The following is a 56,727-nucleotide window of genomic DNA, read 5'->3' as shown; positions in this document are numbered from 1 at the left end:
CCTTCCAGCTGGCCGACAAGGAGTCCGGCTTCAGCCGTCGCAAGCTGATCCGCAACTCGATGATCGGTGCGCTGGCCGCGTTCCCGCTGCCGGGCATCGTCCTGGTCCGCGACCTCGCTCCGGCCGAGGACCCGAACGAGCTCCTGCGCCACACCTTCTGGAAGCAGGGCCTGCGCCTGACGAAGGACCCGACGGGTCTGCCGATCAAGGCCTCGGACGTGACCATCGGTTCGGTGTTCCACGTCATCCCGGACGGCATGCTCGACTCCGAGCACATGCTCGAGGAGAAGGCCAAGGCCTCCGTCCTCCTCATGCGTCTCGACCCGAAGGACCTCAACCCGTCCAAGGGCCACGAGAACTGGGGCTACGACGGCATCGTCGCGTACTCCAAGATCTGCACCCACGTCGGATGCCCGGTCGCGCTCTACGAGCAGCAGACGCACCACCTGCTGTGCCCGTGCCACCAGTCCACCTTCGATGTCTCGAACAACTGCGAGGTCATCTTCGGTCCGGCCGCACGCCCCCTCCCCCAACTTCCGATCGCGATCGACGACGACGGCTACCTGGTTGCCCAGAGCGACTTCCACGAGCCGGTCGGACCGTCCTTCTGGGAGCGTGAACGCTGATGACCAGCACCCCCACCACCACGGCACCGAGCAGCACGGCCAACAAGCCGGCTCCGGAGCGCGGATCCCGCATCATCGGCGGGGTCGCCAACTACATCGACGAGCGCACCAGCATCTCGGGGCTCGTCAAGGAAGTCGGCCGGAAGATCTTCCCGGACCACTGGAGCTTCATGCTCGGCGAGGTGGCGCTGTACAGCTTCGTCGTCGTCCTGCTCTCCGGCACGTTCCTGACGTTCTTCTTCCAGGCCTCCATGGCCGAGGTCGTCTACAACGGCTCGTACGTCCCGCTCAAGGGTGTCGAGATGTCGACGGCGCTCCAGTCCACGCTGGACATCTCGTTCGACATCCGCGGCGGGCTCTTCGTCCGCCAGGTCCACCACTGGGCAGCCCTGCTGTTCGTGGCGTCGATCATGCTGCACATGGCCCGCGTGTTCTTCACCGGTGCCTTCCGCAAGCCGCGTGAGCTCAACTGGGTCTTCGGCTTCCTGCTCTGGGTCCTCGCCATGGGTGAGGGCTTCACCGGCTACTCGCTCCCCGACGACCTGCTCTCCGGAAACGGTCTGCGGATCATCGTCGGCATGATCGAGGGTGTCCCGGTGATCGGCGTCTGGATCGCCTACCTGCTCTTCGGTGGCGAGTTCCCGGGCACCGACATCGTGGGCCGCCTCTACACGCTGCACATCCTGCTGCTGCCGGCGATCCTCGTCGCGGTGCTCGGTGTCCACCTCGTGCTCGTCGTGATCAACAAGCACACCCAGTTCGCCGGCCCGGGCAAGACCAACGACAACGTCGTCGGTGTCCCGATCCTCCCGGCGTTCGCCGCCAAGGCTGGTGGGTTCTTCTTCATCGTCGCGGGCATCATCGCCCTCATCGCGTCGATGTTCACGATCAACCCGATCTGGAACTACGGCCCGTACGACCCCTCGCCGGTCTCCGCCGGTACCCAGCCCGACTGGTACATCGGCTTCGCCGACGGCGCACTGCGTCTGGTGCCGCCGCACTGGGAGGTCGTGTGGTTCGGCTACACGGTGTCGTTCAACATCCTGGCGCCCATCGCGGTCCTGGTGCTGCTCATCCTCGCGATCCTGCTGTACCCGTTCCTCGAGTCGTGGATCACCGGCGACAAGCGCGAGCACCACATCCTGGACCGCCCGCGCAACGCCCCGACCCGCACGGCGATCGGTGCCGCCGGCATCACGCTCTACGCCAGCCTCTGGGCTGCGGCGTCGTCGGACATCATCGCGACCCACTTCCTGGTGTCGATCGAACACGTGATCCACGTGATCCAGGCAACGACGGTCCTCGGCCCGTTCGTCGCCTTCTGGATCACGAAGCGCGTGTGCCTCGCACTCCAGAAGAAGGACCGCGAGATCGTCCTGCACGGCTACGAGTCCGGTCGCATCGTCCGACTCCCCCACGGTGAGTACATCGAGGTGCACGAGCAGCTCGACGAGTACGAGCGCTGGAAGCTGCTGCAGTTCAACGAGTACAAGCCGCTCATGATCCGCCCGAACGCCAAGGGGCAGATCACCGTGGTCCAGAAGGCCCGTGCGAGCGTCTCCCGCTTCTTCTTCGAAGACCGCATCGAGCCGGTCTCGAAGGCCGAGCTCGAGGCAGCGCACGCCGCCCACCACGGCCCGGACCTCGAGGGCAGCCACCAGGCCCCGCAGGTCGAGGAAAAGCACTAAGCACGACGACAGGAACCCCCGCCACCACGTGGCGGGGGTTTCTTCGTGCGATGGGCGAAACGCCGCCCCCAGTTCACGGCTGGTTCACCGACACGTGCTGGACTCATCCAGGACGGTGTGGCAACGTGTTGCACCACGCATCCGCCAACGGAATGAGACCCCGATGGACAGCCGGACGGCCGAACACCCCAGGCCGAACCACTTCCTCCTCCACCTCAGCGACACCCACCTCGTCTCCGGCGACGGTGATCTGTACGGCGGGGTCGACTCCGCCGCACGGCTCACCGAGATCGTCGCGGACATCGAAGCATCAGGCACCCGGCCGGAAGCGATCGTCGTCACCGGCGACGTGGCCGACAAGGGCGAACCGGGTGCCTACGCCCGCGTCCGCGAGATCGTCGAGCCAGCTGCCCGCCGGATCGGTGCCCAGGTCATCTGGGCGATGGGCAACCACGACGAGCGCGGCGCGTTCCGTCAGGAGCTCTTCGGGTTGCACCCCACCGACCGTCCGGTCGACTTCGTCTACGACGTCAACGGTCTGCGGGTGATCACTCTCGACACGAGTGTCCCGGGCCACCACCACGGCGAGGTCTCCCCCGAGCAGCTCGACTGGCTGGCCGAGGTCCTGTCCGAGGCTGCGCCGCACGGCACCATCCTGGCGATGCACCACCCGCCCGTGCCGAGTGTGCAGGACCTGACCGTCCTCGTCGAGCTCCGCGACCAGCATGCCCTGGCCGAGGTCGTCGAGGGCAGTGACGTCCTGTCGATCATCGCCGGACACCTGCACTACTCGACCAGCGCGGTCTTCGCGGGCATCCCCGTGTCGGTCGCCAGTGCCACGTGCTACACGCAGGACCTCACCGAGTTCCAGGGCGGCACGCGTGGGCGGGACGGCGCGCAGTCGTTCAACCTGGTGCACGTGTACGGCCACAACGTCGTGCACTCGGTCGTCCCGATCGGGCACTACTCCACGGTCGGCGAACCCGTTTCGGCCGTCGAGACCGAGGCCCGACTCGCAGCGCACGGGGTCACGATCCCGCCCGCGGTCGAGCCGGCTCCGGTGACCTCGAGCATCCCGGTCTTCACGCTCGACTCGGTGCCGGTCTCCCCCGTCCACCGGTAGGTCGCCGCACTTCGTGAGCAGCAATGGTCGGGTCCGCAGTGCGGACCCGACCATTTGTGCTCACCATGTGCGGTGGGCGTGCGCGGGGGCGGACGGGAGGCGCGTGGCGGGGCCGCTACGGGCCTCCCGTCCGGCCACCGGTCACCACCCACCGCGAGACGTGCGTCGAGCGGTCAGCTTGCGTCGTCTGACGGCGTGGGCGCCGACAGGCCGCGACCGGTCGGCGGTCGGCGACGGGGCGGGGCGGTCGGGAGGCGCGTGGCGGGGCCGTCCCGGCCCTCCTGTCCGGTGAAGGGTCACCACGCACCGCGTGTCAGGCGTCGAGCGGTCAGCTCGCGTCGCCTGACGGCGCGGGCGCCGACAGGCCGCGGCCGCTCGGCGGTCGGCGACGGGGCGGGGCGGGGCGGTCAGGCTCGCCCGGAGCCGTGGCTGGGCTTCGGCTCCGGGCTCGCGGGCTCGCCCGGAGCGCGTGGCTGGGCTTCGGCGCCGGGCTCGCAGGCTCGCCCGGAGCGCGACAGCAGAACGCTGGCGCGTTCTAGACGCTGTCGCGCTCCCACGGCGCGGGGAAGGGGAAGTAGCGCTCGAGGAAGTCGGTCACGCGCTGCGTCCGCTCCTCGTCGCTGACCTCCGGGAAACTGCCGTCGTTCAGGCAGAAGAAGTCCGCGTTCCGCTTCTTGAGCAACTCGTCGAGCGACCGCAGCCCGGACTGCATCGTGGTGTCGATGTAGCGGACGTCGGCGTTCTCCTGCGTGATCGCCCGACCCGTGAGCAACGAGTAGTAGTGGTAGAGCGAGTTGGTCACCGAGATGTTCTCGGCAGCACGGAAGCGCGACGCCGCCGTGGCACGGAACTCGTCGGCGAACTCGTGCTCCATCTCCGTCATGATGGACGACCGGAGCGGGGTGGGCGCATGCTCGAGGTGCCTGGTGGTGACCGCACCGAACCGCTGCTGCAACAGGCGACGGTTGACCCGCGCGGAGTTCTCGAACCCACTGCGCGCGGCGTTGTTCACGCCGAGGCCGATGCGGGTGGTGGCGAGGATGAACTTCGACACCGACCCCGGGCTGAAGAACACCGAGGGGTCGACGGTGCGGCCGAAGAACATGTCGTCGTTCGAGTAGATGAAGTGCTCGCTGATGCCCGGGATGTGGTGCAGCTGCGACTCGACGGCCTGCGAGTTGTGCGTCGGCAGCACGGACGGGTCGGCGAAGAACTCCTCACTGCGCACGATGCGGACCTTGGGGTGGTCGGCGAGCCAGTGCGGAGCGGGTGAATCGGTGGCGATGTAGATCTGGCGGATCCACGGTGCGAACGTGTGCACCGAGCGGAGTGCGTACTTCAGCTCGTCGATCTGGCGGAACCGTGCGGGGGCGTCGTCGCCCTCGCCCAGGACGGCCGTCGCCTGCGCTGCCTGGCGGGCGCGCTGGTACTCGATGGCGTTGCCGTCGACCCACGAGAAGACGATGTCGATCGGGAACCGTATGTCGGAGACGTGGTCGTCGAACATGTGCTCGACGGTGCGCCAGGTGCGGCCGTAGCGCTCGATGTCGACGAGCACGAACTCGTCGACCGGCAGGCTGCGGCGCATCAGCGCGTTCTCGACGGGCGCGAGCACCTCGGTGTCGGTGAGTCGCCAGAACTCGAGCTGCACGCTCGTCTCGGCGCCGTAGCGCAGGCGCCCGAGGGGCTCGAGACGCGGACGGAAGACGCGCAGCACCGGCTCGTCGACCGGCCCGAGACCGTCGTCCTGCACGAGCACGGCCGGTTCGCCCGGCGGCTTCGCGTAGAACGGTTCGTTGACGGCGGCGGCCATGACGGCGCTCTCGGCACGCTGCCGGTCCCGCTCGTCGATCGCGATGACCGGACGCTCGTCGTTGCCGCGGATGAGCAGGTGGTCGACGTCCGCCTCGGTCAGCGCGTCGTCCAGGAACAACAGGTCCTCGATCATCGACTGCTGCGGCGTCAGGTGGCCGTTGAGCAGCGTCAGTCGCCCCTTGCGGACGACGACGTCGGGCCGGTCGAGACCGCCGGAGGACGGTCGAGGGGTCAGCAGAGGACTCTCGGTCACCGGCTCGGTCTCGTCGTTCATCCATGCCCTTCGGGTCGTGCTGCCGGGTCCTGTACCCGACCCTGCGATCCTACCGTCCGCCCGCCCGGTCGGTTCCGCAGGCGGTCAGCGGAGCCGGTCAGGAGGCCCGGGGTGCGTCCGCCTCGCGCGGCACCTTGACGGCGATGCCCACCACGATGAACAGGGCGGCAGCCAGGATCTGCAACGCGGCCCACACCTGGCCGGGGATCGGCACCGTGACCAGTGGGTTCCAGCAGACGGCGACGGCGGCCATCAGCACGGCGGCCCACCACGTCTTCCCGCGCACCGCGAAGACGAGCACGATGAGGGACAGCACCGTGATGCCCCAGCGGGCGAAGACGAAGCCGGACGAGTCGATGATCGCGACGCAGGCGAGCAGGACGATCGCGGCGATGAGCGACGGCGCGAGTGCCGGCCGGGTGAACCCCGGGGTGGCACGGGTGTTCGTCGTCCCCGCGGTCGGTCGGACCGGTGCGGCGGGCGCGCCGTTCTGCGACGACCCCACCGGGGGTCGTCCCTTGCGGGCAGCCATCAGGCGGGGGCCTCGTCGAGGTCGATGGCCGTGAAGGACCGGGACATCGGCGGGAGACCCCGCACACGCTCGAGCGCGGGGACCAGCTCGCCGAGGTAGGCCCGGTAGCCCTCGTCGGTGAGGTGCAGGCCGTCGTCGGTGAAGCGGTCGTCCAGGTGGTCGCCGTCGGCCAGCGCGGGCCAGGCGTCGAGGTACTGCGCGTGGCAGGTCGCGACGAACTGCCGCAGGTGCCGGTTCGCCTCCTCGATCTTCGCCGTGTACTCGGCCTGGCGGGGCAGGACGGAGACGAGCAGCAGGCGGACACCGGGCAGCTCGCGCCGCAGGGTGACGAGGATCGTCTCGACGTTGCGGACGACGTGTTCGGCGCTCGCGCGGTGGTTGCCGAAGTCGTTCGTGCCGATCAGCAGCACGATCACCTCGGGCTGTTCGGCGACGACCGCGTCGAGCCGTGCGAGCACGCCGTCCGTCGTGTCGCCGCTGATGCCCTGGTTCAGGGTCTGCTCGTCGGGGAGCCAGCTGTCCCACGACCCCTGGGCCGTGATGCTGTCCCCCAGGAACAGGACGGGACTGCGTTCCTCGGTCATGCTGCCTCCTCGTTCGCCGGTTCCGGACTCCCATTGTGCTGGGTCCGGTTGCGCTGCGTCGACTCGGTGTTGTCCGACTCGCGCTCGGCGGCCGCGGTGATGCGCTCGACCATGCCGGGGAAGATGATCCCGTGGAAGGGCAGGATCCCGTACCAGTACAGCCGTCCGGGCAGGCCCTGCGGGAAGTAGATCGCCCGCTGGTGGTAGTCGCTGCCGCCCTCGGGGTTCGGGGTCACGGTCATCTCGAGCCAGGCGCGCCCGGGTGACTTGAACTCGGCGCGGAGCCGCAGGTAGTGACCGCGCTCGAGGCGTTCCACGCGCCACCAGTCGAGGGCGTCGCCCTGCTCGAGTCGGTCCTGGTCACGACGACCACGGCTGAGCCCGACGCCGCCGGCGACCTTGTCCATCCAGCCGCGGGCGACCCAGGCCAGCGGGAACGAGTACCAGCCGTTCTCGCCGCCGATCGACTCGACGACGCGCCAGACGTCCTCCGCCGAGGCGGTCGAGTGCCGCTTCCGGTCGTCGACGTAGACGGTGTGGCCGGCCCAGTCCGGGTCGGTCGGCATCGGGTCGGCCGAGGCGCTCGACAGGGTGGCGCTCCGCCAGCTCGTCTGCACCTCGCCGGAGCGCATCTTGTTCAGTGCGAGTCGGACCGCGCGGCGGTACGAGGTGAGCCCGCCCTCGGGCTGCGGGACGACGTCGTCGATGTCGTGCTCGCGCTGGACGCACTCGAACTGCAGCGATTCGATGATCGGCGTCGCGAGCTTCCGCGGGATCGGGGTGACGGCGTTGAACCAGTGTGCGGCGAGGCGCGGGGTGAGCACCGGCAGGACCGTGATCGGGCGCTGCCGCAGCTTCGCCTCGACCGCGTAGCCGTTGAGCATCTGCCCGTAGCGCAGGACGTCCGGCCCGCCGATGTCGAAGGTGCGGTTGACGTCGGCGGGGACGTCGAGCGCCGCGACCAGGTAGTACAGGACGTCGCGCACGGCGATCGGCTGGATGCGGTTGCGCACCCACCGCGGTGCGGGCATCCACGGCAGGACGTCGGTCACGTGCCGGATCATCTCGAACGAGGTGCTGCCGGAACCGATGACGACGCCGGCCTGGTAGGCGATCGTCGGCACGCCGGAGTGGAGCAGGATCTCCCCGACCTCCTTCCGGCTGCGCAGGTGCTTCGACAGGTCGCCGTCGGGGTGCAGGCCGCCCAGGTAGACGAATCGGCTGACGCCGGCACGCTTCGCCTCGTGCGCCATCGTCTCGGCCGCCTGCCGTTCCGCGGACTCGAAGTCGCCGTCGGCACCCATCGCGTGGGCGAGGTAGTACACGGCCTCGACGCCGTCGACCGCGGCGCGGACCGCGTCGGCGTCCTGCAGGTCTCCTTCGGCGACGTCGACGTCGCTGCTCCACGGGACGTCCTGGAGCTTCCGGGGGTTGCGCACGAACACGCGCACGGAGTGTCCGGCTTCGAGGAGACGGGGGACGAGACGACCGCCGATGTACCCGGTGGCGCCGGTGACGAGGACCTGCATGCCCGGAACGCTACGCGGCACGCCTGACGGGTAGGCTTGCCGGGTGGACAACGCAGCCTTCCCCGTCACCGCCGATGCCGTCCGCGGCCTCATCGACCACGCGATCCTGAAGCCCGAGCTCACCCGCTCGGACGTCGACGCCCAGCTCGACGAAGCCGCCGCGTACCGGGTCTTCAGCGTGTGCGTCCGGCCCAGCGACGTCGCCTACGCCGTCGAGCGTCTCCGGGGCACCGGCGTCGGCGTCGGGACGGTCATCGGCTTCCCGCACGGCACCACGTCCACCGCGGCCAAGGTCGCCGAGTCGCTGCAGGCCCTCGCCGACGGCGCCTTCGAGCTCGACATGGTGCAGAACATCGGCGCCGCGAAGTCCGGCGACTGGGAGCGCGTCGAGCAGGACGTCCGCGCCGTCGTCGACGCCGCCGGGTCCACCGTCGTCAAGGTGATCCTCGAGACCGCGTTCCTGACCGACGACGAGATCGTCGCAGCCTCGCGTGCCGCGCAGTCCGCCGGTGCCGCGTTCGTGAAGACCTCCACCGGGTTCGCCGGCGGCGGGGCGACGACCGAGCACATCGCGCTGATGCGCCGCACGGTCGGAGCCGACACGGGCGTCAAGGCCTCGGGCGGTGTCCGCGGGCTCGACACCCTGCTCGAGATGGTCGACGCCGGGGCCAACCGCATCGGCACGAGTGCGTCCGCGCGCATCCTCGACGAGGTCGCGCACCGCGTCGAGACCGGCGCCGCGTCTTCGCAGGGCGACGACACCAGCTCCTACTGACCCACCGCGACACGACCTGATCCACCGCACGACGACCTGACCCGACCGACCCACCACCTGCCAGGCCGGGGCCCACCGGACGCGACGCCGCGTCCGGGAGCCGCCCCGGGCCTCCAGACCGCCGCATCGGAGCGCGCATGTCCAGCACCGCACCCCAGTCCCCCGCCCTCGCACTCGCCGTCGACCTCGGCGGCACCAAGGTCGAGGCCGCGCTCGTCACCGACCAGGGCGTCGTCCTGCCGGGCACGCGCTTCCGCAGCCCCACCGGGCCGCAGCGCACGTCCGACGAGCTGCAGGCAGCCGTCGACGAGGTCGTGACGAGCGCGCTCGCCACGGTCCCGACCGACGCGACCCTGGTCGGCGTCGGGGTCGGCTCGGCCGGCCCCGTCGACGAGGAGCACGGCCTCGTCTCCCCGCTCAACATGCCGGTGTGGCGCGGCCACCCGCTGCGCGACCGCATCGCCGCGCTCGTGCCCGAGGGCGTGCCGGTCACGCTGCGCATGGACGGCCTGGCGATCACGCTGGCCGAGCACTGGGTCGGTGCGGCCCAGGGGTACGACCACGTCATGGGCATGATCGTGTCGACCGGCGTCGGCGGTGGCCTCATCCTGCACGGCCGCACCGTCAGCGGCCCGACCGGCAACGCGGGGCACATCGGGCACGTGGAGTGTGGCGGCTACGACGATCCGTGCGCGTGCGGCGGCACCGGCTGCCTGGAGGCGATCGCCAGCGGCCCGAAGACGGTTGCCTGGGCGCAGCGCCAGGGGTTCGACGGGTCCACCGGCGAAGAACTGTCGGCGGCGTACGCGGCCGGCGACGAGATCGCGGTCGCCGCGGTCAAGCGCAGCGGCCGGGCGCTCGGGCAGGCGATCGCGGCGGCGACGAGCCTCGTCGACCTCGAGGTCGTGGCGATCGGCGGCGGGTTCTCCCACGTCACGCCGGACCTGTTCGAGTACGCACGCGAAGCGGTGGCGGAGCGCGTCGAGTTCGGGTTCGTGACGAAGGTACGCATCGTGCCGACGGCGCTGTCGCAGGACGGCCCGCTCATCGGCGCCGCGGCACTCGTGCACCGCGCCGACGTCCTGCGCTGAGCGCGAGCGGCCCGCGCCGTGGAAGTGACCGGCGACGGCCTGGAGGCGCGGTGCGGGCCCGCACGGGCCTCCAGGCCGGTCCGCGGCTTGTCCACAGGCATGTCGGTCGCGTGCGCAGGTCGGGCAGGATGTGCGGGTGCCCCGCCCGCGACTGCTGACCAGTGACGACTGGCCGGAGCCCGAGCTGCGTGCGGCGGTCCTCGCCGGCGAACTCGTCCCAGTCGGACCGTGCTGGGCCTCCCCTGCCGAGCCGCAGACGCCGTCGTTGCGTGCCGCCGCTGCCGCCTGGGTCCTGCGGGATGGGCGGCTGATCGCCTGCACCCTGACGGCCGCGTGGATCTGGGGTGCGGCGTCCAGACTGCCGGCGCCGCTCGAGGCCTGCATCCCGCCGCAGGTCCGAGTGCACGTCGGGCCGGACGTGCGCCTGCGGGAGGTCCGGATCCAGGCTGACGACAGCGTCGTCCTCGGAGGGCTGCGGGTCACGATGCCGGCGCGGACCGCGGTCGACCTGCTCCGGATGCCGGGCCTCTCGGCCGGCGCGTTCGGGGAGGCCGAGGCGACGGCCGTGCACGGGCTGCTGGCGATCGGGGCGGTCTCCGCGGCCGAACTGCAGGTGCGGCTGAGCGCCCTCGGGACGATCCCGATGGTGCGGCAGGCCGAGCGGCGGTTGCGGGGGCTGCAGGACGCCGCTGGGGCCGCTGGGGGCGCTGGGGGCGCTGTCCGGTAGTGCGTCGCGGGTGCGAGCGGTCACAACACCCCGCTCGCGTCCGCCGAGTGGTCGCGAACTGTCGGACGGCGGGGCCGCAGCCGACGGTTCGTGACCGGTCGACGGGGCACGCGCGACGAGTCACGACCGGCGGATGGTCGGGCGTCGGCCGGACGTCGGCCGGACGTCGGGCGGGAGGCGCGGGGCGGGGGCGCCACGGGCCTCCCGTCCGGAGCGTGCGAGCGGTCAATACACCCCGCTCGCGTCCGCCGAGTGGTCGCGAACTGTCGGTCGGCGGGGCCGCAGCCGACGGTTTGTGACCGGTCGACGGGGCCCGCGCGACGTGTCGCGACCGACGGATGGTCGTGCCGCGCGGGGCACTGCCGCGGCGGTGGCCGTGCTCAGCCGGCGCTGACGCGGTAGACGTCGTAGACGGCGTCGATGCGTCGGACCGCGTTCAGCACCCGGTCGAGGTGGATGGTGTCACCCATCTCGAACACGAACCGACTGAGCGCCAACCGGTCGGACGAGGTCGAGACCGTCGCCGACAGGATGTTGACGTGGTGGTCGGTGAGCACCCGGGTGACGTCGCTGAGCAGCCCCGACCGATCGAGCGCCTCGATCTGGATCTGCACGAGGAACACCGACTTCGACGACGGGGCCCATTCGACCTCGATCATCCGGTCGGGCTCGTTCATCAGGGACTTGACGTTCGTGCACGACGACTGGTGCACCGAGACGCCCTGCCCGCGGGTGATGAACCCGACGATCTGGTCGCCCGGCACCGGCGTGCAGCACTTCGCGAGCTTCACCAGGATGTCCGGCGCACCGCGCACCAGCACGCCGCTGTCGCTCGTGCGCAGCTGACGGCTCGTGACCTGCCGCGGGAACGTGAGCTCCGGCTCGTCGGTCTCCGTGTCGCTCTGGACGCTTCCCAGGACCTTCTCGATGACGGACTGCGTCGAGACGTGCCCCTCGCCGACCGCGGCGTACAGGGCCGAGACGTCGTCGTAGCGCATCGACGAGGCGACCTCGGCGATGGTGTCCTGGCTCATGATCCGCTGGAGCGGCAGGTTCTGCTTGCGCACGGCCCGGGCGATGGCGTCGCGGCCCTGCTCGATCGCCTCTTCGCGGCGCTCCTTGGTGAACCACTGCTTGATCTTGTTGCGCGCCCGCGGGCTCTTGACGAACTTCAGCCAGTCCTGCGACGGACCGGAGTCGGGGTTCTTCGACGTGAAGATCTCGACGACGTCGCCACTCGACAGCGAGCTCTCGAGCGGGACGAGGCGACCGTTGACCTTGGCGCCCATGGTGCGGTGCCCGACCTCGGTGTGCACGGCGTACGCGAAGTCCACCGGGGTGGCGCCGGCGGGCAAGCCGATGACCTTGCCCTGCGGCGTGAAGACGTAGGTCTCCTTCGCGCCGATCTCGTAGCGGAGCGAGTCGAGGAACTCCCCCGGGTCGCTCGTCTCGGCCTGCCAGTCGGTGATGTGCGCGAGCCACGCCATGTCCTGGTCGTCGGTGGTCGACGAGGTCCCGACGTCTCGGCCGGCGGCACGCTGCTTGTACTTCCAGTGCGCGGCGACACCGAACTCGGCGCGCTGGTGCATCTCGTGCGTGCGGATCTGGATCTCGACCGGGCGCCCCTGCGGCCCGAGCACGCTGGTGTGCAGCGACTGGTAGAGGTTGAACTTCGGCGTCGCGATGTAGTCCTTGAACCGGCCGGGCAGCGGTGTCCACCGCGCGTGCACCGAACCGAGCATGGCGTAGCAGTCGCGCACCGTGGGCACGAGCACCCGGATGCCGACGAGGTCGTAGATCTCGTCGAACTCGCGACCCCGCACGATCATCTTCTGGTAGATCGAGTAGTACTGCTTCGGCCGCCCCATGACCTCGCCGCGGACCTTCGCGGCCTTCAGGTCCTTCTTGAGCGTGCCGATGACGTTCTGGACGAACTGCTCGCGCTTCGGCTGCCGTTCCTTGACCAGGCTGTCGATCTCGACGTAGAGCTTCGGGTGCAGGACCGCGAAGGACAGGTCCTCGAGCTCGAGCTTGATCATCTGGATGCCGAGCCGGTGCGCGAGGGGCGCGTAGATCTCGAGCGTCTCCTTCGCCTTGCGAGTGGCGGAGGTGGACTCGACGAAGCCCCAGGTGCGGGCGTTGTGCAGCCGGTCGGCGAGCTTGATGACCAGCACGCGGATGTCCTTCGACATCGCGATGACCATCTTGCGGACCGTTTCGGCCTGGGCGCTGTCGCCGTACTTGACCTTGTCGAGCTTCGTGACGCCGTCGACGAGCATGGCGATCTCGTCGCCGAAGTCGACCTGCAGCTGGTCGAGCTGGTAGTCGGTGTCCTCGACCGTGTCGTGGAGCAGCGCGGCGGCGATCGTGATCGGCCCGATGCCCAGGTCGGCCAGGATCTGGGCGACCGCGACGGGGTGCGTGATGTACGGCTCGCCGGACTTGCGCTTCTGACCGTCGTGCGCGCGCTCGGCGACGGAGTACGCGCGCTCGATGAGCGTGACGTCGGCCTTGGGATGGTGCGAGCGCACCGTGCGGATCAGGGTGTCCACGGCACCGGCCGGCTGGGCGCGGGAGAACAGGCGCGGCAGCAGCGACCGGAGGGAACCGAGGTTGCCCGTCGTGTTCGGTCCGAGGGGGCTGGTCGGCCGCTGGGCGGAGCCGGGGCGGCTCGGCGCGGACGGCTCTTCGCGGGTGTCCGTCATGATGCGCCTCCCAGGACTCGGTCCGAGAGCTCGATCCGAGCTCGATCCGCCAACACTACGCGTGTCCGGTCAGTGCTCGTGACCCGGTTCGCCCTGGGCGTCGCGGACCACCGGTGCTCCGGACTGCTCCCAGGCGACCATGCCGCCGGTCAGGTTGACCGCGGAGACACCGGACTGTTCGAGAGCCGCCACCACCCGGGCCGAACGAACACCCGAGTGGCAGACGATGATCGCCGGTTCGTCGCCGCCGTCGATCTCCTGCCAGCGGTTCACCAGCTCGGACATCGGGACGAGCGTGGCCTCGGGAGCGTGGACCTCGTCCCACTCCCCCTGCTCACGGACGTCGAACAGCCGCGACCCCGACTCCAGCCGACGACGCGCCTCGGCGACGTCGACCTCGGTGATCTCGATCGGCATCAGGCGGTCGCCTTCGCGTCGGCGTCGGCGTCGACCTCGCGCTGGCGCTTCTCTGCCGCCTGGATCTTCTTGGCGTCGGCCTGCTTGATCTTCGGCTCGTTCTCGCGCAGCTGGGCGTACATCGGCGACGCGATGAAGATCGTCGAGTAGGTACCGACGATGATGCCGATGAACAGTGCCAGCGAGATGTCGCGGAGCGTGCCGGCACCGAGCACGTACGACCCGATGAACAGGATCGCCGCGACCGGCAGCAGCGCCACGACCGAGGTGTTGATCGAGCGGACGAGCGTCTGGTTCACCGCGAGGTTCACCGACTGCTTGAACGTGCGGATCGACTCCTGCGCGGTGTTCTCACGCACCTTGTCGAAGACCACCACGGTGTCGTAGAGCGAGTACCCGAGGATCGTCAGGAACCCGATCACCGCCGCGGGCGTGACCTCGAGCCCGACGATGCCGTAGACACCGGCCGTGATCAACAGGTCGTGGACCAGCGCGGCCATCGCGGAGAGCGACATCTTCCAGGTCCGGAAGTACAGCGTCATGAAGACGGCGGCCAGGGCGAGGAAGATCACCAGACCGCGGATCGCCTGGGCGAGCACGTCGGCACCCCACGTGGCACCGATGAACGTCGCCGCGACCTGGCTCTCCGGCACGTCGTACGCCTCGGCCAGGGCGTCCTGCACCTCGGTCGTCTGACGGTCGGTGAGCTGGCCGGTCTGCACGCGGATGCCGTGCGTTCCGAGCTGGGAGACGCGCGGGATCTCGTCCGAGACGACACGCTCGACGGTGTCCGTCGCGATGCTCTGGTCGGTGTTCTCGACGTCCGACAGGGTGAACTCGGAACCACCGGTGAACTCGATGCCGAGCTGGTACCCGCCGCGCAGCCACGGGGTGGCGAGCGAGATCACGATCATGATGAGCGCGATGAGGTACCAGGTCTTGCGTCGTCCGATGATGTCGTACGACCGCTTCCCCGTGTAGAGGTCGCTACCGAACTGGCTGAAGCTGGCCATCAGTCGTCCTTCCCGTCCGGCGTCGAGCCGTTGTCGCCGGAGGCCTGCTGGGCCTTCCGTTCCGCGATCGTCTGTCGGCGCTGCGCCTCACCGGCACTGCGCTGGCGCTTGCCGTCCACCACGGGGGCGCGGAACTGCGCACGCCCCTTGTAGACCGCACCGAGCGCCGCTGGGTCGAGCCCACTGAACTTGTGCCCCTCGCCGAAGAACCGGGTGCGGGAGATGAGCTGCATCATCGGGTGGGTGAAGAGCGCGACCACCACGATGTCGATCAGCGTCGTGAGGAGCAGCGTGAACGCGAAGCCCTTCACATCGGCGACCGCGAGCACGTACAGGGTGACGGCAGCGAGGAAGTTCACCGCGTCGGACGCCAGGATCGTGCGGAGTGCGCGCTTCCAGCCGGACTCGACCGCACTCTCGAGCGCACGACCGTCGCGGAGTTCGTCACGGATGCGTTCGAAGTAGACGATGAACGAGTCCGCCGTGATGCCGATCGCGACGATCAGACCCGCCACACCCGCCAAGGACAGGCGGTAGTCGACGCGCCACGACATGATCGCGATGACCAGGTAGGTCAGGACGGCTGCCACCCCGAGCGAGAGCACCGTGACGAACGCGAGCGCCCGGTACTGGATGACGGAGTAGATGATCACCAGGCCGAGGCCGATCAGGCCCGCGACGAGACCACCGATGAGCTGCGCCGTTCCGAGCGTCGCCGAGATGTTCTCGTTCGACTGCACCTGGAAGTTGATCGGCAGCGCACCGTACTTGAGCTGGTCGGCGAGCGTCTTCGACGACTCGGCCGTGAACGAGCCGGTGATCTGCGCCTTGCCGTTGGTGATGGCGGAGTTCGTGGACGGGGCCGTGATGACCGAGCCGTCCAGCACGATCGCGAACTGGTTCTGCGGTGCCTGCAGCGAGACGAGGCGGTTCGTGACGGTGCGGAAGTCCTTCGTGCCCTGGCCGTCGAAGGTCAGGTTGACGGCCCACTGGCCCGTCGACGTGCCCTGCGAGTCGGTGGCCAGACCGGAGGTGGCGTTGCTGATGTTCGCACCGGAGACCTCGACCGGGCCGAGGATGTACTTCGACGCACCGTCGGCGTCACACGTGACGAGGGGCTCGTCGTCCGGCGCCGAGGTGACGTCGTCCGGAGCCGCGCAGTTGTAGTTGGTGTACAGGTCCTGCAGCGCCGGGGTGATCCAGTTGACGTCGCTGGCGTTCGTCGGCTTCGCGCTCGGCGTCGCTGCGAGCGATGCGGGCGGCGAGTACGGCGTCGGCGAGGCGGTGGACTTCCCGTCGTCACCGACGGCGGAGTTCGTCGCGGCCTCGGTGAAGAGCACGGGGCGGAACGTCAGCTTCGCCGCTGCCTCGATGCGGTCGATCGTGGCCTTGTCGGGCCGACCGGGGATCGACACGACGATGTTGTTCGCACCCTGCGTGTTGATCTCGGTCTCGGAGACACCGGTGGCGTTGATGCGCTGGCGGATGATCTCCACCGCCTGCTGCAGCTGCTGCGAGGTGACCGAGTCGCCCTCGGTGTTCTGCGCCGCGAGGGTCAGCTGCGTGCCGCCCTGCAGGTCGAGTGCGAGCTCCGGTACCCAGCTCGCGCCCTGGTACCACTTGTCCGTGTCGTCCTTCGAGCTGCCGGCGAGGATCGTCGCGGCGGTGTTCAGGCCGGCGAGGATCGCCATCAGGATCACCAACCAGGTGAGCGAGCGCAGCGCCTTCTTGACGGGTGTCGATCGTGCCACCGGTCGTCTCGTCTTTCTGTTCAGGACCGTCGGCGCTCAGGCACGACGGCAGAGGGAAGCCGCCGGGTCAGACGACCCGGCGGCCGAGGGCGTCAGTCGTCGGACTTGCGCTTCGAGTCGGTCTCGTCGAGGCGGTCGTTGTCGACCCGCTCGCCGTAGACCGGCTCCCCGTTGAGTTCGGCGACGGGCTTGGCCTCGTCCTCCGGCGTCGCGGTGGTCTCGATGTCGGAGGCGCTGTCGTCGACGACGCGCGACAGGGTCTGGCGGTGCACGGTGACGACGGTGCCGGGGGCGATCTCGACGTCGGCGGTGACCTTCTCGTCGTCGACGGAGAGGAGCGTGCCGTACAGGCCGAAGGACAGCATCACGCGAGCACCCGGCACCATCTTGGTGGCGAGCTCGCCCTGCTGCTTCTTGCGCTTGCGGCTGTTGTAGAACATGAAGGCCGCGAACGCCACGACGATGACGATGAGGATGACTTCTTGACCCATGATGCAGTTGCCTTCTCTGGTTGCTCGGTTTCGGGCCGTAGCAGTCTAGGGCACGCCACTGTGCGTGGCATGTCACCCGACCGATCGGCCGCTAGTCGGTGGTGTCGGTGTCGTCGAACAGGCCCGGGAGCGGCCCGACGCCCTGCCCTGGGGTGAGGCCGAGGTGCCGCCACGCGACCGGGGTCGCGATGCGGCCGCGCGGGGTTCGCGTGACCAGACCGACCCGGACGAGGAAGGGCTCGACGACCGACTCGATGGTCTCGGACTCTTCTCCGACCGAGACCGCGAGGGTGTTCAGCCCCACCGGTCCGCCGTCGAAGCGGGTCAGCATGATCTCGACCACGGCGCGGTCGAGGCGGTCGAGCCCGAGCTCGTCGACGTCGTACAGATCGAGTGCACCCTGGACGGCCGCCATTCCGTCGGTGGTGCGGTGCACGAGGGCGTAGTCGCGGACCCGGCGGAGCAGCCGGTTCGCGATGCGCGGGGTGCCCCGGGAACGCCCGGCGATCTCCCGCAGCGCCGATCGGTCGATGTCGAGCTCGAGCAGGTGCGCGGCGCGGATCAGGACCTGTTCGAGTTCGTCCTTCTCGTAGAACTCGAGGTGCGCCGTGAAGCCGAAGCGGTCGCGGAGCGGGTTCGGCAGCAGGCCGGCGCGGGTGGTGGCACCGACCAGGGTGAACGGCGCGAGGTCGAGCGGGATGCTCGTCGCGCCGGCGCCCTTGCCCACCATGACGTCGATCCGGAAGTCCTCCATCGCCAGGTAGAGCATCTCTTCCGCCGAGCGCGCCATCCGGTGGATCTCGTCGATGAACAGGACCTCGCCCGGCACGAGCGACGACAGGACGGCAGCCAGGTCGCCCGCGTGCTGGATCGCCGGACCGCTCGACATCCGCAACGGACGCCCGGTCTCGTGCGCGACGATCATCGCCAGCGTGGTCTTGCCGAGGCCGGGAGGACCCGCCATCAGGATGTGGTCCGGGGTGCGGTCCTGCATGCCCGCGGCTTTGAGCAGCAGGTCGAGCTGCCCACGCACCTTCCGCTGGCCGACGAACTCGTCGAGCGACCGCGGCCGGAGTGCACCTTCGAACGCGAGTTCTTCCTGCGACTCGGCTCCGGCGGACGTGATGCCGCTCATCGACCGGCACCGGCGGGCCGGAGCGCACCGAGCGCGGCGCGGAGCAGCGCCTGCGTGCCCATGGCCGCGGCCCCTGGCTCGTTCGCGACGGTCTCGTCGACGGCGGTCTGTGCTGCGTCCTCGCGCCAGCCGAGGCCGATCAGTGCGGAGACGACGTCGGTCGCGGCCGGGTGGGCAGCAGTGCCGCGGCCGGCGGTGACGACGGCGGCCTGCTCGAACGCGGCGAGCTTGCCGGTGAGCGCGAGGATGATGAGCTTCGCGGTCTTCGGGCCGATGCCGGAGACCTTGCGGAAGGCGCCGTCGTCGTCCTTCGCGACGGCGTTCGCGACCTGCGACGGGTCCATGTGGGCCAGGACGCCCATCGCGGACTTGGGCCCGACACCCGTGACGCTGCGCAGCAGGTCGAACACCTGGAGGGCGTCGGTCGACTCGAAGCCGAAGAGCAGGTGCTCGTCTTCGCGCACGATCATCGCGGTGCGCACGAACACCTCGGACCCGTGGCGCATCGTCAGCGCGTGGGCCGGGGTCACGGTGACGGCGTACCCGACTCCCCCGGCCTCGATCACCACGCCGGAACCGGCGATGTCGATGCAGGTACCCCGGAGACTCGCGATCATGCCCCGAGCCTACGGCCGCCCACCGACGCGGCCGACGAGCCACGCGGTCGGGCCGCGGCAGCGGCCGCACGGGCGAGCGGGGAGTCGACGGTGCCGCCCTGTGCGTCGCGCCACGCGCGTTGTGCCGGGGTGAGGTTCGTGGCACGTTCACCGGCGACGTCCGGTGATCCGAGCCTCCAGGCATGGCACACGGCCAGCGCGAGCGCATCGGCGGCGTCGGCCGGCTTCGGGGCCTCGGCCAGACCGAGCACGCGCGCGATCATGGTCTGCACCTGGCGCTTGTCGGCGTTGCCGTAGCCGGTGACGGCCGCCTTGACCTCGGACGGCGTGTGCAGGCCGACGGGCAGCCCGCGGGCCGCCGCGGCGTGCAGCGCGAGCCCGGCCGCCTGGGCGGTGCCCATCACGGTGCGGACGTTCGCCTGCGCGAACACACGCTCGACGGCGACCGCGTCCGGGTGGTGCTCGTCGATCTCGGCGGCGATGCCGTCGGCGATGCGGAGCAGCCGCTGTTCGAGCGGCATGTCCGCCGGGGTGCGCACGACCGTCACGTGGACGAGCCGTGCGCGCCGGTTCGGTGCGACCTCGACGACGCCGACGCCGCACCGGGTGAGCCCGGGGTCCACCCCGAGCACACGGAGCACGGCTACTCGCCCTCGTCCTCGTCGAGCTCGGCCTGGACGTCCGCCGGCACGTCGAAGTTGGCGTAGACGTTCTGCACGTCGTCGCTGTCCTCGAGCGCGTCGATCAGGCGGAAGACCTTGCGGGCGGTCTCGGCGTCGACCGGCACCTTGAGGCCGGGGACGAACTCGGCGTCGGCCGAGTCGTAGTCGATACCGGCGTCCTGCAGCGCGGTGCGGGCCGCGACGAGGTCGCTCGCCTCGGTGATGATCTCGAAGCCGCCGCCCTGGTCGATGACGTCCTCGACACCGGCGTCGAGCACGGCGGTCATGACGGTGTCCTCGTCGAGGCCGTCGGTCTTCGTGACCGAGATGACGCCCTTGCGCGAGAAGTTGTAGGCGACGCTGCCCGGGTCGGCCATGGTGCCACCGTTGCGGGACATCGCCGTCCGGACCTCGGCCGCTGCGCGGTTCTTGTTGTCGGTGAGGCACTCGATCAGCATCGCGACGCCGTTCGGGGCGTAGCCCTCGTACATGATCGTCGTGTACTCGATCGACTCACCGGTCAGGCCGGCACCGCGCTTGACGGCGCGGTCGATGTTGTCGTTCGGGACCGAGGTCTTCTTGGCCTTCTGGATCGCGTCGACCAGCGTCGGGTTGCCCGACAGATCGGCGCCGCCCATCTTCGCGGCGACCTCGATGTTCTTGATGAGCTTGGCGAACGACTTGGCACGGCGGCCGTCGATGACGGCCTTCTTGTGCTTGGTCGTCGCCCACTTGGAATGCCCGGACACGGTTCTCCTTGCGTCTTGCGGAAAGTCGGGGTCAGTTTACCCAGCCGGGAGGCCCGGCGCCGCCCCGCCCCGCCGGTGCGGGCACGCAGGCGGCCGGGCCCAGGGCCCGCGGGCGGTCGTGCCCAGAGCCCGGGGGCCGCGTCAGGCGCTGCGCACCATGGCGAGGAAGCGGCGGTGGAAGCGGTCCTCGCCGGCGACCTCGGGGTGGAACGCACTGGCGAGGACGTTGCCCTGCTGCACCGCGACGACCTGCCCGTCCGCCAGCGCGCCGAGGACCTGGACGCCGGGGCCGTGCTGCTCCACCACCGGGGCACGGATGAAGACCGCGTGCACCGGGGCGTCGCCGAGCTCGGGCATCGGGACGTCCACCTCGAACGAGTCGTTCTGGCTGCCGAACGCGTTCCGTCGCACCGTGGTGTCGAGCACGTCGAGGGTCTGCTGGCCGCTGATGCCGTCGGTGATCCGCGACGACAGCATGATCATGCCGGCGCACGTGCCGTACGTCGGCAGGCCGTCGCGGATGGCAGCAGCGAGGGGCTCGGCGACGCCGAACGACCGGGACAGCTTGTCCATCACGCTCGACTCGCCGCCGGGGATCACGACGCCGTCGAGCGCCGCGATCTCCTCGGGTCGACGGAGGGGCACCACGTCGGCGCCGAGCTCCGTCAACGAGGCGATGTGCTCGCGGAAGTCACCCTGCAGCGCCAGGACCCCGATGCGGGGCCGGGCACTGCTCGTCGTGCTACCAGCCACGCTCGGCGAGGCGGTGCGGCGCGGGGACGTCGGCGACGTTGATGCCGACCATCGCCTCGCCCAGACCACGCGAGACCTCGGCGATGACCTTGGGGTCGTCGTGGAAGGTGACGGCCTTGACGATCGCCGCGGCACGCTTCGCCGGGTCGCCGGACTTGAAGATGCCGGAGCCGACGAACACGCCGTCCGCGCCGAGCTGCATCATCATCGCGGCGTCGGCCGGGGTGGCGACGCCACCGGCGGTGAAGAGCACGACGGGGAGCTTGCCGGTGCGGGCGACCTCGCGCACGATCTCGAACGGCGCCTGCAGTTCCTTGGCGGCGACGTAGAGCTCGTCTTCCTTGAGGTGGCGCAGCGCCGCGATCTCCTTGTTGATCGTGCGGATGTGCTTCGTGGCCTCGGACACGTCACCCGTGCCGGCCTCGCCCTTGGAACGGATCATCGCAGCGCCCTCGGTGATGCGACGGAGCGCCTCGCCCAGCTCGGTGGCACCGCAGACGAAGGGCGTGGTGAAGTTCCACTTGTCGATGTGGTTGACGTAGTCGGCGGGCGAGAGCACCTCGGACTCGTCGATGTAGTCGACGCCGAGCTCCTGCAGGATCTGCGCCTCGACGAAGTGGCCGATGCGGGCCTTCGCCATGACGGGGATCGACACGGCGGCGATGATCTCCTCGATCATCGACGGGTCGGACATGCGGGCGACGCCGCCCTGTGCGCGGATGTCGGCGGGGACACGCTCGAGGGCCATGACCGCGGTGGCGCCGGCTTCTTCCGCGATGCGGGCCTGCTCGGCGTCGACGACGTCCATGATGACGCCGCCCTTGAGCATCTCGGCGAGGCCGCGCTTGACGCGGTCGGAGCCGGTGATCGAGGTGCCAGGGGTGCCGGAGGTGCTGGTGCTGTCGCTCATGATGCCGATCAGTCTAGTCCGCTGCCGGCCAGCCCTCGGCGACCAGTCGGCGGGTGTCCCCGAGCATCTGGGACATCGACTTCGTCCGCGCGATGATCGGGAAGAAGTTCGCGTCGGACTGCCACCGCGGCACGATGTGCTGGTGCAGGTGTGCGGCGATGCCGGCTCCCGCAACCTCGCCCTGGTTCATGCCGATGTTGAAGCCGTCGCAGTGCGACACGGCGCGCAGGACCCGCATCGCGGTCTGGGTCAGCTCGCCCATCTCGCGGAGCTCGTCCGGAGTGGCCTCGTCGTACAGCGGCACGTGGCGGTACGGGCAGACCAGCAGGTGTCCGTTGTTGTACGGGAACAGGTTGAGCAGCACGTAGGCGTGCTCGCCCCGGGCGACGATGAGGGCGTCCTCGTCGGACTTCCGCGGTGCCTCGCAGAACGGGCAGTCGTCTGCGTGCCCGCGGCCCGTGCCCTCGCGCCCGGCGTCGATGTACGCCATCCGGTGCGGGTTCCACAGGCGCTGGAAGGCATCCGGGACGGCCGCACCGGTGGCGGCGTCCCGGATGACCAGCGGGTCCTGCTCGTCCGTCATCAGACCTGCGCGCGCTCGCGGATCGCCGTCAGGATGCGGTCGACCGCTTCGTCCACGGGTACGGCGTTGTCCTGGCGACCGTCACGGAAGCGGAACGAGACCGCACCGGCGTCGCGGTCGTCGCCGCCCGCGATGAGCTGGAACGGCACCTTCGCCTTGGTGTGCGTGCGGATCTTCTTCTGCATGCGGTCGTCCGAGTGGTCGACCTCGGCGCGGACGCCGTGCGACCGGAGCTTCGCGATGACCTCGTCGAGGTAGTCGCCGTACTCAGCCGCGACGGGGATGCCGACGACCTGCACCGGCGACAGCCAGGCCGGGAACGCGCCGGCGTAGTGCTCGGTCAGCACGCCGAAGAACCGCTCGATCGAGCCGAACAGCGCGCGGTGGATCATCACCGGGCGCTGGCGGGAGCCGTCGGCCGCGGTGTAGTCGATGCCGAAGCGCTCGGGCAGGTTGAAGTCGAGCTGCACGGTCGACATCTGCCACGTGCGGCCGATGGCGTCGCGGGCCTGCACCGAGATCTTCGGGCCGTAGAAGGCGGCTCCGGCGGGGTCGGGCACGAGCTCGAGACCGGACTCCTCGGCGACCTCGCGCAGGGTGTTCGTCGCGACGTCCCACACCTCGTCGTCACCGACGTACTTCTCCGGGTCCTTCGTCGAGAGCTCGAGGTAGAAGTCGTCGAGGCCGTAGTCGCGCAGCAGCGAGAGCACGAACTCGAGGGTGGTGGTCAGCTCCTCCTTCATCTTCTCCTGCGTGGTGAAGATGTGCGCGTCGTCCTGGGTCATGCCGCGGACCCGGGTGAGGCCGTGGATGACGCCCGACTTCTCGTTGCGGTAGACCGTGCCGAACTCGAACATCCGGAGCGGCAGGTCGCGGTAGGAACGCGGCTGCGAGCGGTACGCCAGGATGTGCATCGGGCAGTTCATCGGCTTGAGGTAGTAGTCGGCACCCTGACGCGTGACGTTGCCGTCCTCGTCCTTCGCCTCGTCCATGTGCATGGCCGGGAACATGCCGTCCTTGTACCAGCCGAGGTGCCCGGAGGTCTCGAACAGGTCGCCCTTGGTGATGTGCGGCGTGTAGACGAACGAGTAACCGTTCTCCTCGTGCCGACGGCGCGAGTAGTCCTCCATCTCGCGGCGGATGATGCCGCCCTTCGGGTGGAAGATCGCCAGGCCGGAACCGATCTCGTCGGGGAACGAGAACAGGTCGAGTTCGGCACCGAGCTTGCGGTGGTCGCGCTTGGCGGCCTCTTCGAGGCGCACCAGGTAGGCCTTGAGCTGGTCCTTGTCGGGCCACGCGGTGCCGTAGATGCGCTGCAGCTGCGGGTTCTTCTCGGAGCCGCGCCAGTAGGCAGCGGCGACGCGCATGAGCTTCGCGGCGTTGCCGATCCAGCGGGTGTGCGGCACGTGCGGGCCCCGGCAGAGGTCCTGCCAGACGACCTCGCCCGACTTCGGGTCGACGTTCTCGTACACGGTGAGCTCGCCGGCGCCGACCTCGACGCTCTCGCCGGAGTCGCCGTCGGTCGCCGCACCCTTGAGCCCGATGAGCTCCTGCTTGTACGGCTCCCCCGCCATCAGCTCGCGCGCCTGCTCGTCGGTGACGACCACGCGGCGGAAACGCTGGGCCTGCTTGACGATGCGGTCCATGCCCTTCTCGATGGCCTTGAGGTCCTCGGGGGTGAAGGGCTCGGCGACGTCGAAGTCGTAGTAGAAGCCGTCGGTGACGGGCGGCCCGATGCCGAGCTTGGCCTCGGGGTTGATCTGCTGGACGGCCTGCGCGAGCACGTGCGCGGCCGAGTGGCGGAGGATGTCGAGCCCGTCCTGCTCCTGCAGGGTGACGGCCTCGGCGGTCTCGCCGGCGGCGACGTCGGCAGCGAGGTCCTTCAGGACACCGTCGACGCGGATCGCGACGACGCCGCGCTCACCGTCGAAGAGCTCGGTGCCCGTCGTGGTCGTCGTCGCGGTGCGGGGCTCGGGTGCCTGGGGCACGGCTGCGGGCTCGGCGCTCTCCGGCGCTGCGGCGACTGACTCGGTCACGATGATGGGACTCCTCGATCGAAATGGTGCGTCAAGACTAGTGCGCGCGTTGGGCTCAGGCGGGCACGGCGCCGAGCGTCGTGACGGGCAGGCGCGGCTCGAGTCGCTCGCGTCCGTTCAGCCCGTCCAGCTCGAGCAGCGCGGCGAACCCGACCGCCTGGTAGCCCGCGCGTTCGAGCAGCGTGATGGTGGCGGCGCCGGTCCCACCGGTGGCGAGGACGTCGTCGACGACGAGGACCCTGGTGCCCGCGGGGAGCTGGCCCGGACGCAGCTCGAGCTCGGCCTCGCCGTACTCGAGTGCGTACTGCTCGCTGAGGACCTCGCCCGGCAGCTTGCCGGCCTTGCGCACGGTGAGCACGCCCACCTGGTGCTGCGCGGCGATCCCGCCGGCGAGGGCGAAGCCCCGCGCCTCGATGCCAGCGACGGCGTCGAACCCGGCACCGACGGCGAACGGCGCGGCGAGTGCCTCGCACACGCGGCCGAACGCGACGGCGTCCGAGAACACCGGCGTCACGTCGCGGAACAGCACCCCCGGCTTCGGGAAGTCCGGGACGACGGCGGTCAGGCGTTCGACGAGTGCAGCTGCGGTTTCGGTCACCCGCCAACGGTACGGGAGGCCCGGGGTGCGTCCGACACATCGGCGCACGGTGCGAGCTCGGTCGCGCCGTGCCCGGTCGTCGGTGCGGCGCACGGTGGGGGTTACGTCGGCCGGTGCGCCGACGGTGGCTCGGTGCGGGGTTGTCCCCTCGCACCGAGCCACCAAGCGGGCACGGGACGGCGACGGTCGCACGGTGCGACGGTGGGGTGTCCGATCCGGCTCAGCGCCAGGCGCGCATGAGTGCGGCCTGCAGGAGCAGGTCGTTCTCGCGCTGCTGCCGCTCGCGGTCGAGCTGCAGCCGTGTTGCGTGGTCGATCACCGGACGGTCCCGGCGGGTCCGGCGGCTCCAGATGATGAGCGACATGCCGATGCGCAGCGCGATGCGGTCGGTGAGGGAGACCCGGTGGCGCGCTGCGCGGGTATCGGGAGGACGGGTGGCGGTCTTCGATGACACGGTGATCCCTTTCAGGGCATGACGGAGCTGCCCGGCACACGGGCAGGACAAAATGAATGCGTGAGAATGCATTCCGCGGTCACCGGAGGAATGTCCGACGACGCGGTACTGAATGACTTCCGGTACCGAGAGCGTCGCACCGACCGCCGACATTCTCCGGCCACGATCGACGCAGTCCGATCGCGTGCACGGAGCACACGGATCGGGACCGATCGGCGATCGACGGAGCCGGTTCGACGCGAGCCAGAACGGCTCAGCGCGAAGTGTCAGGCGACGGACTCGTCACGAGACGAGGATCGAAGGACACAGATGTCGGCAGAAGGCGGAACGCTCCGGGTCAGCGGACGCGGAACGGGGTGCCGACGCGTCCACGGATTCCACGGAACGGAGTGGTTGCGGTGATCATCATGGTCGGCCCCCTTTCGGTCTCGAGCTGTCGGAGTCGTCCCCCGGCTGCACTGCAGCGGTTCGCGACGAGTGAACACTATCGGCCCCGCAATTCGCAGCGCAACCCCTTTCTCCGATTTCTCCGGAATTGCATTCCCGAACACCCCGCAGCGCACCCGGACGCCACGAAGGCCCGGTACCGAATCGGTACCGGGCCTTCGTGGGCGAACGGCTGCTACAGCGTCGCGGGTTCCACCACCGCTGCCGTCAGCACGCCGTCGACGACGTCGATCCGCACGGTGTCCCCGGCGGTCACGCCACCGTCGACCACGAGCGTCGCGATGCGGTCGTCGACCTCGCGCTGGATGAGCCGGCGGAGCGGACGGGCGCCGTACTCGGGCTCGTACCCGTGCTCGGCGAGCCAGTCGACCGCGGCGTCGGACACGGAGAGCACCATGTCCTGCGCGACGAGCCGGAGCGCCGTGTCCTGCAGCAGCAGTGACACGATCGACGTGATCTGCGACCGGTCGAGCTTGCGGAAGAGCACGATCTCGTCGATGCGGTTGATGAACTCCGGCCGCATGGCCTCGCGGAGCTTGCCCATCACCCGGGCGCGGAGGTCGTCCTCGCCGTACCCGTCAGTGGAACCCACGGGCGCGAAGCCGAGGGCGCCCGACCGCGAGGCCAGGAACTCCGAGCCGATGTTCGACGTCATGATCACGACCGTGTTCCGGAAGTCCACCGTGCGCCCCTGGCCGTCGGTCAGTCGACCGTCGTCCAGCACCTGCAGCAGCAGGTTGAACACGTCGGGGTGCGCCTTCTCGACCTCGTCGAGCAGGATCACCGAGTACGGGTTCCGGCGCACGCGTTCGGTGAGCTGCCCGGCCTCGTCGTAGCCGACGTACCCGGGAGGCGCCCCGACCAGCCGCGAGACGGTGTGCCGCTCGCCGAACTCGCTCATGTCGAAGCGGAGCATGGCGGACTCGTCACCGAACAGCGACGACGCCAGGGCCTTCGCCAGTTCGGTCTTGCCGACGCCGCTCGGGCCGAGGAACAGGAAGCTCCCGACGGGTCGACGCTGGTCGCCCATGCCGGTCCGGCTGCGTCGGACGGCCTTCGCGATCGCCGCGACGGCGTCGTCCTGGCCGACGACGCGCTCGTGCAGTTCCTGCTCGAGCACGGCGAGCCGCGAGCGGTCGCCCTGGGTCAGGCGCGTCGCCGGGATGCCGGTGGCACGCGACACCACACCGGCGATGTCGCGTTCCGTGATCGAGGTGCCCGCGGATTCCGGACGGGAGGCGCGGGGAACGTCCGCCGACGTGGCGGCGGCGATCCGGGCCTCCAGTCCGACCGTCTCGTCGCGCAGGCGCGACGCCTCTTCGTACAGTTCCTCGGCGACCGCGCGGTCCTTCTCGGCGAGCAGCTCGGCGACCTGGTCGCGCAGGGCCTCGACGTCGACGGCACCCGAGCGGGCGAGCCGGCGCCGTGCGCCGGCCTGGTCGATGAGGTCGATGGCCTTGTCCGGCAGGTGCCGGTCGGTGACGTACCGGTGCGAGAGCTCGACGGCGGCGCGCAGCGACTCCGGCGTGTAGACGACGCCGTGGTGCTCCTCGTACCGGGGTGCGAGGCCGGTCAGGATCGCGACGGCGTCCTCGACGCTCGGCTCCCCGACCGTGACCGGCTGGAAGCGACGCTCGAGTGCGGCGTCCTTCTCGATCCGGCGGTACTCGTTCAGGGTGGTCGCGCCGACCAGGTGCAGGTCGCCGCGGGCGAGCCGGGGCTTGAGGATGTTGCCGGCGTCCATCGAGCCGCCCTCACCGCCCCCACCGGCGCCGACGACGGTGTGGAGCTCGTCGACGAAGACGATGAGCTCGTCGGCGTGCGCCGCGATCTCGTCCATGGCCTTCGTCAGGCGCTCCTCGAAGTCGCCGCGGTACCGGGTGCCGGCGAGCATGCCGGGCAGGTCGAGGGCGACGACCCGCTTGCCCTGCAGCAGCGACGGGACGTCGCCGTCGACGATGCGCTGGGCGAGTCCCTCGACGATGGCGGTCTTCCCGACGCCGGGCTCGCCGATCAGGACGGGGTTGTTCTTGGTGCGACGGAGCAGGATCTCGACCGCCTGCTCGATCTCGTCGGCACGACCGATGACGGGGTCGATGCGACCGTCACGGGCCCGCGCGGTGAGGTCGGTGCCGAACTGGTCGAGGGTCGGGGTGTCGCTGTCGCCGTCGGTGTCGGCCGTTCCGGTCGCTGCACCGGTTCCTGGCATGGGGCGCCCCTCTCGTGCTGCTGCCGCGGCCTGCTGGGCGTAGTCCTGCATGGCCTGCGGGGTGACACCGGCGCTGGCGAGCAGCTGCCCGGTGACGGTCTCCTGGTCGGTCACGAGCGCGAAGAAGACGTGCTCGGGGTCGGTGTAGGTGCTGCCGAAGCCCCGCGCGGCCTGGGTGGCCTCGACGAGGATGCGCTGCGCCGTGCCGGTCAGGGCAGGACGACCGGTCTGCTCGGGCTGCGGCTCGCGGGCCATCGGCAGGCGCTGCTCGATCTCGGCGGCGAGGCGCTCGGGGTCGACCTCGGCGGAACGGACGACGGCGTCGAACGGCTCGGTGCGGACGAGCAGGTGCAACAGGTGCAGCGCGTCGAGCTCGTGCTGCCCCTGCGACACCGCGTACTCGGCGGTGTGCTGGAGCAGCTCGTGGGTACGGCGGCTGAGGAGCCGCGTGATGTCCACCGGTCGGCCGAACGCACGGGGGCGCTGCGGGTCACCGGTGTTCTGCGCCGCGAGGAGGCGGGCGAGGAACTCGTCGAACGAGTCACTGCCGCCGGTCGGGCCGAACGTCTCTGGCAAAGGGACCTCCTGGGGAACTTGAGTGCCTTCGACTCAATGCAACGCAGGAGTGCCGGGGTCATTCCCGGTCACGGGAGAAACTTGCGGCGACTCGACTCAGGTCCGCGCGATCGCTGCCGAGATCGCCTCGGTGACCCGCGCGAGGTCGGCCGGAGCCACCTCGATGTCGAACCCGCGGCGCCCGCCGGAGACGAAGATGCTGTCGTACGCCAGGGCCGACTCGTCGAGCACGGTCCGGATCCGGGACTTCTGGCCGACCGGGCTGATGCCACCGACGACGTACCCGGTGCGCTTCTCGGCGAGGGCCGGATCGGCCAGTGTCGCCTTCTTACCCCCGACCGCCGCTGCGATGGCCTTGAGGTCGAGCCGGTTCGCCACCGGCACGATCGCCACCGCCAGTGCGCCGTCGACCGAGACGACCAGGGTCTTGAAGACCTGCTCCTCGCGGAGGCCGAGTGCGGCGGCGGCCTCCTCGCCGAAGTTCGTGGCGCTCTCGTGGTGGTCGTACACGTGCGGCGTGTACGACACCCCGGCTCGGTCGAGCGCGACGGTCGCTGGGGTGCTCGGCGAACCTGCGGTCATGCGGCGATCCTCTCCCGCGCTGCCGTCCTGTCCGTGGCGGCACGCGGGCGTTACGCTGAACCGACCATGACCGTCGCCCTGCTGATCCTCCGCGCCGCCGCCGCGCTGGTGCTCGGGGCGCCCGCGGTCGGCGACCCCGCAGCCGGCGCCCTGCCGCTGCTGGCAGTGGCCGCGCTCGGCCTGACGGCCGTCGCCGTGGCGGTCGTCGTTGCACAGGTCCTGGCCACGGTGCTGGCGACGGTGCTCGGGCTGCGGTCGACGGGCGTCGAACCCGCTGCGGTACCGGATCTCGTCACCCGCATCGCGTGGAGCCACCCCGATGCCGACGGGCACGTCCGATCGCGTGCTCCGGGAGTCGTCGCCCCGGCCTGACCACCGACCGGTGGCCGGGCCCCTCGTGACCCCTCCTGCGAACCACCACCGATCGGAACCGTCATGGACCTGTCCACCCTGCCCCTCGTCGGCCCGCTGCTGCAGGGCGGCGCGGACCTCGTCGCCGCCCTGACCGCGGCCCTCTCCCCCGCCACCGGATCGTTCGCCGCGGCGATCGCCGTCGTGCTCCTCACCCTGGCCGTCCGGGCCGTGCTCGTGCCGCTGTCCGTCCTGCAGGTCCGAGCGGAGCGCGACCGACGTCGGCTCGCGCCGCAGCTCGCCGCCCTGCGGAAGCGCCACGGGAAGAACGCCGAGCAGCTGCAGCGCGCCGTCCAGCAGCTCTACACGAACGAGAAGGTCTCACCCCTGGCCGGATGCCTGCCCGTCCTCGCGCAGGCTCCGGTGCTGTCCCTCGTCTACGCCCTGTTCACGCACGCGTCGATCGGCGGAACGGCCAATGCCCTGCTCGAGGCCACCTTGGTCGGGGTCCCGCTCGGGCACTCGCTCGTCGTCACGCTGACGTCGCCGCTCTGGGTGCACGCTTGGGTCGTCATCCTCCTGCTGGCCGTGCTCGCCGTCGTCGTGGAGCTCAGCCGCCGCGCGAACCTGCGCTGGAACCCGCTGCCGACACCCGAGCGGGGCGCCCAGGTGCCCGGTGCGGCAGCGACCACCGCGATCGGACGGTTCGCGCCGTTCATCACGGTCGTGTTCGCCGCGCTCGCGCCACTCGCCGCCGCGCTGTACGTCGTGACGAGCGCCGCGTGGACGGCGGGCGAGCGGGCCGTGCTGCGCCGGGTGATCCGGTAGCGCGGGCGCGTGACGTCGGGCCCGGCGTCAGCCGCCCTGGCCCTCCTGCTGCGGCCCCTGGTCCACCGGGTCGTACTCGGTGCCGCGACCCTGTTCCTCGTCGGCGGTCGGCACGTGGCGCTCCGTGCCGGTCCCGCCGGGGCTCGTGGCCACGTAGTCGGCCTCGCCGGACTGGGTGTCGTGGCTCAGCGGCTCGAGGGTCTCCGGGGCGACGTCGTGTCGCGGTTCGGGTTCGGTGCTCATGCGTCACGCCTACTCCCCTCGTTCTGGGTGCGCGCCGCCGCCCCGGCAGTGCCACGATGAAGGGAGTCCACGCGACCGGCAGATCGGGAGTGCGCATGGCCCACGACGACGTGGCAGCGGAACGGGCACGGCTCGAGGCCGTCGCCTGGGGAGCGGCATCGAGCCCCGCCGACGCGGCGCGCGCCCGGATCGCGCTGCAGGACCTGGCGAGCGGGCGGCGGCCGGGTGGACGGCGAGCGGTCGCGGGAGTCGCCTCCGACACGGGGCCCGACGGGCGGCCGGGAGGCACGGCCCCGGCCAGCGGGCAGGTCGCGTCCCCCGAGCGGTCGGCTCCACTGCCCGGCTCGTCGCCAGAACGGTCGGCTCCACCGTCCGTGCCCTCGCCGGAGCGCCCGGCCCCGCAGCGCGCGACGGTTGCTGCCGAGCCGGATCCATCGCTGCGAACGGACCCGACCCCGCGAACGGATGCCGGACCGTGGGCGGCGACCGAAGCCCGAGAACCCGACCGTCCCGACGACACGGGTGACGACGGCGGGGGTGAGCCGGGCCTCCCGGTCGGACCGACGCGACGGTCCCGGTGGCGCACGCTGCTCTGGACGGAGCGGCCACGCGTCTGGATCGCGCTCGGCGCGGCAGCGGCGGTCGGGGTGGCGTTCGCCGCCGGCACCGTCGTCGGGCCCGTGCGCGGCGACGTCGCAGCGGCACCGAGCGTCACGCCGACGGCGGGCACGGTCACGCTCGAGCAGCTGCTCGACGTGCCGCAGACGTACGCCGACCAGCTGCCGGGGCCGGTGGAGGCACCCGTGAGCCTGCACTCCACGCGGCTCCTGTTCACGAACCGTGCGTTGGACGGCGGCTCGTTCGACACGCCGTGGGCCGTGTGGGCCGGGGTCGGCACGGACCGGTCGACGATCTGCCTGGTGGCGACGGCGAACCGGATCGAGTCGTCGACGGCGTGCTTCCCCCGCGAGGCGGCACTGCACGGCTCGGTGTCGATGTCCGCGCAGTCGATGAGCGGGACGTTGACGATCGCGCTCCGGGGCGGCGGCGTGCAGGGTCGGGTGACGAACGAGAACTGAGGGCGCGGATTGTTGGAGCGCTCCGAGAATCTCCGCTGACCCCTCGCGGGCTGCGGTCCATCGTGCCACACTGGATGAGCGCACTCGCCGTGGAGTCGTACCCACATCACCCACATCACCCACATCCACAGCGAGCGCGCCCCGCAGACCTCCCGGTCATCGTCGTTCCCCCGAACGGCACCGTCGCGCGCTCGCCCGTGCCCCGGAGGAGGTCAGCAGCGTGTCCACCAACACCACCACCTCGGCCGTGTCGACGAACACGCGGCCGATCACCGTCACCACCCAGTCCATCGTCGGCATCGCCGTCCTCGGGTTGGCGACGTTCTTCGCCATCACCACCGAGCTCATGCCCGTCGGGCTGCTCGGCACGATGAGCGCCGACCTCGGTGTGTCCGAGGCCACCATGGGCATCGTCGTCACCGTGTACGCGGGCGCCGTGGCACTCCTGGCGCTCCCGCTCACCGCCTTCACCGCCAAGCTCCCCCGCAAGGCCGTGCTCGTGTCGACGCTCGTCGGCTACACGGTGTCGAACCTCATGATCGCGTTCGCACCGTCGTTCGCCGTCGTCTGCGCCGGCCGGGTCGTCGGCGGCATCGCGCACGCGCTGTTCTTCTCGGTCGCCTCGGCGTACGCCACCCGGATCGTGCCGCCGCGCCTGGCCGGTCGCGCCATCGCGTTCGTGTACTCGGGCAGCTCGCTCGGCTTCGTGCTCGGCGTGCCCGTCGCCACCTGGGTCGCGCAGCACATCGGCTGGCGTCCCGCCGTGTTCTCGATCGGTGTCGCCGCCGCCGTGCTCGCCGCCGTGGCGCTGCTGTTCCTGCCCGCCGTCAGTGGTGCCTCGTCGCCGCACATCGGGTCCCCGAAGGCCTGGGCACGCACCGGGCTGCTGTCCGTCGTGATCGCCGACCTGCTCCTGTTCGCCGGGCACTACGTCGTCTACACCTACGTCGGGCCCTACGCGATCGACGCGGGACTCGACGCCTCGATGGTGAGCGGTGCGCTGCTCGTCCTGGGCGGCACCGGGGTGATCGGCCTCTGGCTCGCGGGCATGTTCGTCGACCGGGCGCCCCGCCAGACCCTCATCGCCGCCGTCGCCGTGATGGCCGTCGCGTTCGCCGCGATGCCGTTCGTGCACGGCTCCCTGGTCGGCACGATGGTCGTCGCCGGCGTGTGGATGGCCGCGAACGGCACGACGGGCACGCTCTTCATGGCTGCCGCGATCCGTTCCGGAGGCGTCTCCCCCGACATCGCCGGCGCGCTCATCAACGGTGCGTCGAACATCGGCATCGCGGGCGGTGCAGCCATCGGTGGGCAGGCGCTCGGGATCGTCGGGTTGCAGTACCTGCCGTTCGCCGGTGGTGCCGTGCTGCTGGGGTCGCTCGGGGTCGTCGTGCTGGCGCGTCGGGGCTTCCCGGTGCACACGGTCGGGCAGGAGCACCTGTCGACGTCGTCGATCGAGGCGATCACGTCCTCGCTCGCGGTGGTCACCACGTCGGTGCCCGTCGTCGGTCGGGCGATCCAGACCCTGACGGGCTCGGTCGCGACGGTCACGGGCTCGCACCGCACGCAGTAGCGCGGCGCGCGGGCGGCGCGGCGTCGGGTGGCGTCGTCGTCGTCGTCCTCGTCGGCCTCGCGCTGCGCCGAGGTTCCGAAATCTCGGCATCTCGGCGGTCCTGGCGGCGATCCGTGGAACCTCGGCGGTGCAGCGGCGGCATGCCGTGGAACCTCGGCGTCGAGGCCCGGGCGTGGCGTCGTCGCGGCGGCGCGTGGCGGCGTGTGGCGAGGGGCCGCGGCGACATGCCATGCGCGCGGCGTCGAGGTTCCACGAACTGCCGTTCGCGTTGCGCTGAGGTTCCACGAACTGCCGTTCGGGACGCCGAGATGGGCAGATTTCGGAACCTCGGGGGTGGGGCGGCGGCGTGTCGCGGGCGACGGCGGGGCCTCGGGTCGTGCACCAACGACGAAGGGCGGGCCGGCATCGCGCCGGGCCCGCCCCTCGTCGTGACCGATCAGTCCTGCAGGTGGCTCCGGCGACGGTTGCGCACCGCGCGGTAGGTCAGCAGCGCCGCACCGAGCAGCACGAGCACCCCGGCCGCGATGAGCCCGGGCTTCAGGTCCGCACCGGTGTAGGCCAGCGGCCCGCCGTCACCGACGTCACCCGAACCAGCGGCCGGCGCGTTGCCCGATCCTCCGGCAGCCGGCACGGTCGGCACCGCGGTCGGCGAGTTGCTCGGCGTCGGTGCACTGGGCGACGGCGACGGAACCGGGGTCACCGCGGCCTCGACCACGAAGGCGAGCGGGGTCGCAGCGCCGTCCTCGGGCGTGACGACGGTCACCGGGGTGGCGCCGTCGACGTCGACCGTGATCGTGTACTCGGTCGTCGGCTGCAGGTCGACCAGGTCGAACGCGCCGTCGGAGTCGGTGGCCACGGTCACCGGCGGGCCGGCTTCCGGGTCGGTCGGCGTCGCGACGACGTCCACGCCGGCGACCGGGTCGCCGTTCGTGTCGACCACGGTGCCGGGCTGGTCGGTCGTGATGACCTCGGGCGCGGCGGCGGACGTGAACGGCAGGTCCGACGTGACGCTGGTGCCCGCGACCGCGGCGATGCCGGTGTTCGCGGTGTCACCGGTGGCACCCGCAGCGGGGACCACCGTGCGGGCCGTGTAGGTACCGGCGGACGTGGCGAACGTGTAGCGGCCGTCGGCGTCGGTGGTGTCCGATCCGACGACGGCGCCGCTCTCGTCGAGGAGCTCGACGACCACGCCGGCGGGCACGGGCGTCCCGTCGAGGGAGACGACGCCGGTGATCGTCGCGATCACGGCGGGCGGGGCGACGATCGGCTCCGGCTCGACCGGTGCTGCATCGGCGTCACCGGTGGTGATCGACACGGGCGGCTCGTCGGCGACGGAGACGTCCAGCTCGGTGCCGGCGGGCAGGTCGGAACCGGTGTAGACGCCGTCGCTGTTCGTCGTGGTGTCGACCAGCGTGTCGCCGGTGTCCGGGTCGGTGATGACGACCGGGACGTTCGAGACCGGGTTGCCGTCGTCGTCGGTCACCGTCCCGATGACGGACGTCGTGTCGTCCGGCGACGTGAACGCGAAGTCGGCGGTCTTGTCGACGCCACCTGGTGTGCCGGCGACGGCGAGCGAGACACCCGTCACCGTGGCGTCACCGTCAGCACCAGCGGGCGGGGTGATCTCGACGCGGTAGTTCGCGATCACCGGCAACTGCGGGAACACGTAGTTGCCGTCGGCGTCGGTGGTCGTCGTGTAGACGGTGCCGCGGGGTGCGGTCACGGTGACGGTGGCTCCCGGGATCGGCGTGCCGTCGAGGGTCGCGGTGCCGCTGATCGCCGCGGTGCGGTTGGCGAACCAGGTCTGGTACACCGGGAACCCGCTGCGCTGCTGGTACGTGATGGTCAGGCTCGTCAGCGACGCGGTCGGCGTGAACCAGGCCGAGGCGCCCGCGGTGTCCGACGCGGCGGCGTTGCCGGTCAGCGTACGCGTGGCGGCGTCCCAGGTCGGCTGGTCCTTGCCGGTGGTGCCGTCGGGGTCGGGGGTGCACGACCAGCCGCCGGCCGTCGGAGCAGCCGAGCACGAGTTGTAGGAGCCCTGGTACCCGAGCTGCTCGGCGGTCGCGGCACCACCGCCGGCCACCGTGGCGGAGATCGTCGCCTGGTCGGCGTCGATGTCCCCGAGGACGAACGACCAGCTCTGCGCGCCGGGCGTCGCGCCGTCGAACGTGTAGGTGGTGGTCGAGGCCGAGTCCCCGTTGGGACGATCAGCCTGGGGCCGCTGGTTCATGTACGTCTGCGCACGACTCGTGCCGTAGACCCCACCGACCGGCGTCCCCGCGGACTGCCACGTCGACGCCCCTGCTGATCACGGTCGACTGCCGCGAGTTCGAGGTGAACGTCGTGGCGGGGAACCCGGGCAACGTCATCGTGCCCGTGTACGCCTTCGACGCCCCGCTCAGGGTGAACGTGCCCCAGTTGCCCGCGGGCTCCGCCGAGGCGCTCGTCGCGCCGCCGATCGCGAGTCCTGCTCCGAGCGCGAGGGCGGTGAACCCTGCTGTGACCGTGCGCCAGCGCCGCATGTGTACTCCCCTGGTGGTCGCGCCGGCCCACCCGACACCCGGTCAGGTTATCCACGCCCCCGTGACCCTGTCCGCACCGTCACCACATCGTGACTCACCCGCAACGGGCGATGCGCTCACCGGGCCGCATCCGGCCCATCGAGCAGTGCATCCACCGCGGCGACCTGGCCCGCGACGAGCAGCTCCCGCGCCTCGGCGACCGGCACCCACCGGGCGTCGTCGACCTCCGGCACGTCGACGAACCGTCCTGAACCGCGTGGCAGCTCGAGCCGGACGGTGTTGCTCCGCACGACGACGACCTCGAACGCCGGGGCCGGGGCGGCGAACACCCGGACGCGCTTGCCCGAGGCCTGCCGGAACTCGCCCAGGTCCGTGACGTCGTCGGCGGCCACGGGTGCGGGGACCCCGATCTCCTCACCGAACTCACGCAGGGCCGTCTCGAGCGGGTCCTCGCCGGGTTCGACGAGTCCCTTCGGGACCGACCAGGCACGTGGCCGGCTCCGCCAGAACGGCCCGCCCATGTGCGCGACGAAGACCTCCGGCCCGGCCGGACCGGTCCGGTGCAGCAACAGTCCGGCGCTCACCACCACGCCTGCGAGACTACGCGGCGTCGGACGGGAGGCCCGGCTCACGTCCGCCGCTCGCGGTCACCACCGCGCACGGCCGGTTCCACCGCTGCGCACGGTCGGTTCCACCGCCCCCGACCGGAGTACCGTGTGGCGCACGGAGCGCCAGGTGACGCCCCCGAAGCCTGCGACGGAGGAGGCCGATCGGGATGGACGAGCGATGGACGACGGTGACGTTGGCCGCCGATGCGGCGATGCCCCACGACGAGGCCCTGCGGTGGATCGTGGCCCGCGCCGACGCCGGTGTCGAGCGGCTGCGGATCATCGGCGCCGACCACGCGCTGGAGGGCCGGACGCCGGTCGCCGACCAGCTCGCCGAGGCCGCGCGGACCGCTCTGCCCGGTGTGGCGGTCGAGGTGCACCGGCACGCGGGCCCGTTCGCCGCAGCCCTGGTCGAGGAGTCGGACGGCGGCGACCTGCTCGTGATCGGGAGCTTCCGCCACCGGCGCGGATCGACGGCCGGCGGTGACCCGGCGCGGGTCGCCGAGCGTGCTGCCGTCCCGACCGTGGTCGTGCCGGAGGGTCCGCACCCGATCGACGGTGACGTGGTGCTCGCGGTGGAGGACCCGATCGACGAACGTGCGGTGTCGATCGCCGTCGACGAGGCCGTCCGGCGGAACCGACGGCTGACGCTGCTGCGCGCGTGGGAGATGCCCGTGCTCACCCGGACCGGGCTGACCGACTTCGCCGAGGACCCGCTCCGGTGGCGTACGAGCAACGCCGAACTGCTGCAGCGGGTGACGTCCGTGCTGGCCGCACGGTACCCGTCACTCCGCCTCCGTCCGCTGCTGGTCGAGGGCCACCCGGGTCACGCGATCGCCTCGCACACCCGCCGGGCGTCGCTGGTGGTGCTCGGTCGCGGGCACGTGCGCGCGCTCTCGGGCTCGTTGCTCCACGACGTCGTGCGCGAGACCGCCGCCCCGGTCTGCGTGGTCCCGCCGGCGGCGCACCCGGACAGCCGAGCGGCCACGGCGACCGAGACCGCCGGTGGGATCAGCCGGCGAGGGCGCGGATCGCGGCGGCCATCCGCGCGGTCAGGTACGTGACGCCGCGCTCGTTCGGGTGCAGGGCGCCGGCCTTCAGGTCGATCTTCCGCAGGTCGCCGGAACCAGTGAGGGTCACACCGGCCACGTAGCGCTTCGACGCGGCGCACGGCGAGTGGTCCTGCGTGCTCGCGAAGACGTCGACGAACCGCACCCCGGCGGCGGCGGCAGCGGACCGGGAGACCTCGTTGAGCTCGTCCTGGACACCGTGCAGGTACTCGACGTCGGTGTCCGTGAAGGGGTAGGTGTCCGACGGGAACGAGCCCGCCAGGGTGCCGAGGTCGAGTGCCGACCGGAAGCAGCCCTTCGCGGGGGTGTCCTCGGCGTCCGGGAAGATCGCCGGGTACCCGAGGAACACGACGACGGCGTTCGGGGCGGCCCGCTGCACCGCGCCGAGTGTGTCGGCGATGCCGAGTGCCACGCGCGACTGGATCTTCACGGCGAGCTGGTCGACGCCGTCCTGCACGAGGGTGCTCTCGCACGACGGGGCGTCGCGGCCAGAGAACACCGGGCCGTTCGCGGAGATCGCCAGGCACGAGGCCGCCGTGCCGAACAGGTCGGCGTCGTTGCCGCCGATCGTCAGGGTCACCAGTCGGGTGCGGTCGGACAACGACTCGATCTGCGGCGGGACGCCCTTGAACTGGTGGCCCGTGGTGACGTCGTCGCTCGTCGCGCCGGCGCACGTGACGTCGGTCAGGGTGAGCCCGAACTGCGCCGCGAGCCGGTGCGGGTAGTCGCGCGCCGACTGCACGCAGGCGTTCGTGGGCAGCCCGGTGCGGTCCCTCAGGCCGTACCCGGCCGAGTAGGAGTCGCCGAGCGCCACGTACTCACTGCCCGGCGGGATCGCGTCGAGCGTCTCGGTGGGGTCGGCGGTCACGGGGTACGGCTCGGGCACCGGCCACATCGGCGCCGCGGAGGCCGGCGGCGCGCCGACGGACCCGCCGAGGCCCGCCGCCACGAGACAGACGGCGCCGACCACCGCCAGGGCAGTGCGCAGTGGTCGGCGGGCGATCCGGAGCAGTCCCGGCCTCAGCGGCGTCCGAGACGACGCTCGCCGCCGCTGCCCGTGCGGTACTCGAGGCCGTAGTGCTGGAACAGCTCGGGCTCGGTCGCGGCGTCGAGTTCACCGTCGGTCGCGATGGAGGGCGCGTCCTTCACGAGCTTCTTCGGGAAGGTCACGCGCAGGTGCTTCGGTGCGACGGTCGCCCCGACGAGGGGGACGAACACGAGCTTCTGGAAGCCGACCATCCCGGTCGTGAGCGCACCGAACGCCGGCTCGGACGTGGCGGTGTCGTAGTAGATGCTCTCGAGCGTCCCGACCTTGTCCTCGGCCTCGTCGACGACCGGCAGGCCGATCCAGTCACGGATGTTGGCGGCTTCGAACACGAAGGACTCCTTCCGAGTGCCCGGTGGGTCCGGGTGGCTCTCGGTCGACGCTACCGGTCGGTCGCCTGTGCGGTCACCCCGAGCACGTCGAGCCGGTCCACCGCGGCGAGCACGTCGGCCGCGCCGACCGCCAGGATCGCCGGGTCGGGGTCCTCGGCGAAGACGTCGCCGCGCCGGACCGAGGCATCGGTGAGGACGATGTGCGGACCCGATGCGGGCGGTCCCCAGGCCTCCGGCGGCGCCGGTCCGAAGAGCACCACCGACGGCACGCCGTAGGCGGTCGCGAGGTGCGCCGCACCGGTGTCGACGGTGACGACGAGCCGCGCCGCGGCGATGACGCCCGCGAACTCCTGCAGCTCCAGGGAGCCGGCCAGGACCGCCCCCGGCGCCAGGCCGGCTGCGTCCGCGACGGCACGTGCACGGGCGACGTCGTCCGCGCCTCCCGTCAGGACCACGTCGGCACCGCGCTCCCGCAGCCCGCGCACCACGTCGGCGAAGCGGTCCGTGGGCCAGTGCCGCGCCCCGTGGAAGGCACCGACGTGGACGACCGCGGCGTCGGCGACCACGGGCGGTGCCGCCGGGCGGTCGACGGCCACGTCGTCGGCGTCGGCGGGGACGCCGTGCCAGGTGAGCAGGTCTGCCCAGCGGTCGCGTTCGTGCACGTCCGTCGGCCACTCGGGACCGTCGTAGCCGTGGGTCGGGTCGGCGTGCCCGATGACCCGACGGGGCTGCAGGGCGGCGATCAGGTCGGACGACTCGGGGCCGGCGCCGTGCAGGTTCACCGCGACGTCGACCGTGCCGGCGGGGACGTTGATCGGGTGGTCGAGGCCGTGCTGCGCCAGGTGGACGTCCACGGCGGGGACGAGCTCGACGACGGGTGCCAGCCACTTGGTCGTCGCGAGGGTGATGCGGTGGTCGGGGAAGGCCCGTCGCAGGGCGCGGAGCGCGGGGACGGCGACCAGGAGGTCGCCGAGCTTGATGGCGCGGAGGACGACGAGCTCCGGGCGTCCGTCGGCGGCGGGCAGGGTCTCGAGTGCGGTCACGGGCGCGACGGTAGGCGGTGCCCGCTGGTGGCGTCGGCAGCGGGCGCGTTCCCCGGCTGTCCTGAACCGGCACGCGGCCGCCGACCGGTACTCCGGTGCCATGCCCCTCGCTCCGGACCGCGCGATCAGCGGCCTGCTCTTCGACCGCGACGACACCCTCGTCGTGGACTTCCCGTACAACGCCGACCCGCGCCTGGTGGTGCCCGTCCCCGGTGCCCGTCGCGCCGTGGAGCGGGCTCGTGCAGCCGGGCTGCTGCTCGGCGTGGTCACCAACCAGTCCGTGATCGCGAAGGGCCTCGCGACGCGCGAGCAGGTCGACGCGACGAACGCCCGCGTGGACGCGCTCGTCGGGCCGTTCGACGTCTGGTGCGTCTGCCCGCACGACGCCGGCGACGACTGCGCCTGCCGGAAGCCGCGGCCGGGGATGGTCCTCGATGCCGCCGAGCGACTCGGGGTCCCGCCGGACGCGCTCGTGCTGGTCGGCGACATCGGTGCCGACGTGCAGGCGGCGCGGGCCGCGGGAGCGCAGGGCGTGCTCGTGCCGACCCCGCGCACGCGACCCGAGGAGGTCGACGACGCCGAGACCGTCGCGGCGACCCTCGCCGAGGCCGTCGACCTGGTGATCGCCGCGGCCGGACCGTCGACCGTCGAGACGGACCGCACGTGAGCCGTCCCCGCGTCCTCGTGGCGCGCCTCGACTCGTTCGGTGACGTCCTCGTCGCCGGCCCCGCCGTCCGCGCCGTCGCCGCCGGTGCCTCGCACGTCACGATGCTGTGCGGACCGCAGGGCGCCCCGGCCGCCGACCTGCTGCCCGGTGTGGACCGCGTCCGGGTGTGGGCAGCGCCCTGGGTCACCGAGACGGCGCGGCCGATCGACGACGCCGTGCTCGCCGAGTTCCGCGCGCTCGTCACCGAGGAGCGACCCGACGAAGCGGTCGTCCTCACCTCGTTCCACCAGTCGCCGCTGCCCCTGGCACTGCTCCTGCGCCTCGCCGGTGTCCCCCGCGTCTCCGGGGCCTCGGTCGACCACCCGGGGTCGCTCCTCGACGTCCGCCTGCGACCCGGCGAGGACCTGCCCGAGGACGTCCCCGAGCCCGAGCGTGCGCTGCGGATCGCCGACGCGGCCGGGTTCCGGCTGCCGCCGGGGGACGACGGGAGGCTCGTGGTGCGTCACGACGCCGTTGCACCCCGGTCCGTGGCCGGGCTGGGACGGTACGTGGTCGTGCACCCCGGCGCCAGCGTCCCCGCCCGGTCGTGGCCGGCGTCGCACCACCGGGAGCTCGTCGCCGCGTACGCCGAGCGTGGCGTGCCCGTCGTCGTCACTGGCTCCCCCGGTGAACGCGACCTGACCGCGGCCGTCGCCGGCGCCACCGGCATCGACCTCGGCGGTCGGACCACGCCCGCCGAGCTCGCCGCGGTCCTGGCCGGTGCCGAGGTCGTCGTCGTCGGCAACACCGGGCCGGCGCACCTCGCCGCGGCGGTCGGCGCACCGATCGTCAGCCTCTTCTCGCCCGTCGTCCCCGCCGTCCGGTGGGCGCCGTACGCACCGCTGGTCGAACTGCTCGGGGACCAGGCGGCTCCTTGCCGGCTCAGCCGTGCCCGCGAGTGCCCCGTCCCCGGCCACCCGTGCCTGTCCACGGTGCGCATCGAGGACGTGCTCGCGGCCCACCGACGACTGCTCGACCGCGCTTCGCGGATGGAACCGAGAAGTCTGCGGAGCGCGCCAGAAGGTGCTGCGTAGCGTCCGCCACTGCTCCCCCTTCTCCTCGTGCCCGACCGACCGAAAGGCCCCGCATGCGCATCCTCGTCTGGCACGTGCACGGCGGCTGGATGGACGCGTTCGTCCGCGGCCCGCACGAGTACCTGATCCCCACCACGCCGGCGCGCGACGCCTGGGGCCTCGGTCGTGGCGGGCGCGCCTGGCCGGCGTCGGCGATCGAGATCGACCCCGCCGACGTCGCCGACGCCGAGGTCGACGTGGTCGTCCTGCAACGCACCGAGGAACTCGACGCGGCGAAGCGCCTGCTGGCCGGTCGCGACGTGCCGATCGTCTTCGTCGAGCACAACGCGCCCCGCGTCGACGTGCCGAACAGCCTGCACCCGTTCCGCGACCGCGACGACCTGACCATCGCGCACGTCACGCACTGGAACGCGCTGATGTGGGACTGCGGCACCACGCGCACCACGGTCGTCGAACACGGCGTCGTCGACCCCGGCCCGCGCTACACCGGCTCGCTCGACCGCCTCGGCGTCGTCATCAACGAGCCCGTGCGTCGGGATCGCGTCGTCGGCACCGACCTGCTCCCCCGCTTCGCGGCCGTGGCACCCGTCGACGTCTGGGGCATGGGCACCGAACGGCTGCCGGAGCTCGGCTTCGGCGACGCCGTGGTCGCCCGCGGTGACGTGCCCTCCGACCCGATGCACGCGGCCCTCGCCGAACGCCGTGCGTACGTCCACCCGAACCGGTGGACCTCGCTGGGCCTGTCCCTCCTCGAGGCGATGCACCTGGCGATGCCGGTCCTGGTGCTCGCGACGACGGACGCGGCCCGCACGGTGCCGGGCGAGGCCGGCGCGATCGCGACGGACGTCGAGGAGCTGGTGCGGGCCTCCCGGATCCTCGTCGAGGACCCCGACGAGGCGCGCCGACGGGGTGCCGTGGCGCGGGAGGCCGTGCTCGCACGACACGCGCTCGGCCGCTTCACCGCCGACTGGGACGACCTGCTCGACGACGCCGTGACCCGCGGTGCCCGGCGCGACCGGGTGGCCTCGGCCGCGACTTCGGCCACGACTTCGGCCGCGACTTCGGCCACGACTTCGGCCACGTTCGAGGGGAGCCTTCGATGAAGATCGCGATGGTGTCGGAGCACGCGAGCCCGCTCGCCGTGCTCGGCGGCGTCGACGCCGGTGGACAGAACGTCCACGTGGCCGAACTGTCCGGGGCGCTCGCGGACCGCGGGCACCAGGTGACCGTCTACACCCGGCGTGACGACGCATCCGCGCCGGTCCGGGTGCCGCTGCGACCCGGGGTCGACGTCGTGCACGTCGACGCCGGTCCGGCGCGGCACGTGCCGAAGGACGAGCTGTTCCCCTTCATGGGGACGTTCGCGTCGGTGCTCGCCGCGGAGTGGTTCGTGGACCGGCCCGACGTCGTGCACGCCCACTTCTGGATGTCCGGGCACGCGGCACTCGACGCCGTCGCGCAGGTGCAGGCCCGGACCGGCGGCACCCGCATCGCCGTCGCGCAGACCTTCCACGCGCTCGGCGTCGTGAAGCGTCGGCACCAGGGCTCGGCCGACACGAGTCCCGCCGAGCGCGAGTGGCTCGAACCGGCCGTCGGACGGAGCGCCGACCAGGTCGTCGCGACGTGCTCCGACGAGGCCTTCGAGCTCAAGGCCCTCGGCGTCCCCCTGCAGCGCATCTCCGTCGTGCCGTGCGGCGTCGACGTGGCGCTGTTCCGCCCCGACGGACCCGTCGAGGAGCGCGGCCGTCCGCAGCGGGTGCTCACCGTGTCGCGGCTGGTCCGGCGCAAGGGCGTCGGCACGACCATCGCCGCACTCGCCGCCCTGGTCGCCGAGGGGCGCGACGTCGAACTCGTGGTCGTCGGCGGTGCCGGTGTCGCCGGGGCCGACCTGGTGGACGACCCCGAGTACCAGCGGCTCGACGCCCTCGCCCGGTCGCTCGGGGTCCGTGACCACGTGACCTTCCGCGGACAGCTGGCGCAGCACGAGATGCCCGCCGTGTACCGGAGCGCCGACGTCGTGGTCTGCGCACCCTGGTACGAGCCGTTCGGCATCGTCCCGCTCGAGGCGATGGCCTGCGGTCGACCCGTCGTCGCGTCGAGTGTCGGTGGGCTCATCGACACCGTCGTCGAGGACGGCACGGGCCTGCACGTCCCGCCGCGCGACGAGGCCGAGGTCGCCGCTGCCGTCGGCGCCCTGCTCGACGACCCGGACCGCCGCGGATCCCTCGGCCGGGCCGGCCGTGCACGCGCGGAGTCGCGGTACACGTGGCAGAAGGTGGCCGCGGACAGCGAGCGCGTGTACGAGCGGCTGCTGGCCGGTGCCGTCGCCGTGGCCGCGCCGACCACCACGGCGGGCACACCGCAGCGCGCCGCCACGGCGGGCGCACCGCAGCGCGCCGCCACCCACGCCGGACGGGTCCCGCGTGCCGCACAGCAGACCGAGAGGACCGCCCGATGACCATCGACCAGCAGCCCGGCATCGACGAGCACACCACCGCGAGTGCGCGCATCGTGCTCGACCACGTCGCCGCCTCGGTCCCCGTGATCGCCTCGCTCGTCGACCACCACGACCACATCGCCGCCTGGGCCGACGACATCGCGGCCCGACTCGTCGCAGGTCGGCGCCTGCTCGCTGCGGGCAACGGCGGGTCGGCCGCCGAGGCGCAGCACCTGACCTCGGAGCTGACCGGACGCTTCGACGGCGACCGCCCCGCCTACTCCGCGATCTCGCTGCACGCGGAGACCTCGGCCGTCACGGCGATCGGCAACGACTACGGCTTCGACGAGGTCTTCGCCCGACAGGTGTCGGCGCACGCACGGGCGGGTGACGTCGTCGTGCTGCTGTCGACGAGCGGCAGGAGCCCGAACCTGCTCCGCGCCGCGGAGGCCGCCCGTGCCGTCGGCGCCCGGACGATCGCCATGACCGGGCCCCGGCCGAACCCCCTGGCCGAGGCCGTGGACGACGCGATCTGCATCGCTGGGCAGTCCGCCAACGTGCAGGAGGCGCAGCTCGTGCTCGTGCACGCCCTGTGCCGGGCGATGGAGCCCGCTCTGCGCCGCGGGGTCCGGCGATGACGCCGCAGCGACCGGCCGCGCAGCACCCTGCGGATCGTCGTCGCCTGCGGATCGTCGTCGTCGGCGACACGTTGCTCGACGTCGACGTGGCCGGCACCAGCGATCGGCTCAGCCCGGACGCACCCGTGCCCGTCGTCGACGTCACGACCGACGACCGCCGCGCCGGGGGTGCCGGACTCGTCGCCACGATGCTGGTGCGCGACGGACACGACGTCACCCTGGTCACCGTCCTGGGCGACGACAGTCGTGCGCAGGAGCTCCGCGACCTGCTCCCCGACGTCACCGTGGTCGCCGGGCCCTCCGGCGCCCCGACGCCGGTGAAGACCCGCGTGCGCGTCGTCGACCACGCGCTGGTCCGCATCGACGAGGGCTGTGCGACCCCGCCCGTGCCCGAGGCCACCGACGCCATGACGGCCGCCCTCGACGACGCCGACGCGATCGTCGTCGCCGACTACGGCCGCGGGGTCGCCGCCGCTCCGGCGCTGCGGGAGGCCCTCGCACGCGTCGCCGAGCACACCCCCGTGGTCTGGGACCCGCACCCGAAGGGCGCCGCACCCGTGCCCGGCATCACCGTGGCCACCCCGAACGCCGCCGAGGCCCGCCGGTTCACCGACGTCGAGGGCCACGGCGTGCCCGTCGCCACCGTGCCCTTCGCCACCGTGCCCTTCGCCACCGTGCCCTTCGCGACCGTGGCCGCGGCGGCCCTCGTCGAGCAGTGGGGTGTCGGTGCCGTCGCGGTGACGCTCGGCGACCGCGGAGCACTCCTCGCTGACGACCGTTCGGACAGCCGCTTCGTGCCGGCACCCTCCGTCACCGCCGGCGACCCGTGCGGCGCCGGGGACCGGTTGGCGGCCGGTGTCGCCGTGGCACTGGCCGGTGGAGCGGACGTCCCTGGAGCCGTCGCCGCCGGCGTGGTCGCGGCCTCCGAGTACCTGGCCGCCGGCGGCGTCACCGCGCTCTTCGCCGACGACGGCCCTGCGCCGCTGCGGGTACCGGGCGCCGACCGCGACGCGCTGCGCACCGTGCACGAGGTCCGGAGCGCCGGCGGCACCGTCGTCGCGACCGGCGGCTGCTTCGACCTGCTGCACGCCGGGCACGCCCGCACCCTGTCGGCCGCGCGGGCACTCGGCGACTGCCTGGTCGTGTGCCTCAACTCGGACAGTTCGGTCCGCGCGCTCAAGGGTCCGGAACGGCCGATCATGACCCAGGACGACCGCGTCGAACTGCTGCTCGCCCTGGACTGCGTCGACGCCGTCGTGGTGTTCGACGAGCACACCCCCGACGAGGCACTCCGCCGGTTCCGCCCGGACGTCTGGGCGAAGGGCGGCGACTACACCGCGAGCGAGCTGCCCGAGGCCGCAACCCTCGCCGAGTGGGGCGGACGAGTCGTCACCGTCCCGTTCCACCCCGGCCGCTCGACGACCCGCCTGGCTGCAGCCCTCGAACACGTCGGCTGAACCCGACGGACCCACGCCCCTACGGAAGGAAGTCCATGCCCGTCCCCACCACCCCCATCGGCCGCGTCCTCGTCACCGGCGGCGCCTCCGGACTCGGCGCGGCGGTCGTCGCCGCGGTCGTCGAGGCCGGCGGCACCCCGATCGTCCTCGACCTGCGCGTCGACGCGGTGTCCGAGGGCATCGACGCCGTGGCCGTCGACGTGTCGGACACCGACGCGGTCGAGCAGGCGGTCCGCCAGGCGGCCGACCGTCACGACGGACTCGACGCGGTCGTGACCGCCGCGGGGATCGACACCCCGGCACCGATCGACGCGATCTCGTCCGGCAACTGGGAGAAGATCGTCGCGGTCAACCTCATCGGCACCGCCTCGGTCGTCCGCGCCGCACTGCCCGCCCTCGAGGCAGCGCACGGACGTGTGGTCACGATCTCGTCGTCGCTCGCCCTGCGCGGCGTCGGCGACGGCACCGCGTACTCGGCGTCGAAGTTCGGCGTCCGCGGTTTCTCGCAGGCCCTGGCCGCCGAGACCGCCGGCCGCATCGGTGTCACCAACGTGATCCCGGCCGGCATGCGCACGAACTTCTTCGCCGACCGCACCGAGCAGTACAAACCGGGTCCGGACGCGCAGCTCATCGAGCCCGAGTACGTCGCGAACGCGATCCTCTTCGCGTTGTCGCAGCCGGCCGGCTGCGAGATCCGGGAGCTGTCGATCATGCCCGCGACGGAGCCGAGCTGGCCGTAGGCGCTCGCTGCGCGCCGCGCCGCTGCCAGGCGCGTTGGTCGTCGCCACGGTGCGGCCGGGAGGCGCGGTGCCGGTCGTGCGCCGGGCTTCCCGTCCGTCGGTCTTGTCACGTTGCCTGCGCGGTGCGGCGTGCGCCAACTGGTGCGGGGTTGACGGCGTGGTGCGCGCCTGTGGCGCCGCACTCAGCGGTCAACGGCGCACGGGGTGGGGACGTGCGCACGGTGCGGACGGGAGGCGCGGTGCCGGTCATGCGCCGGGCCTCCCGTCCGTCGGTCTTGTCACGTTGCCTGCGCGGTGCGGCTTGCGTCGTCTGGTGCGGGGTTGACGACGTGGTGCGCGCTTGCAGCGCCGCACGCAGCGGTCAACCGCGCACAGGGTGGGGACCTGCGCACGGTGCGGCTTGCGTTGCCTGGTGCGGGGTTGACGGCGTGGTGCGCGCTTGCAGCGCAGCACGCAGCGGTCAACCGCGCACGGGGTGGGGACGTGCGCACGGTGCGGTCAGACGGTGCCGCGGTCAGACGGTGCGGAGCAGGTCGGCGACGTCGTCGAGGACCAGTTGCGGGTCGATCTCGTCGACGTAGGACGGGTCGTGCGCGCAGCGCTCGGCCGTCCACCCCACCTGCGTGACGTCGATCCCGCAGACCGGGCAGCGCGTGACGAAGGACAGGTGCACGCGGTGGCGCCCGCGGTCGAAGGGCCCGGCGTTGACGACGTTGCCGAACCAGAACACGCCGACCGTGGGGGTCCCGACGGCGACCGCCAGGTGCCGCGGGCCGGAGTCGTCGCCGACCATGACGTCGGCGGCGGCGAGCACGGCGGGGAGCTCGCGGAGCGGCACGGCGGCGGTCAGGTCGTGCACGCGTCCGGCGAGGTCGGCGGGCAGCGCGTCGACGATGGCGGTCGACGCCTGCACGTCGGACGCATCGCCGACGAGCACCACGTCGTCCCCGGCGGCGAGCCGGACACGGGCGACCTCGGCGAAGCGCGAGGGGCTCCAGCGCCGGCGCGGGTCGGTCGCTCCGGGGTGGATCGCCAGGAGCCGGGTGCCGTCCCCGGCGACCCCGAGCCGCTCGCGGACCGCCGCCCGCTCGTCGTCGGACACGTGCACCCGCGGATCGAGCGTGACGGGGGCGGCCCCCGCGAGCGACACGACCTCGAGGGCACGCAGGACCTCGTGCTGGTAGTACACGTAGCGCACCCAGCGCTCGAGGACCTCGGCGTCCTCGGTCGCGGTGCCGACGGTGTGCCGGGCGCCGAGCCGGAGCAGGAACGGGTTCGAGTTGCGACCCCCACCGTGCAGCTGCACCGCGAGGTCGAACCGGCCGGACAGCCGCGCGAAGAAGTCCTCGGCATCAGGAGCGTCGTCGCCGGCGTCGCGGACACCCGGCGCGACCGGGAGTTCCTCGAAGGCGTGCACGGCGTCGGTCCGACCGCCCAGGACGGCTGCCGCGGCGGGCGTGCCGAGGAGGGTGGTGCGCGCGTCTGGGTAGGCCGCGGCGAGGGCTTCGAGGGCGGGCACGGCGAACATCAGGTCGCCGAGGCCCCCGCCGCGGAGCACCGCGATCTCGGTCACGCCGTCGAACCGTTCTCCGCCCACACCGATCTGCTGCACGTCTCTCGTCTACCGGTCGGGTGCCTGAGGGACGTCCAGCACCGGGCGGCGGACGGCCACCGATGGACACGAAGCGCGGAGTCGAGTCGGCACACAGCGGTGTCCGAGCACCGTCTGACCCCCGCCCGCCCTCCGGAAGGACACCATGACGATCGCACCCGCTGCTGCCGACGCCGCCACGGACCTGGTGGTGACCGACCCCGTCGACGGGACGGTCGCGTCGACCGTGCCCCGTGCCTCCGAAGCCGAGGTCCGCGATGCGGTCGCCCGCGCCCGGGCCTCTACCGGCGCCTGGGCGCGCACCGCCCCGGCCGAGCGCGGGGCGCTTCTCCACGCGGCGGCCGAGCACGTGCGCGCGCACGCCCAGGAGCTCGCCGACCTGAACACCCGCGAGACCGGCAAGGTGCCGGGTGACGCACTCGGTGGGGTCGAGGCCGGCGTCGGAACGCTCGTGCAGTACGCCGAGCTCGGACCGGTGCACCGCGGCGAGGCGCTGCGCGGGCAGTTCGGGGCCGCCGATTGGGCCGTCCCACACTCCCGCGGGGTCGTCCTCGCGCTGACGCCGTGGAACGACCCGGTCGCCGTGGCCTGCGGGATCCTCGGTGCCGCGATCGTCACCGGCAACACCGTGGTGCACAAGGGCAGCGAGCGGTCCCCCGCCACCATCGCACGCCTGAACGCACTGCTCGCCGAGGTCCTGCCCGACGGCGTGCTCGTCGGCGTGGACGGGGACGGGTCCACCGGCGAGCTGTTGCTCGCCCAGGAGGGCATCGACGCGTACGCGCACGTCGGGTCCACCGCGACCGGTGACCGGCTGTCCGAGGTCGCCGTCGCGACCCGAGCCCACGTGGTCCGTGAGAACGGCGGGAACGACGCGGTCGTCGTCGATGCCGACGTCGACCCGGCGTGGGCGGCCGCCCAGGTGGCGCTCGGCGCGTTCGCCAACACCGGGCAGATCTGCACCAGCGTCGAGCGCGTCTACGTGCACCGTGACGTCGCCGAGCCCTTCGTCGCCGCCCTCGTGGCCGAGGCGGAGCGCCGCACCGCCGCACCCGCGACGACCTACGGTCCGCTGGTCGACGACCGGCTGCGCAGCACCGTGCAGGCGCACGTCGACGACGCCCTGCAGCGCGGTGCCTCGGCGCGGACCGGTGGGGTCACCCCGGACGGCGTCGGATCCTTCTACCCGGCGACCGTGCTCACCGGGTGCACCGACGACATGCTCGTGATGACCGAGGAGACGTTCGGGCCGATCGCGCCGGTCCGCGTCGTGGCCGACTTCGACGAGGGGCTCCGGCTCGCCGCCGCCGACCGCTACGGCCTGGCCGCCACCGTCCTGACGAACGACACCGGCCACGCCCTGCGCGCCGCCGCGGAGCTGCCGGTCGGCACCGTCAAGGTCAACGCGGTGTTCGGTGGTGCGCCGGGCGGCAGTGCCCAGCCACGAGGAGCCTCGGGAGCGGGTTTCGGGTACGGCCCGCACCTGCTCGACGAGATGACCACCACCACGGTCGTGCACCTCGAGCCTGCCCCCGCACGCACCGTCGGCGGCACACGATGAGCGTCGACGTCCGGCTCGTCCGCGACCTGGTCGCCACGATCGACGACCGCGAACCGCTCGTCGTCGTGATCGGCGACTGCATCCTCGACCGGTGGACCGTGGGCGAGGCCGAGCGGGTCTCACGCGAGGCACCGGCACCGGTCGTCCGGGTCACCGGGACCATCGCGGTGCCCGGCGGGGCGGCGAACACCGCGGTGAACGCCCGCGCGCTCGGCGCCCGCGTCCGGATCGTCGGACTCATCGGCGACGACGAGGCCGGTGACGTCCTGCGCGAACGGCTCGAGACCGCGGGCGTCGACACCGCGTTCCTGGTCGAGATCGCCGGTGCGCGCACCACCACGAAGTCCCGCGTGGTCGGTGGCGACCGGGTCGTGGTGCGGGTCGACGACCTGGCCGGCACACCGACCGCCGACCACAACGAACGGCTGGCACGTGCCGTCGCCCGAGCCGTCCGCTGCGCCGACGCCGCGGTCGTCTGCGACTACGGACTCGGCGTCCGTGCCGAGGACGTCGTCCCGGTGCTCGACCGCGACCGCCCTGGGTCGATCGTCGTCGACGCGCACGACCTGCCCCGCTGGGCGTCGTTGCGACCCGACCTCGTCACGCCGAACGCCGGCGAGGCCGCAGCACTGCTCGGACGCGACCTCGGGACCGGCGCCGACCGGGTGGCCGCCGTCCTGGGCGCACGCGCCGACGTCCTCGCCCGGACCGGTGCCCGCGCGGCCGTCGTCACGCTCGACCGCGACGGCACCGTGCTGCTCGAGCGCAGCACGGACGAGGGTTTCCGCACCCGTGCGGTGCCGGCCTCGGAGCAGCAGGCGTCCGGAGCCGGGGACACGTTCTGCGCCGCCGCGACGGTGGCGCTCGCGGTCGACGCGTCCGTCCGCGACGCCGTGTCCGTTGCGCAGGCCGCCGCCGACGTCGTCGTCCGCGAGGCCGGTACGTCGGTGTGCAGCGCCGCCGCCCTGCTCGACTCGGTGTCGGCACCGGCAGCCACCGTCGTCGACCACGACGAACTCGCGGCCGCCGTCGAACAGGCCCGTCAGGCCGGTCGGCGCGTGGTGTTCACGAACGGCTGCTTCGACGTCGTGCACCGTGGGCACACGACGTACCTGCGCCAGGCCCGGGACCTCGGTGACCTGCTCGTCGTGGCGCTGAACGACGACGACTCGGTGCGACGGCTGAAGGGCCCGGAACGCCCGATCAACCCTGCCGAGGACCGCGCCGGGGTGATCGCCGCCCTGGCCTGCGTCGACCTGGTGACGGTGTTCGCGACCGACACCCCGATCCCGCTCATCGAACGGCTGCGCCCCGAGGTCTACGTCAAGGGCGGTGACTACTCACCCGAGATGCTCCGCGAGACGGCGGTCGTGCGCGGGTACGGCGGTGAGGTGGTCATGGTCGACTACGTCCCCGAGCACTCCACGACGGCCGTTGTCCGGCGCATCCGCGAAGCCGCGGCCGCATCGGCCGGGTCGGCGAAGCCACCCGCGGCGTCGGCCGGGTCCGCGGTGCCAGCCGCCGCGACCACCGCGACCGCAGCCGCGACCGACCCCGAGGGGACCACGCACGGAAAGGTCATACCGCAGTAGGGGGTCGTCGAGACCCCGGCGGGATGGCAGCGCTCCCGGCGCTCCGTAGCGTCGAACCCGTCGACGAGGTCCGTCGGCGGAGGGAGCGTCGCCGTGTTCGACCAGATCACCCCGTTCGTCGTCGAGTTGGCCGCGAGTCCGCTCGTCTACGTCGTGCTCGTCGCCCTGTGCTTCGTCGACGGCTTCTTCCCGCCGGTCCCGAGCGAGTCCGCGCTCGTAGCCGTCGCCGCCATCGCCGCGACGTCCGGCCAGCCCGTCCTGGCCGGGGTCCTGGTGGCCGCCGCGGTGGGTGCGATCGCGGGTGACTCGGTGGCGTACTGGATCGGCCGTCGGATCGGACTCGCCCGCCTGGCGCAGTCCCGACGGCCGCGGATCGCCGCGGCGTTCGCGTTCGCCGAACGGCAGATGCAGCGCCGGTCCGCGAGCCTGATCCTGGTCGGCCGGTACATCCCCGTCGGCCGGGTCGCGGTGAACATGACCGCCGGCGCGATCCGGCTGCCCTACCGTCGCTTCCTCGCCATCAGCGCGATCGCCGGGACGGCGTGGTCCGCGACCTCGGTCGGGATCGCCCTGGCCGCGTCGCAGGTGCTGCACGAGCCGCTCGTCGCCGCCCTGGTGTCGATGGTGGTCGCGGGCGGCCTCGGCATCGCGGTCGACCGGGTGATCGGTAGCATCAGCCGCAGGCGCGACACCCGTGCCGCCCGAGCGGCCGCCGCGATCGTCCCCACGACCGGCGTCCCCACGACCGACGTCCCCACGACCGACGTGCCCGCGACCGACGTGCCCACCGCGAGCACAGCACCCGTCACGCACGCCCCGTCCGCCACACCCCGAATCGTCCCCACCGGAGAGATCGTCCGACCGTGACCACCGCCCTGCTCCGCCCGCGACCGACCTGGCTGCCGCTGGCGACCCGGATCGCTCTCGTGGTCGCCGTGGTGTCCCTGTTCAGCGTCGCCGCCCCGGTGACCTCGGTCTACTACGCCGTCGCGGTCCCGCTCTCCCTGCTCGTGTCGGCGGTGCTCGCGGTCAGCATCGGCATCGCCCCGTTCGTCCCCCGCACCGCCGCCGCCGCCCACCTCGTCGGACTCGTCGTGCTCGGCCTGCTCACCGCCCCGGTCGAGACGAGCCCGTGGCCGATCCCGGTCACCGGCATCATCGGCCTGAGCGTCCTGCTCGTCGTGCTCGGGGTCCGCTCGACCTGGCGGCTGACCGCGATCGTGTGGGCCGTCGCCGCCGTGCTCCCCCTGCTGCTCGTCGCCGTGACGCCGGGCCGCTGGGACCAGCCCGCCGTGTGGGCGACGAGCTTCGTCGTGTCCGCCGGCGACACGCTCCTGGTCGCCGCGGCCGCCGTCGTCATCGGGCAGCGCCGCAGCATCCGCCAGGAGCTCGTCGCCGCCCGCCGCGACGCCGAGCTCGAGCAGGCCCGGCGCCGAACGGTCGAGGAACGCTCCCGCATCGCCCGCGAGCTGCACGACGTCGTCGCGCACAGCATGTCCGTCGTGCACATGCAGGCGGAGTCGGCCCCGTACCGTGTGGCCGACCTGCCGCAGGAGGCCCGCGCCGAGTTCGCCGCGATCGCCGAGACCTCGCGTACCGCGCTGCGCGAGATGCGCCAGCTGCTCGGCACCCTGCGCGGGGACACCGCCGCCGAGCGCGCACCGCAGCCGGACCTCGCCGACCTGCCCGCGCTCGTGCAGGCCACGCGCGCCGCCGGCATCCCGGTGGAGCTCGACGTCGACGTCGCCGACGACGTCGACCGGCTCGCACAGCTCACCGTCTACCGGGTCGTGCAGGAGGCGCTCGGCAACGTCGCCCGGCACGCGCCCGGCGCGTCCACCGTCGTGACGGTCAGGAGGCACGGCTCGCGTCTCCGGGTGGACGTCGCCAACACCGCTCCACCCGCTGGCACCGTGCCGGCCGCACCGCCCGACGACGGTGGCTTCGGCCTGGCCGGGATGCGCGAGCGGGTGACGGCGCTCGACGGCACGATCGACCACGGCCCCGTGGCGGACGGCGGCTTCACGGTCGTGGTGACCCTGCCCGTCCGCGTACCGGCGGGCGACGGGGGAAGCCGATGACGCGGGTGATGGTGGTGGACGACCAGCAGATGTTCCGCATGGGACTGCGGGCGATCCTCCAGGCCCAGGACGACGTCGAGGTCGTCGGCGAGGCCGCGAACGGTGCCGAGGCGGTGGTCGCGGCGATCCGGCTGCAGCCGGACGTGATCCTGATGGACGTCCGGATGCCGGAACTCGACGGGATCGAGGCGACCCGACGGATCACGGCGGCGCCGACGGACCGACCCGTCCGCGTGGTCATGCTGACGACGTTCGACATCGACGACTACGTGTTCGACGCCCTGCGGGCCGGGGCCAGCGGCTTCCTGCTCAAGGACGCGAGCGCCGACGAGCTCGTCGCGGCGGTGCGCACGGTGGCCGCGGGCGAGGCGCTGCTCGCGCCGCGCGTGACCCGGCACCTGGTCGAGGCGTTCGTCGCCGGACCGGTCACCGCCGCTCCGCGCACCGAGGTGCTCGACGTCCTGACCGACCGGGAGCGCGACGTGTTCCTGCTCATGGCGCGCGGGCGGTCGAACGGCGAGATCGCGGGCGACCTGTTCATCGCGGAGCAGACCGTCAAGACCCACGTGGGGCGGGTGCTGGCGAAGTTGCAGTTGCGCGACCGGGTGCACGCCGTGGTGCTGGCGTACGAGGCCGGTCTGGTCCGCCCGTCCGCCTGACGCGCCGCCGCCGTCCGCCGGGCCCCCGTCCGCCGCGCCGCTCACGTCCCCCGAGGTTCCGAAATCTGCACATCTCGCGCGCCGAAACGTCGGTCCGTGGAATCTCGGCGTCGCGTCAGCGGCGTGTCGCCCAGCCGCGCACGGGGTCGACGCGGGTCGCGGTGGGCAGACGCGACGACAGACAGACGGGAGGCCCGGTGCCAGCTGGCATCGGGCCTCCCGTCAGGGGTTGGTCGCGACTCAGGCGGCGAGGTGCGCCTGCAGGAACCAGCGGTCCTTCGTGAGACCGCGCTCGATCTCGATGACGACGTCCTGGCTGTTGAGGTCGACCTCGTCGAGACCCTCGACGGCGCGACGGACCTGCAGCAGGGCCGCGTCGATCTGGGCGATGACCTCGGTGATGGTGACGTCGGAGTTCTGGAAGCCCTGCGACAGCGGCGGCAGCGTCGTGTTGGCGGCGACGGTCGCGATGCGCGAGTCGACCGGCAGGCCGAGGGCGACGATGCGCTCCGCGGCGGTGTCGGCGTAGGCCTGGGCGTGCTCGACGATGTCGTCGAGGAGCTCGTGCACACCGACGAAGTTGCGGCCGCGGACGTGCCAGTGCGCCTGCTTGCCGTTGACGACGAGTGCCTCGAGGTCGATCACGACGGGGGCGAGGAACTGTGCCACTCCGGCGGCGAGCTCCGGCGTCGTCGAGAACGGGGACGTGGTGGTCGTGGTGCTGGTGGTGGTCGTGGTCATGTCTGAACCTCCTGCGTCGTGGTTACACCGGATCGCTGGGCCTGTCCTGACCAGTTCGGTGCTGCCGATGGACACAACCATGCCCGCTTCTCTTGTATGCCGCAAGGAAGCGGAGGCTGCCCTTACCGGCGGCGAGCAGCCGCCAGCCGGCAGCGGTCAGCCGACGAGCGTGTCGAAGCCGGCGTCGCTCAGCTCGATCTGGACGGCGGAACGCGCCCGCTCGACCCAGGGGCTGTCGGTGCACCCGATCCAGACGCTCGTGCGCGGCTCGCAGTCGGCGACGCACCACTCGGCCGCCCAGCCGGTCAGGGCGTGCGCGAGGGCCTCGCCGTGGTCGGCGAAGACGAGCGGCGACACCGCCGAGGTGCGGGCGCTGCGGACCAGCCACGTCACGGTCACGCGGGGCGGCGCGGGCAGGATGCGGATCTGCTCGTCGAGGGCGACCTCGACGAAGACCTGTCCGTACGCGTTCTCCGGCAGGTCTTCGAGCTGACGGCGGATCTCCGGCAGGTCCTCGACGCCGCCGGCGATGAGGATGCGTTCGCTGGGCTGTCGCCGGGTCCGTGCCATGCTGCAACGGTAAGGCAAGCCTTACCTCATCACAAGGGCTGCTGGCCGGTTCCGGCGATCTCCACAGCCGGCACACCGAGTTCGTGCGCCAGGAAGGTCCACATCCACGACAGCGCGACGGTGTTCGTGAGCCCCGGGACGCCCTGCGCGATCTGCGTCGCGACACCGTCGCTGTAGGCCGCGAGCTTCAGCGCCACGGTGTCCGGCTCGATCGGTCCGGCGCCGCCCGGGAACGTGCCGGCGTCGGCACCGCGGCGGATCACCCGGACCAGACAGGCCTCCCAGACGCGGATCCGCTCGGCGTACTCGGCGGCCACCTCGGGCCGGCGGGCGACCGCGGTCCAGTAGTCGGACCAGATCCGCCAGTGCTGCCGGACCTGTTCGGTGTCGTCGAACAGGGGCGCGACGAGCATCCGCAGCGCCTCGACGGGGTCGGACTCGGCGTCGACGGCGATGACGATCGCCCCGTAGAAGCGCTCCGTCTCGAGCACGACGACCTCGTTGAGGATCTCCGCCACGCTGCCGAAGTGGTACGTCACGGTGCCGACGGACACTCCGGCCTCGGCGGCGATGTCCCGCAGGCCCGTCGCCCCGACGCCGTTCCGGACGATGACGGCACGGGCGGCCGCGACGATCATCGCGCGCCGGACCGCGGGACGCTGCCGGACGCGCGGCGCCGCACCCGCTGCGGCGTCCGCTGCGGCGCCCGGTGCAGCCCCCGCTGCCCCGGTCACGCCGAGGTCCTCGGGACGT

The 56,727-nt window shown here is 72.0% G+C and carries 56 protein-coding genes (2 of these 56 running past the window's edge); 23 read left to right on the top strand and 33 right to left on the bottom strand.

Features of this window, described 5'->3' with window-relative positions; all coding sequences use genetic code 11:
• The 3 genes from EDF48_RS11605 to EDF48_RS11595 form a co-directional block, all read left to right on the top strand.
• Positions 1–626: the 3' portion of a Rieske 2Fe-2S domain-containing protein gene (locus EDF48_RS11605; protein WP_111084029.1), read on the top strand. 439 nt of this gene lie to the left of the window's left edge; the window shows 626 of its 1,065 coding nt (coding positions 440–1,065); the start codon falls outside the window, past its left edge; its stop codon occupies positions 624–626.
• The gene (locus EDF48_RS11600) at positions 626–2,314 is read left to right on the top strand and encodes a ubiquinol-cytochrome c reductase cytochrome b subunit (protein ID WP_131880102.1); all 1,689 of its coding nucleotides are present in this window, start codon (positions 626–628) and stop codon (positions 2,312–2,314) included. Before EDF48_RS11605 ends, EDF48_RS11600 begins: the two co-directional genes overlap by 1 nt.
• Before the next feature lie 163 nt (positions 2,315–2,477).
• Complete coding sequence (locus EDF48_RS11595; RefSeq protein WP_131880100.1) at positions 2,478–3,437, top strand: phosphodiesterase; 960 nt, start codon at positions 2,478–2,480, stop codon at positions 3,435–3,437.
• Positions 3,438–3,972: 535 nt separating this feature from the next.
• Here EDF48_RS11595 and EDF48_RS11590 read toward each other — a convergent pair.
• From EDF48_RS11590 to EDF48_RS11575, 4 genes are all read right to left on the bottom strand, one after another.
• The gene (locus tag EDF48_RS11590) at positions 3,973–5,526 is read right to left on the bottom strand and encodes a stealth conserved region 3 domain-containing protein (protein ID WP_131880098.1); all 1,554 of its coding nucleotides are present in this window, start codon (positions 5,524–5,526) and stop codon (positions 3,973–3,975) included.
• Between the two features lie 97 nt (positions 5,527–5,623).
• Positions 5,624–6,058, bottom strand: coding sequence for a DUF6804 family protein (locus tag EDF48_RS11585; protein WP_207913255.1), 435 nt, complete (start codon positions 6,056–6,058; stop codon positions 5,624–5,626).
• A complete protein-coding gene (locus EDF48_RS11580; protein ID WP_123294424.1) occupies positions 6,058–6,642 on the bottom strand; it encodes a GDSL-type esterase/lipase family protein in 585 nt (194 codons plus the stop codon). The genes EDF48_RS11585 and EDF48_RS11580 overlap by 1 nt, the downstream gene beginning before the upstream one ends.
• Positions 6,639–8,171 (bottom strand): SDR family oxidoreductase, encoded by a 1,533-nt coding sequence (locus tag EDF48_RS11575; protein ID WP_123294425.1) that lies wholly within the window; start codon positions 8,169–8,171, stop codon positions 6,639–6,641. Before EDF48_RS11575 ends, EDF48_RS11580 begins: the two co-directional genes overlap by 4 nt.
• Before the next feature lie 43 nt (positions 8,172–8,214).
• Between EDF48_RS11575 and deoC the strand changes: the two genes are divergently transcribed.
• The 3 genes from deoC (at position 8,215) to EDF48_RS11560 (ending at position 10,764) form a co-directional block, all read left to right on the top strand.
• Positions 8,215–8,946 carry a deoxyribose-phosphate aldolase gene (deoC, locus tag EDF48_RS11570; protein ID WP_131880096.1) on the top strand — a complete coding sequence of 244 codons (732 nt, stop codon included), beginning with the start codon at positions 8,215–8,217 and terminating at the stop codon, positions 8,944–8,946.
• 137 nt (positions 8,947–9,083) lie between these two features.
• A complete protein-coding gene (locus tag EDF48_RS11565) occupies positions 9,084–10,037 on the top strand; it encodes an ROK family protein (RefSeq protein WP_123294427.1) in 954 nt (317 codons plus the stop codon).
• Between the two features lie 136 nt (positions 10,038–10,173).
• Entirely contained in the window at positions 10,174–10,764 is a 591-nt protein-coding gene (locus EDF48_RS11560) for a type IV toxin-antitoxin system AbiEi family antitoxin (protein WP_207913254.1), read from the top strand.
• 380 nt (positions 10,765–11,144) lie between these two features.
• Here EDF48_RS11560 and EDF48_RS11555 read toward each other — a convergent pair whose 3' ends face one another.
• From EDF48_RS11555 to ybaK, 17 genes are all read right to left on the bottom strand, one after another.
• Entirely contained in the window at positions 11,145–13,469 is a 2,325-nt protein-coding gene (locus tag EDF48_RS11555; protein ID WP_228505676.1) for a bifunctional (p)ppGpp synthetase/guanosine-3',5'-bis(diphosphate) 3'-pyrophosphohydrolase, read from the bottom strand.
• A gap of 69 nt (positions 13,470–13,538) precedes the next feature.
• Entirely contained in the window at positions 13,539–13,886 is a 348-nt protein-coding gene (locus EDF48_RS11550) for a rhodanese-like domain-containing protein (RefSeq protein WP_131880094.1), read from the bottom strand.
• On the bottom strand, positions 13,886–14,899 hold the full coding sequence (gene secF, locus EDF48_RS11545; RefSeq protein WP_131880092.1) for a protein translocase subunit SecF: 1,014 nt from the start codon (positions 14,897–14,899) through the stop codon (positions 13,886–13,888). Before secF ends, EDF48_RS11550 begins: the two co-directional genes overlap by 1 nt.
• Positions 14,899–16,650 (bottom strand): protein translocase subunit SecD, encoded by a 1,752-nt coding sequence (gene secD, locus EDF48_RS11540; protein ID WP_123292812.1) that lies wholly within the window; start codon positions 16,648–16,650, stop codon positions 14,899–14,901. The genes secF and secD overlap by 1 nt, the downstream gene beginning before the upstream one ends.
• A gap of 92 nt (positions 16,651–16,742) precedes the next feature.
• On the bottom strand, positions 16,743–17,141 hold the full coding sequence (locus tag EDF48_RS11535) for a preprotein translocase subunit YajC (protein ID WP_111084040.1): 399 nt from the start codon (positions 17,139–17,141) through the stop codon (positions 16,743–16,745).
• Between the two features lie 91 nt (positions 17,142–17,232).
• Entirely contained in the window at positions 17,233–18,276 is a 1,044-nt protein-coding gene (ruvB, locus tag EDF48_RS11530; protein WP_111084041.1) for a Holliday junction branch migration DNA helicase RuvB, read from the bottom strand.
• Positions 18,273–18,893, bottom strand: a complete 621-nt coding sequence (gene ruvA / locus EDF48_RS11525; RefSeq protein WP_111084042.1) for a Holliday junction branch migration protein RuvA — start codon at positions 18,891–18,893, stop codon at positions 18,273–18,275. Before ruvA ends, ruvB begins: the two co-directional genes overlap by 4 nt.
• On the bottom strand, positions 18,890–19,534 hold the full coding sequence (gene ruvC / locus EDF48_RS11520) for a crossover junction endodeoxyribonuclease RuvC (protein WP_111084043.1): 645 nt from the start codon (positions 19,532–19,534) through the stop codon (positions 18,890–18,892). Before ruvC ends, ruvA begins: the two co-directional genes overlap by 4 nt.
• 2 nt (positions 19,535–19,536) lie before the next feature.
• Positions 19,537–20,304 (bottom strand): YebC/PmpR family DNA-binding transcriptional regulator, encoded by a 768-nt coding sequence (locus EDF48_RS11515; RefSeq protein ID WP_111084044.1) that lies wholly within the window; start codon positions 20,302–20,304, stop codon positions 19,537–19,539.
• Between the two features lie 141 nt (positions 20,305–20,445).
• Positions 20,446–21,057 (bottom strand): pyridoxal 5'-phosphate synthase glutaminase subunit PdxT, encoded by a 612-nt coding sequence (gene pdxT / locus EDF48_RS11510; RefSeq protein WP_131880090.1) that lies wholly within the window; start codon positions 21,055–21,057, stop codon positions 20,446–20,448.
• Positions 21,047–21,967 carry a pyridoxal 5'-phosphate synthase lyase subunit PdxS gene (gene pdxS / locus EDF48_RS11505; RefSeq protein WP_123292809.1) on the bottom strand — a complete coding sequence of 307 codons (921 nt, stop codon included), beginning with the start codon at positions 21,965–21,967 and terminating at the stop codon, positions 21,047–21,049. The genes pdxT and pdxS overlap by 11 nt, the downstream gene beginning before the upstream one ends.
• 13 nt (positions 21,968–21,980) lie before the next feature.
• On the bottom strand, positions 21,981–22,550 hold the full coding sequence (locus EDF48_RS11500) for an HIT domain-containing protein (protein WP_123671781.1): 570 nt from the start codon (positions 22,548–22,550) through the stop codon (positions 21,981–21,983).
• Positions 22,550–24,538 (bottom strand): threonine--tRNA ligase, encoded by a 1,989-nt coding sequence (gene thrS / locus EDF48_RS11495; RefSeq protein ID WP_123292876.1) that lies wholly within the window; start codon positions 24,536–24,538, stop codon positions 22,550–22,552. The genes EDF48_RS11500 and thrS overlap by 1 nt, the downstream gene beginning before the upstream one ends.
• A 103-nt stretch (positions 24,539–24,641) precedes the next feature.
• A complete protein-coding gene (locus tag EDF48_RS11490; RefSeq protein WP_123292807.1) occupies positions 24,642–25,184 on the bottom strand; it encodes an adenine phosphoribosyltransferase in 543 nt (180 codons plus the stop codon).
• 220 nt (positions 25,185–25,404) lie between these two features.
• On the bottom strand, positions 25,405–25,638 hold the full coding sequence (locus EDF48_RS11485; RefSeq protein WP_131880088.1) for a hypothetical protein: 234 nt from the start codon (positions 25,636–25,638) through the stop codon (positions 25,405–25,407).
• A gap of 622 nt (positions 25,639–26,260) precedes the next feature.
• Positions 26,261–28,870 carry an ATP-dependent Clp protease ATP-binding subunit gene (locus tag EDF48_RS11480; protein ID WP_131880086.1) on the bottom strand — a complete coding sequence of 870 codons (2,610 nt, stop codon included), beginning with the start codon at positions 28,868–28,870 and terminating at the stop codon, positions 26,261–26,263.
• A gap of 96 nt (positions 28,871–28,966) precedes the next feature.
• Entirely contained in the window at positions 28,967–29,452 is a 486-nt protein-coding gene (gene ybaK, locus EDF48_RS11475; RefSeq protein ID WP_111084051.1) for a Cys-tRNA(Pro) deacylase, read from the bottom strand.
• 66 nt (positions 29,453–29,518) lie between these two features.
• Between ybaK and EDF48_RS11470 the strand changes: the two genes are divergently transcribed.
• Positions 29,519–29,824 carry a DUF6412 domain-containing protein gene (locus EDF48_RS11470; protein ID WP_131880084.1) on the top strand — a complete coding sequence of 102 codons (306 nt, stop codon included), beginning with the start codon at positions 29,519–29,521 and terminating at the stop codon, positions 29,822–29,824.
• A gap of 63 nt (positions 29,825–29,887) precedes the next feature.
• On the top strand, positions 29,888–30,631 hold the full coding sequence (yidC, locus tag EDF48_RS11465) for a membrane protein insertase YidC (RefSeq protein ID WP_131880082.1): 744 nt from the start codon (positions 29,888–29,890) through the stop codon (positions 30,629–30,631).
• 27 nt (positions 30,632–30,658) lie between these two features.
• Here yidC and EDF48_RS11460 read toward each other — a convergent pair whose 3' ends face one another.
• The gene (locus tag EDF48_RS11460) at positions 30,659–30,874 is read right to left on the bottom strand and encodes a hypothetical protein (RefSeq protein WP_131880080.1); all 216 of its coding nucleotides are present in this window, start codon (positions 30,872–30,874) and stop codon (positions 30,659–30,661) included.
• Between the two features lie 95 nt (positions 30,875–30,969).
• Here EDF48_RS11460 and EDF48_RS11455 point away from each other — a divergent pair, with 95 nt between their 5' ends.
• Both EDF48_RS11455 and EDF48_RS11450 read left to right on the top strand, forming a co-directional pair.
• Positions 30,970–31,953, top strand: coding sequence for a hypothetical protein (locus tag EDF48_RS11455; protein WP_131880078.1), 984 nt, complete (start codon positions 30,970–30,972; stop codon positions 31,951–31,953).
• A 220-nt stretch (positions 31,954–32,173) separates the two neighbouring features.
• Complete coding sequence (locus EDF48_RS11450; RefSeq protein ID WP_131880076.1) at positions 32,174–33,526, top strand: MFS transporter; 1,353 nt, start codon at positions 32,174–32,176, stop codon at positions 33,524–33,526.
• A gap of 436 nt (positions 33,527–33,962) precedes the next feature.
• On the opposite strand, the gene EDF48_RS11445 is transcribed toward EDF48_RS11450, so the two are convergent.
• The 3 genes from EDF48_RS11445 to EDF48_RS11435 form a co-directional block, all read right to left on the bottom strand.
• A complete protein-coding gene (locus tag EDF48_RS11445; protein WP_131880074.1) occupies positions 33,963–35,756 on the bottom strand; it encodes a carboxypeptidase regulatory-like domain-containing protein in 1,794 nt (597 codons plus the stop codon).
• Positions 35,734–36,048, bottom strand: a complete 315-nt coding sequence (locus EDF48_RS11440; protein WP_131880072.1) for a hypothetical protein — start codon at positions 36,046–36,048, stop codon at positions 35,734–35,736. The genes EDF48_RS11445 and EDF48_RS11440 overlap by 23 nt, the downstream gene beginning before the upstream one ends.
• 116 nt (positions 36,049–36,164) lie before the next feature.
• Positions 36,165–36,638, bottom strand: a complete 474-nt coding sequence (locus EDF48_RS11435) for an NUDIX domain-containing protein (protein WP_243648778.1) — start codon at positions 36,636–36,638, stop codon at positions 36,165–36,167.
• Positions 36,639–36,823: 185 nt separating this feature from the next.
• On the opposite strand from EDF48_RS11435, the gene EDF48_RS11430 reads away from it, so the two are divergent.
• The gene (locus EDF48_RS11430) at positions 36,824–37,720 is read left to right on the top strand and encodes a universal stress protein (protein ID WP_131880070.1); all 897 of its coding nucleotides are present in this window, start codon (positions 36,824–36,826) and stop codon (positions 37,718–37,720) included.
• Here the strand turns inward: EDF48_RS11430 and EDF48_RS11425 are convergent.
• From EDF48_RS11425 to EDF48_RS11415, 3 genes are all read right to left on the bottom strand, one after another.
• Complete coding sequence (locus tag EDF48_RS11425) at positions 37,668–38,594, bottom strand: SGNH/GDSL hydrolase family protein (RefSeq protein WP_165932376.1); 927 nt, start codon at positions 38,592–38,594, stop codon at positions 37,668–37,670. The two genes, EDF48_RS11430 and EDF48_RS11425, sit on opposite strands and share 53 nt — an antisense overlap.
• Positions 38,595–38,746: 152 nt before the next feature.
• Positions 38,747–39,103, bottom strand: a complete 357-nt coding sequence (locus EDF48_RS11420; RefSeq protein ID WP_111084060.1) for a PRC-barrel domain-containing protein — start codon at positions 39,101–39,103, stop codon at positions 38,747–38,749.
• A gap of 50 nt (positions 39,104–39,153) precedes the next feature.
• A complete protein-coding gene (locus EDF48_RS11415) occupies positions 39,154–40,146 on the bottom strand; it encodes a glycosyltransferase family 9 protein (RefSeq protein WP_131880066.1) in 993 nt (330 codons plus the stop codon).
• Between the two features lie 100 nt (positions 40,147–40,246).
• Here EDF48_RS11415 and EDF48_RS11410 point away from each other — a divergent pair, with 100 nt between their 5' ends.
• Genes EDF48_RS11410 through EDF48_RS11380 form a run of 7 tightly spaced genes read left to right on the top strand, consistent with a single transcriptional unit; the run spans position 40,247 to position 47,158 of the window.
• The gene (locus EDF48_RS11410; protein WP_131880064.1) at positions 40,247–40,813 is read left to right on the top strand and encodes an HAD family hydrolase; all 567 of its coding nucleotides are present in this window, start codon (positions 40,247–40,249) and stop codon (positions 40,811–40,813) included.
• Positions 40,810–41,886 (top strand): glycosyltransferase family 9 protein, encoded by a 1,077-nt coding sequence (locus EDF48_RS11405; protein WP_243648779.1) that lies wholly within the window; start codon positions 40,810–40,812, stop codon positions 41,884–41,886. The genes EDF48_RS11410 and EDF48_RS11405 overlap by 4 nt, the downstream gene beginning before the upstream one ends.
• 53 nt (positions 41,887–41,939) lie before the next feature.
• A complete protein-coding gene (locus tag EDF48_RS11400) occupies positions 41,940–42,989 on the top strand; it encodes a glycosyltransferase (RefSeq protein WP_131880062.1) in 1,050 nt (349 codons plus the stop codon).
• Positions 42,986–44,344: a glycosyltransferase gene (locus EDF48_RS11395; protein ID WP_131880061.1), complete on the top strand. Its 1,359-nt coding sequence runs from the start codon at positions 42,986–42,988 to the stop codon at positions 44,342–44,344. The genes EDF48_RS11400 and EDF48_RS11395 overlap by 4 nt, the downstream gene beginning before the upstream one ends.
• Positions 44,341–44,961, top strand: a complete 621-nt coding sequence (locus EDF48_RS11390) for an SIS domain-containing protein (protein ID WP_131880059.1) — start codon at positions 44,341–44,343, stop codon at positions 44,959–44,961. Before EDF48_RS11395 ends, EDF48_RS11390 begins: the two co-directional genes overlap by 4 nt.
• A 44-nt stretch (positions 44,962–45,005) precedes the next feature.
• On the top strand, positions 45,006–46,418 hold the full coding sequence (locus EDF48_RS11385) for a PfkB family carbohydrate kinase (protein ID WP_131880231.1): 1,413 nt from the start codon (positions 45,006–45,008) through the stop codon (positions 46,416–46,418).
• Positions 46,419–46,453: 35 nt separating this feature from the next.
• Entirely contained in the window at positions 46,454–47,158 is a 705-nt protein-coding gene (locus EDF48_RS11380) for an SDR family oxidoreductase (RefSeq protein WP_131880057.1), read from the top strand.
• Positions 47,159–47,672: 514 nt separating this feature from the next.
• Here EDF48_RS11380 and EDF48_RS11375 read toward each other — a convergent pair.
• Positions 47,673–48,770 carry a glycosyltransferase family 9 protein gene (locus tag EDF48_RS11375; protein WP_131880055.1) on the bottom strand — a complete coding sequence of 366 codons (1,098 nt, stop codon included), beginning with the start codon at positions 48,768–48,770 and terminating at the stop codon, positions 47,673–47,675.
• A 145-nt stretch (positions 48,771–48,915) separates the two neighbouring features.
• Here EDF48_RS11375 and EDF48_RS11370 point away from each other — a divergent pair, with 145 nt between their 5' ends.
• From EDF48_RS11370 to EDF48_RS11350, 5 genes are all read left to right on the top strand, one after another.
• The gene (locus tag EDF48_RS11370; protein WP_131880053.1) at positions 48,916–50,331 is read left to right on the top strand and encodes an aldehyde dehydrogenase family protein; all 1,416 of its coding nucleotides are present in this window, start codon (positions 48,916–48,918) and stop codon (positions 50,329–50,331) included.
• On the top strand, positions 50,328–51,923 hold the full coding sequence (rfaE2, locus tag EDF48_RS11365; RefSeq protein WP_131880051.1) for a D-glycero-beta-D-manno-heptose 1-phosphate adenylyltransferase: 1,596 nt from the start codon (positions 50,328–50,330) through the stop codon (positions 51,921–51,923). The genes EDF48_RS11370 and rfaE2 overlap by 4 nt, the downstream gene beginning before the upstream one ends.
• A gap of 93 nt (positions 51,924–52,016) precedes the next feature.
• Positions 52,017–52,790 carry a VTT domain-containing protein gene (locus EDF48_RS11360; RefSeq protein ID WP_131880049.1) on the top strand — a complete coding sequence of 258 codons (774 nt, stop codon included), beginning with the start codon at positions 52,017–52,019 and terminating at the stop codon, positions 52,788–52,790.
• Positions 52,787–54,004, top strand: a complete 1,218-nt coding sequence (locus tag EDF48_RS11355; protein ID WP_131880047.1) for a histidine kinase — start codon at positions 52,787–52,789, stop codon at positions 54,002–54,004. The genes EDF48_RS11360 and EDF48_RS11355 overlap by 4 nt, the downstream gene beginning before the upstream one ends.
• On the top strand, positions 54,001–54,663 hold the full coding sequence (locus EDF48_RS11350) for a response regulator transcription factor (RefSeq protein WP_123292794.1): 663 nt from the start codon (positions 54,001–54,003) through the stop codon (positions 54,661–54,663). Before EDF48_RS11355 ends, EDF48_RS11350 begins: the two co-directional genes overlap by 4 nt.
• Positions 54,664–54,903: 240 nt before the next feature.
• Here the strand turns inward: EDF48_RS11350 and EDF48_RS11345 are convergent, their stop codons facing one another.
• From EDF48_RS11345 to EDF48_RS11330, 4 genes are all read right to left on the bottom strand, one after another.
• Positions 54,904–55,404: a DNA starvation/stationary phase protection protein gene (locus EDF48_RS11345; protein ID WP_111084072.1), complete on the bottom strand. Its 501-nt coding sequence runs from the start codon at positions 55,402–55,404 to the stop codon at positions 54,904–54,906.
• A 156-nt stretch (positions 55,405–55,560) separates the two neighbouring features.
• Entirely contained in the window at positions 55,561–55,974 is a 414-nt protein-coding gene (locus EDF48_RS11340) for an SIP domain-containing protein (RefSeq protein WP_123292793.1), read from the bottom strand.
• 29 nt (positions 55,975–56,003) lie between these two features.
• On the bottom strand, positions 56,004–56,708 hold the full coding sequence (locus EDF48_RS11335; protein ID WP_243648780.1) for a TetR family transcriptional regulator C-terminal domain-containing protein: 705 nt from the start codon (positions 56,706–56,708) through the stop codon (positions 56,004–56,006).
• A protein-coding gene (locus EDF48_RS11330; RefSeq protein WP_131880045.1) for a CocE/NonD family hydrolase crosses the window boundary here: on the bottom strand, positions 56,705–56,727 show its 3' end. It continues 2,047 nt past the right edge of the window; only the last 23 of its 2,070 coding nucleotides appear in the window; its start codon lies beyond the right edge, outside the window; the stop codon is at positions 56,705–56,707. The genes EDF48_RS11335 and EDF48_RS11330 overlap by 4 nt, the downstream gene beginning before the upstream one ends.

Source organism: Curtobacterium sp. PhB191, assembly GCF_004346515.1.
Lineage (GTDB): Bacteria > Actinomycetota > Actinomycetes > Actinomycetales > Microbacteriaceae > Curtobacterium.
The sequence above is the reverse complement of the archived record's forward strand: the minus strand, read 5'-3'. Positions and strand labels throughout refer to the sequence as shown.

Coding starts and splice junctions, on each gene's coding strand:
- EDF48_RS11600 (WP_131880102.1), top strand. CDS start 626: ATGACCAGCACCCCCACCACCACGGCACCGAGCAGCACGGCCAACAAG.
- EDF48_RS11595 (WP_131880100.1), top strand. CDS start 2,478: ATGGACAGCCGGACGGCCGAACACCCCAGGCCGAACCACTTCCTCCTC.
- EDF48_RS11590 (WP_131880098.1), bottom strand. CDS start 5,526: ATGAACGACGAGACCGAGCCGGTGACCGAGAGTCCTCTGCTGACCCCT.
- EDF48_RS11585 (WP_207913255.1), bottom strand. CDS start 6,058: ATGGCTGCCCGCAAGGGACGACCCCCGGTGGGGTCGTCGCAGAACGGC.
- EDF48_RS11580 (WP_123294424.1), bottom strand. CDS start 6,642: ATGACCGAGGAACGCAGTCCCGTCCTGTTCCTGGGGGACAGCATCACG.
- EDF48_RS11575 (WP_123294425.1), bottom strand. CDS start 8,171: ATGCAGGTCCTCGTCACCGGCGCCACCGGGTACATCGGCGGTCGTCTC.
- EDF48_RS11565 (WP_123294427.1), top strand. CDS start 9,084: ATGTCCAGCACCGCACCCCAGTCCCCCGCCCTCGCACTCGCCGTCGAC.
- EDF48_RS11555 (WP_228505676.1), bottom strand. CDS start 13,469: ATGACGGACACCCGCGAAGAGCCGTCCGCGCCGAGCCGCCCCGGCTCC.
- EDF48_RS11550 (WP_131880094.1), bottom strand. CDS start 13,886: ATGCCGATCGAGATCACCGAGGTCGACGTCGCCGAGGCGCGTCGTCGG.
- secF (WP_131880092.1), bottom strand. CDS start 14,899: ATGGCCAGCTTCAGCCAGTTCGGTAGCGACCTCTACACGGGGAAGCGG.
- EDF48_RS11535 (WP_111084040.1), bottom strand. CDS start 17,141: ATGGGTCAAGAAGTCATCCTCATCGTCATCGTCGTGGCGTTCGCGGCC.
- ruvB (WP_111084041.1), bottom strand. CDS start 18,276: ATGAGCGGCATCACGTCCGCCGGAGCCGAGTCGCAGGAAGAACTCGCG.
- ruvA (WP_111084042.1), bottom strand. CDS start 18,893: ATGATCGCGAGTCTCCGGGGTACCTGCATCGACATCGCCGGTTCCGGC.
- pdxS (WP_123292809.1), bottom strand. CDS start 21,967: ATGAGCGACAGCACCAGCACCTCCGGCACCCCTGGCACCTCGATCACC.
- EDF48_RS11500 (WP_123671781.1), bottom strand. CDS start 22,550: ATGACGGACGAGCAGGACCCGCTGGTCATCCGGGACGCCGCCACCGGT.
- ybaK (WP_111084051.1), bottom strand. CDS start 29,452: ATGACCGCAGGTTCGCCGAGCACCCCAGCGACCGTCGCGCTCGACCGA.
- EDF48_RS11470 (WP_131880084.1), top strand. CDS start 29,519: ATGACCGTCGCCCTGCTGATCCTCCGCGCCGCCGCCGCGCTGGTGCTC.
- yidC (WP_131880082.1), top strand. CDS start 29,888: ATGGACCTGTCCACCCTGCCCCTCGTCGGCCCGCTGCTGCAGGGCGGC.
- EDF48_RS11460 (WP_131880080.1), bottom strand. CDS start 30,874: ATGAGCACCGAACCCGAACCGCGACACGACGTCGCCCCGGAGACCCTC.
- EDF48_RS11455 (WP_131880078.1), top strand. CDS start 30,970: ATGGCCCACGACGACGTGGCAGCGGAACGGGCACGGCTCGAGGCCGTC.
- EDF48_RS11445 (WP_131880074.1), bottom strand. CDS start 35,756: ATGAACCAGCGGCCCCAGGCTGATCGTCCCAACGGGGACTCGGCCTCG.
- EDF48_RS11440 (WP_131880072.1), bottom strand. CDS start 36,048: ATGCGGCGCTGGCGCACGGTCACAGCAGGGTTCACCGCCCTCGCGCTC.
- EDF48_RS11430 (WP_131880070.1), top strand. CDS start 36,824: ATGGACGAGCGATGGACGACGGTGACGTTGGCCGCCGATGCGGCGATG.
- EDF48_RS11410 (WP_131880064.1), top strand. CDS start 40,247: ATGCCCCTCGCTCCGGACCGCGCGATCAGCGGCCTGCTCTTCGACCGC.
- EDF48_RS11400 (WP_131880062.1), top strand. CDS start 41,940: ATGCGCATCCTCGTCTGGCACGTGCACGGCGGCTGGATGGACGCGTTC.
- EDF48_RS11395 (WP_131880061.1), top strand. CDS start 42,986: ATGAAGATCGCGATGGTGTCGGAGCACGCGAGCCCGCTCGCCGTGCTC.
- EDF48_RS11390 (WP_131880059.1), top strand. CDS start 44,341: ATGACCATCGACCAGCAGCCCGGCATCGACGAGCACACCACCGCGAGT.
- EDF48_RS11380 (WP_131880057.1), top strand. CDS start 46,454: ATGCCCGTCCCCACCACCCCCATCGGCCGCGTCCTCGTCACCGGCGGC.
- EDF48_RS11370 (WP_131880053.1), top strand. CDS start 48,916: ATGACGATCGCACCCGCTGCTGCCGACGCCGCCACGGACCTGGTGGTG.
- rfaE2 (WP_131880051.1), top strand. CDS start 50,328: ATGAGCGTCGACGTCCGGCTCGTCCGCGACCTGGTCGCCACGATCGAC.
- EDF48_RS11350 (WP_123292794.1), top strand. CDS start 54,001: ATGACGCGGGTGATGGTGGTGGACGACCAGCAGATGTTCCGCATGGGA.
- EDF48_RS11345 (WP_111084072.1), bottom strand. CDS start 55,404: ATGACCACGACCACCACCAGCACCACGACCACCACGTCCCCGTTCTCG.
- EDF48_RS11340 (WP_123292793.1), bottom strand. CDS start 55,974: ATGGCACGGACCCGGCGACAGCCCAGCGAACGCATCCTCATCGCCGGC.